45 protein-coding genes and 2 pseudogenes (2 of these 47 only partly in view) are annotated in these 57,671 nt (G+C 72.1%); 24 read left to right on the forward strand and 23 right to left on the reverse strand.

The features are described from left to right. Window positions 1–110, reverse strand: the 5' portion of a protein-coding gene (locus HN013_RS13450; protein ID WP_171166344.1) for a carbohydrate ABC transporter permease. The gene continues 760 nt to the left of window position 1, outside the view; 110 of the gene's 870 nt are visible here — the first part of the coding sequence; the start codon lies at window positions 108–110; its stop codon lies beyond the left edge, outside the window. Then, entirely contained in the window at window positions 107–1,483 is a 1,377-nt protein-coding gene (locus tag HN013_RS13455; protein ID WP_171166345.1) for an extracellular solute-binding protein, read from the reverse strand. The genes HN013_RS13450 and HN013_RS13455 overlap by 4 nt, the downstream gene beginning before the upstream one ends. A gap of 481 nt (window positions 1,484–1,964) precedes the next feature. Here HN013_RS13455 and HN013_RS13460 point away from each other — a divergent pair, with 481 nt between their 5' ends. Together HN013_RS13460 and HN013_RS13465 are read left to right on the forward strand one after the other, a co-directional pair. Continuing rightward, window positions 1,965–2,603: an ABC transporter ATP-binding protein gene (locus HN013_RS13460; RefSeq protein WP_171166443.1), complete on the forward strand. Its 639-nt coding sequence runs from the start codon at window positions 1,965–1,967 to the stop codon at window positions 2,601–2,603. 17 nt (window positions 2,604–2,620) lie between these two features. After that, the gene (locus HN013_RS13465; protein ID WP_171166346.1) at window positions 2,621–4,831 is read left to right on the forward strand and encodes a hypothetical protein; all 2,211 of its coding nucleotides are present in this window, start codon (window positions 2,621–2,623) and stop codon (window positions 4,829–4,831) included. A gap of 95 nt (window positions 4,832–4,926) precedes the next feature. On the opposite strand, the gene HN013_RS13470 is transcribed toward HN013_RS13465, so the two are convergent. After that, on the reverse strand, window positions 4,927–5,631 hold the full coding sequence (locus tag HN013_RS13470) for a response regulator (protein WP_171166347.1): 705 nt from the start codon (window positions 5,629–5,631) through the stop codon (window positions 4,927–4,929). Continuing rightward, window positions 5,628–7,286 carry a sensor histidine kinase gene (locus HN013_RS13475; RefSeq protein ID WP_171166348.1) on the reverse strand — a complete coding sequence of 553 codons (1,659 nt, stop codon included), beginning with the start codon at window positions 7,284–7,286 and terminating at the stop codon, window positions 5,628–5,630. Before HN013_RS13475 ends, HN013_RS13470 begins: the two co-directional genes overlap by 4 nt. A gap of 144 nt (window positions 7,287–7,430) precedes the next feature. Here HN013_RS13475 and HN013_RS13480 point away from each other — a divergent pair, with 144 nt between their 5' ends. Continuing rightward, a complete protein-coding gene (locus HN013_RS13480; protein WP_171166349.1) occupies window positions 7,431–8,813 on the forward strand; it encodes a cation:dicarboxylate symporter family transporter in 1,383 nt (460 codons plus the stop codon). A gap of 197 nt (window positions 8,814–9,010) precedes the next feature. Here HN013_RS13480 and HN013_RS13485 read toward each other — a convergent pair whose 3' ends face one another. Next, window positions 9,011–9,649: a TetR/AcrR family transcriptional regulator gene (locus HN013_RS13485; RefSeq protein ID WP_171166350.1), complete on the reverse strand. Its 639-nt coding sequence runs from the start codon at window positions 9,647–9,649 to the stop codon at window positions 9,011–9,013. Between the two features lie 142 nt (window positions 9,650–9,791). Here HN013_RS13485 and HN013_RS13490 point away from each other — a divergent pair, with 142 nt between their 5' ends. From HN013_RS13490 to HN013_RS33660, 3 genes are all read left to right on the forward strand, one after another. Then, entirely contained in the window at window positions 9,792–11,480 is a 1,689-nt protein-coding gene (locus tag HN013_RS13490; protein WP_171166351.1) for an MFS transporter, read from the forward strand. 363 nt (window positions 11,481–11,843) lie between these two features. Next, window positions 11,844–12,182, forward strand: a complete 339-nt coding sequence (locus HN013_RS13495) for a hypothetical protein (RefSeq protein WP_171166352.1) — start codon at window positions 11,844–11,846, stop codon at window positions 12,180–12,182. 244 nt (window positions 12,183–12,426) lie between these two features. Next, a complete protein-coding gene (locus HN013_RS33660) occupies window positions 12,427–12,549 on the forward strand; it encodes a hypothetical protein (protein WP_283247556.1) in 123 nt (40 codons plus the stop codon). Here HN013_RS33660 and HN013_RS13500 read toward each other — a convergent pair. Next, window positions 12,539–13,756, reverse strand: a complete 1,218-nt coding sequence (locus HN013_RS13500; RefSeq protein ID WP_171166353.1) for an MFS transporter — start codon at window positions 13,754–13,756, stop codon at window positions 12,539–12,541. The two genes, HN013_RS33660 and HN013_RS13500, sit on opposite strands and share 11 nt — an antisense overlap. 80 nt (window positions 13,757–13,836) lie before the next feature. Between HN013_RS13500 and HN013_RS13505 the strand changes: the two genes are divergently transcribed. Continuing rightward, complete coding sequence (locus HN013_RS13505; RefSeq protein WP_171166354.1) at window positions 13,837–14,415, forward strand: CGNR zinc finger domain-containing protein; 579 nt, start codon at window positions 13,837–13,839, stop codon at window positions 14,413–14,415. Between the two features lie 53 nt (window positions 14,416–14,468). Here the strand turns inward: HN013_RS13505 and HN013_RS13510 are convergent, their stop codons facing one another. Then, entirely contained in the window at window positions 14,469–14,726 is a 258-nt protein-coding gene (locus tag HN013_RS13510) for a hypothetical protein (protein ID WP_171166355.1), read from the reverse strand. Window positions 14,727–15,124: 398 nt separating this feature from the next. Here HN013_RS13510 and HN013_RS13515 point away from each other — a divergent pair, with 398 nt between their 5' ends. Further along, window positions 15,125–16,111, forward strand: coding sequence for a LysR family transcriptional regulator (locus tag HN013_RS13515; RefSeq protein WP_171166356.1), 987 nt, complete (start codon window positions 15,125–15,127; stop codon window positions 16,109–16,111). Between the two features lie 66 nt (window positions 16,112–16,177). After that, complete coding sequence (locus tag HN013_RS13520; RefSeq protein WP_171166357.1) at window positions 16,178–16,720, forward strand: sugar O-acetyltransferase; 543 nt, start codon at window positions 16,178–16,180, stop codon at window positions 16,718–16,720. Window positions 16,721–16,930: 210 nt separating this feature from the next. Here HN013_RS13520 and HN013_RS13525 read toward each other — a convergent pair whose 3' ends face one another. Further along, window positions 16,931–18,463, reverse strand: coding sequence for a hypothetical protein (locus HN013_RS13525; protein WP_171166358.1), 1,533 nt, complete (start codon window positions 18,461–18,463; stop codon window positions 16,931–16,933). 370 nt (window positions 18,464–18,833) lie between these two features. Here HN013_RS13525 and HN013_RS13530 point away from each other — a divergent pair, with 370 nt between their 5' ends. Genes HN013_RS13530 through HN013_RS13540 form a run of 3 tightly spaced genes read left to right on the forward strand, consistent with a single transcriptional unit; the run spans window position 18,834 to window position 20,480 of the window. Further along, on the forward strand, window positions 18,834–19,019 hold the full coding sequence (locus tag HN013_RS13530) for a hypothetical protein (RefSeq protein ID WP_171166359.1): 186 nt from the start codon (window positions 18,834–18,836) through the stop codon (window positions 19,017–19,019). Continuing rightward, window positions 19,012–19,722 (forward strand): sigma-70 family RNA polymerase sigma factor, encoded by a 711-nt coding sequence (locus HN013_RS33665; RefSeq protein WP_312018595.1) that lies wholly within the window; start codon window positions 19,012–19,014, stop codon window positions 19,720–19,722. Before HN013_RS13530 ends, HN013_RS33665 begins: the two co-directional genes overlap by 8 nt. Then, entirely contained in the window at window positions 19,719–20,480 is a 762-nt protein-coding gene (locus tag HN013_RS13540; protein WP_171166360.1) for a hypothetical protein, read from the forward strand. Before HN013_RS33665 ends, HN013_RS13540 begins: the two co-directional genes overlap by 4 nt. A gap of 43 nt (window positions 20,481–20,523) precedes the next feature. On the opposite strand, the gene glgB is transcribed toward HN013_RS13540, so the two are convergent. The 5 genes from glgB to HN013_RS13565 all read right to left on the reverse strand — a co-directional run bounded on the left by glgB (window position 20,524) and on the right by HN013_RS13565 (window position 29,801). Continuing rightward, the gene (gene glgB, locus HN013_RS13545; protein WP_398979528.1) at window positions 20,524–22,827 is read right to left on the reverse strand and encodes a 1,4-alpha-glucan branching enzyme; all 2,304 of its coding nucleotides are present in this window, start codon (window positions 22,825–22,827) and stop codon (window positions 20,524–20,526) included. Window positions 22,828–22,862: 35 nt separating this feature from the next. Then, window positions 22,863–24,344: a maltokinase N-terminal cap-like domain-containing protein gene (locus tag HN013_RS13550; RefSeq protein WP_171166361.1), complete on the reverse strand. Its 1,482-nt coding sequence runs from the start codon at window positions 24,342–24,344 to the stop codon at window positions 22,863–22,865. A 286-nt stretch (window positions 24,345–24,630) separates the two neighbouring features. Further along, window positions 24,631–26,364 carry a maltose alpha-D-glucosyltransferase gene (gene treS, locus HN013_RS13555; RefSeq protein ID WP_171166362.1) on the reverse strand — a complete coding sequence of 578 codons (1,734 nt, stop codon included), beginning with the start codon at window positions 26,362–26,364 and terminating at the stop codon, window positions 24,631–24,633. Beyond that, window positions 26,361–28,364, reverse strand: coding sequence for an alpha-1,4-glucan--maltose-1-phosphate maltosyltransferase (locus HN013_RS13560; protein WP_171166363.1), 2,004 nt, complete (start codon window positions 28,362–28,364; stop codon window positions 26,361–26,363). The genes treS and HN013_RS13560 overlap by 4 nt, the downstream gene beginning before the upstream one ends. Before the next feature lie 507 nt (window positions 28,365–28,871). After that, window positions 28,872–29,801: a helix-turn-helix domain-containing protein gene (locus tag HN013_RS13565; protein WP_171166364.1), complete on the reverse strand. Its 930-nt coding sequence runs from the start codon at window positions 29,799–29,801 to the stop codon at window positions 28,872–28,874. Between the two features lie 151 nt (window positions 29,802–29,952). Here HN013_RS13565 and glgP point away from each other — a divergent pair. Continuing rightward, window positions 29,953–32,672, forward strand: a pseudogene (glgP, locus tag HN013_RS13570) (alpha-glucan family phosphorylase). 45 nt (window positions 32,673–32,717) lie between these two features. Here the strand turns inward: glgP and HN013_RS13575 are convergent. From HN013_RS13575 to glgX, 6 genes are all read right to left on the reverse strand, one after another. Further along, complete coding sequence (locus HN013_RS13575; protein WP_171166365.1) at window positions 32,718–34,262, reverse strand: M4 family metallopeptidase; 1,545 nt, start codon at window positions 34,260–34,262, stop codon at window positions 32,718–32,720. 104 nt (window positions 34,263–34,366) lie between these two features. Continuing rightward, window positions 34,367–35,926, reverse strand: a complete 1,560-nt coding sequence (locus HN013_RS13580) for a M4 family metallopeptidase (protein WP_171166366.1) — start codon at window positions 35,924–35,926, stop codon at window positions 34,367–34,369. Window positions 35,927–36,217: 291 nt separating this feature from the next. Continuing rightward, a complete protein-coding gene (locus tag HN013_RS13585) occupies window positions 36,218–38,500 on the reverse strand; it encodes a M4 family metallopeptidase (protein ID WP_171166367.1) in 2,283 nt (760 codons plus the stop codon). A 786-nt stretch (window positions 38,501–39,286) separates the two neighbouring features. Beyond that, entirely contained in the window at window positions 39,287–41,161 is a 1,875-nt protein-coding gene (locus HN013_RS13590) for an ABC transporter ATP-binding protein (protein ID WP_171166368.1), read from the reverse strand. After that, window positions 41,158–43,050, reverse strand: coding sequence for an ABC transporter ATP-binding protein (locus HN013_RS13595; protein ID WP_171166369.1), 1,893 nt, complete (start codon window positions 43,048–43,050; stop codon window positions 41,158–41,160). The genes HN013_RS13590 and HN013_RS13595 overlap by 4 nt, the downstream gene beginning before the upstream one ends. Before the next feature lie 51 nt (window positions 43,051–43,101). Continuing rightward, the gene (glgX, locus tag HN013_RS13600) at window positions 43,102–45,453 is read right to left on the reverse strand and encodes a glycogen debranching protein GlgX (RefSeq protein ID WP_171166370.1); all 2,352 of its coding nucleotides are present in this window, start codon (window positions 45,451–45,453) and stop codon (window positions 43,102–43,104) included. Window positions 45,454–45,668: 215 nt separating this feature from the next. Here glgX and HN013_RS13605 point away from each other — a divergent pair, with 215 nt between their 5' ends. The 6 genes from HN013_RS13605 to HN013_RS13630 all read left to right on the forward strand — a co-directional run bounded on the left by HN013_RS13605 (window position 45,669) and on the right by HN013_RS13630 (window position 51,378). Beyond that, window positions 45,669–46,901 (forward strand): Ig-like domain-containing protein, encoded by a 1,233-nt coding sequence (locus HN013_RS13605; protein ID WP_171166371.1) that lies wholly within the window; start codon window positions 45,669–45,671, stop codon window positions 46,899–46,901. A 180-nt stretch (window positions 46,902–47,081) separates the two neighbouring features. Beyond that, window positions 47,082–48,302 carry an Ig-like domain-containing protein gene (locus HN013_RS13610; RefSeq protein ID WP_171166446.1) on the forward strand — a complete coding sequence of 407 codons (1,221 nt, stop codon included), beginning with the start codon at window positions 47,082–47,084 and terminating at the stop codon, window positions 48,300–48,302. Between the two features lie 106 nt (window positions 48,303–48,408). Then, on the forward strand, window positions 48,409–49,176 hold the full coding sequence (locus HN013_RS13615; protein ID WP_171166372.1) for an enoyl-CoA hydratase/isomerase family protein: 768 nt from the start codon (window positions 48,409–48,411) through the stop codon (window positions 49,174–49,176). Window positions 49,177–49,477: 301 nt separating this feature from the next. Then, complete coding sequence (locus HN013_RS13620; RefSeq protein WP_171166373.1) at window positions 49,478–49,981, forward strand: ATP-binding protein; 504 nt, start codon at window positions 49,478–49,480, stop codon at window positions 49,979–49,981. A gap of 438 nt (window positions 49,982–50,419) precedes the next feature. Beyond that, entirely contained in the window at window positions 50,420–51,091 is a 672-nt protein-coding gene (locus HN013_RS13625; RefSeq protein WP_171166374.1) for an N-acetylmuramoyl-L-alanine amidase, read from the forward strand. A 71-nt stretch (window positions 51,092–51,162) separates the two neighbouring features. After that, complete coding sequence (locus tag HN013_RS13630; RefSeq protein ID WP_171166375.1) at window positions 51,163–51,378, forward strand: EF-hand domain-containing protein; 216 nt, start codon at window positions 51,163–51,165, stop codon at window positions 51,376–51,378. Between the two features lie 97 nt (window positions 51,379–51,475). Here HN013_RS13630 and HN013_RS13635 read toward each other — a convergent pair whose 3' ends face one another. Continuing rightward, complete coding sequence (locus tag HN013_RS13635; RefSeq protein WP_171166376.1) at window positions 51,476–51,784, reverse strand: hypothetical protein; 309 nt, start codon at window positions 51,782–51,784, stop codon at window positions 51,476–51,478. A gap of 70 nt (window positions 51,785–51,854) precedes the next feature. On the opposite strand from HN013_RS13635, the gene cutA reads away from it, so the two are divergent. Next, window positions 51,855–52,208: a divalent-cation tolerance protein CutA gene (gene cutA, locus HN013_RS13640; protein WP_171166377.1), complete on the forward strand. Its 354-nt coding sequence runs from the start codon at window positions 51,855–51,857 to the stop codon at window positions 52,206–52,208. On the opposite strand, the pseudogene HN013_RS13645 reads toward cutA, so the two are convergent. Further along, window positions 52,151–53,574, reverse strand: a pseudogene (locus tag HN013_RS13645) (MFS transporter). The gene cutA and the pseudogene HN013_RS13645 overlap by 58 nt on opposite strands. A 153-nt stretch (window positions 53,575–53,727) precedes the next feature. On the opposite strand from HN013_RS13645, the gene HN013_RS13650 reads away from it, so the two are divergent. From HN013_RS13650 to HN013_RS13660, 3 genes are all read left to right on the forward strand, one after another. Then, a complete protein-coding gene (locus tag HN013_RS13650) occupies window positions 53,728–54,159 on the forward strand; it encodes a helix-turn-helix domain-containing protein (protein WP_171166378.1) in 432 nt (143 codons plus the stop codon). 60 nt (window positions 54,160–54,219) lie between these two features. Then, window positions 54,220–55,047 (forward strand): ATP-grasp domain-containing protein, encoded by an 828-nt coding sequence (locus tag HN013_RS13655; RefSeq protein WP_312018596.1) that lies wholly within the window; start codon window positions 54,220–54,222, stop codon window positions 55,045–55,047. Window positions 55,048–55,358: 311 nt separating this feature from the next. Next, window positions 55,359–56,390 (forward strand): AraC family transcriptional regulator ligand-binding domain-containing protein, encoded by a 1,032-nt coding sequence (locus HN013_RS13660; RefSeq protein ID WP_171166379.1) that lies wholly within the window; start codon window positions 55,359–55,361, stop codon window positions 56,388–56,390. A gap of 163 nt (window positions 56,391–56,553) precedes the next feature. Here HN013_RS13660 and HN013_RS13665 read toward each other — a convergent pair whose 3' ends face one another. Continuing rightward, window positions 56,554–56,727 carry a hypothetical protein gene (locus tag HN013_RS13665; protein WP_171166380.1) on the reverse strand — a complete coding sequence of 58 codons (174 nt, stop codon included), beginning with the start codon at window positions 56,725–56,727 and terminating at the stop codon, window positions 56,554–56,556. Between the two features lie 337 nt (window positions 56,728–57,064). On the opposite strand from HN013_RS13665, the gene HN013_RS13670 reads away from it, so the two are divergent. Continuing rightward, window positions 57,065–57,505: a hypothetical protein gene (locus HN013_RS13670; protein WP_171166381.1), complete on the forward strand. Its 441-nt coding sequence runs from the start codon at window positions 57,065–57,067 to the stop codon at window positions 57,503–57,505. 72 nt (window positions 57,506–57,577) lie between these two features. Here HN013_RS13670 and HN013_RS13675 read toward each other — a convergent pair whose 3' ends face one another. Beyond that, window positions 57,578–57,671, reverse strand: partial view of a hypothetical protein gene (locus tag HN013_RS13675; RefSeq protein WP_171166382.1) — the 3' end only. The gene runs 275 nt beyond the window's last position; the window shows 94 of its 369 coding nt (coding positions 276–369); the start codon falls outside the window, past its right edge — the gene reads right to left on this strand; its stop codon occupies window positions 57,578–57,580.

Genomic DNA, 57,671 nt, shown 5'->3' on the forward strand with positions numbered 1-57,671 from the left:
GCGAGGCCGACGCACCAGACGACCGGGCCGGCCAGGAAGAGCAGCAGCAGGACGGTGGCCGGGGCGAGCGGGAGCCAGCGGGTGGCCGCGGAGCGGCGGCGGGCGGTCACCGGCGCGCACCGGCGGTGTCGGCGATCGACTTCAGCTCGTCGTCGTAGTCCCGCGCGGCCGCCGCGGCCGTCGCGTCGCCGGTGGCGACCGCCTCCATCGCCTCCTGGATCGCCGCGGAGACCTCCGGGTAGACCGGCAGGGCCGGGCGGTGGCGGGTGATCCGGACCAGATCGGTGAAGAAGTCGATGCCCGGTACGTACGTCCGGTACCGCTCGTCGGCGGCGACGTCGTCCCGGACGGCGACCTGGCCGTCGCGGACCGTCCAGTCGAGCGCGTTCGCCCGGGTCTGGAGGGTCTCGATCGCCTGCCAGGCCAGGTCCGCCTTGCCTGACCGGGCGGCGATCGCCCAGGACCAGCCCCCGGAGAGGCTGACCCGCCCGGGGGCCGCGCCGTGCTGCGTCGGGAACGCGGCCCGGCCCATCACCTGTGACCAGCGCGGCCACGGCCTGCTGCCGTTGGGCTGCCAGTTCTTGCCGAGCCACGAGCCGTCGAGGGCGATGGCGAGCCGGCCGGAGGGCAGCCATTCGGCGGTGACGCGGGTGCTGACGTTCGGGTCGAGCGCGTCCGAGGGGTCGGGACCGAGCTTCTCGTCGTACACCGTGCGGACGAACTCCAGGGAATCCACGAACCCCCGCCCGCCCGTCAGCCACTTCTCGCGCGCCGGATCGTAGAGCGGATCCTTCCCCGTGCCGTACAGCAGCATCTCGAACCCCTGCATGCTGGCCGCCTCACCGGGGCCCTTCCCCGTGTAGAGGTGGAAGGGGATCACCCCGGGGACCTTCCGCTTGACGGCCCGTGCGGCTTCGAGAACGTCCTCCCACGTCCTCGGGCGCCAGTCGGCCGGCAGACCGGCCTTGGCGAAGATCTCCTTGTTGAACCACAGCCCCCGCGTGTCCGTCCCGTCCGGCACCCCGTACGTACTCCCGTCCGCGCCCCGGACCAGCGCCTTCGCCGCCGGAAGGTAGCGATCCCAGTCCTTCCAGCCGGCCAGCTTGTCGTCCAGCGGTCTCAGATAGCCGCTCGTGACGTCGGAGTTGATGAGCGCGGTGTCCTCGCGGACCAGGTCCGGCGCCGTCCTCGGCGACCGCATCATCTGCTGGACCTTGGCGGCGTAGTCGTTCTCGGCGGCCTGGACGGGCACCAACTCGAGCTTCTTCCCGGGGTGCTCGCGCTCGAACTGCCGCTTCACCACAGCCAGGTAGTCGTCCATGATCCGGTACTTGTTGTCCGTGCTGCGCTGATACACGATCCGCACGGTGTCCGGGTCCCCGTTGGCGGCGCTCCCACACGCGGTGAGCGGGCCGGCGAGCGCCGCGACGAGGAGGGTGCCGACGGCGACGAGCAGCACGGGGCGGGCCGGGCGCTCTGGCACGGTGTCCTCCAACGGTCGGAGCCTCGATGGCACTCCGATTACGTTCCCTGGCTGTCGGTGACGTACGCGTCGGCCGGTGTGCGGCTTTCCGCCCGCGTGTCGTGGGGGTATTTCACGCTCTTCCGGCACCTGGAAAAACCGTCCGGCTTCTATCAGGATCGGCTCTTTGAACGCATGGGTGCCGTACGGCACATCCCACCTGCCGCATCCGCGTGAACCCAGGGGCGTGAGGCTGTTGTTGGCTCATCAGCCGCTTGACGCGCAGCGGGTGCGTTGCCATGGACGCCAGAGGAGTCGACAGACGCGTGATCAAAGAACCGGAGAGGACAAGCGAGTCTGCCGGTCGATTGTCTTCATGGGTAATTGAGCAGCCTGTCCGACCAGGCAGGATGTAAGCAGAAGGGGCGGTATGGGCGGCGACGGAGAACTCCGTGCATCCGGGAGTGACGATGTGCTGTCGGTCGACGGACTGCGCTGTGAAATGGCCGGGCGAATGCTCTTGGACGGGGTGGATCTCCGGGTTTCCGCAGGGCACTCTGTGGCGATCGTCGGGCCGAGCGGAAGCGGAAAGAGCACTCTGCTGGGATGCCTGCTGGGCCTGGTTCGCCCGTCGGCGGGGGTCGTACGGATCGTCGGCAGAGACATCGTCCGGATGCACCGGCGCGCCCTTGAGCTGCACAGGAGCCGCCACATGGGCGTCGTGTTCCAATTCGGGGAACTGCTGCCCGAGCTGACACCGGTGGAGAACGTGGCGCTGGCCGCACTGTTGGCAGGCGGTAGGCCCGAGCACGTCTATGGCAGGGCCCGGCGGCTGCTCGACGATCTGGGCGTACCCGAGGCGGTGACGACGGCCCAGCTGTCGGGTGGCGAACGGCAACGCGCGGCTGTGGCGCGGGCTCTGATCAACGAGCCGACCGTGCTGTTGGCGGACGAGCCCACCGGTGCGCTCGACGCGGCGACGCGCGACAGCGTCGCCTCGGTGCTCTTCGACGTGCCGCGCCGGTGGGGATGCGCCCTGGTCGTTGTCACTCATGACGATGTGATCGCGCAAAGCGCCGACGTGTGCTGGGAGTTGGCGGACGCCACGCTGAGGCGGCGGGTCATCGGAGCCGGCCGGTGACGGCGGACCGTCCGGGCGTGCGTCGTCAGCTCCTGCGGATCGGGCGTTCGGCCGGGAAGCGGTCGGGCGGTGGCCGGATACGGGTCGTCGCACTGTTGCTGGCGGGCGCCGTCCTGGCGCTGGGATTCTCCTCGGTGGTCGCTGTGTACGCCGCGTACGACGGCATACACATGCGCACGGAAAAGCGGTCCCTCCAGTTTCGGGCCGCGCGTCCGGGCGAGCGCCCGGTGGCTCTGGCGATCGATGGCTTCGACGACGTCGCCGGACTTCAGCACAGCATCGTCTACCTCCGCCCGCTGTCCCGTGAGGCGCCGCTGCCACCGGGTGTCAGCGCCTGGCCCGGACCGGGGGAAGCGGTTCTCTCACCGGCTCTCGTCCGGTCCTTGAAGGACGAGGGCTCGCCGCGCCGGTTCGGAGTGGTGACCGGGGAGATCGGCGAGGACGGCCTGGCCGGTCCGGGCGAACGGATGGGGTACGTCAATCCGACCGACCGGCAGATGGCCGGCGCTTCGTTCAGGCCCGTCATGGGGTTTGGCGGCGCCCGGGGAGACATGTTCGGCGACGTCATGTTCATCAAGGGGCGAGGGCACCTCATGGATGCCCTGTACTTGCTCCTGATACCGGCTCTCGCCCTGGGCGTGGTCGCGGTGCGCATGGGTTCGGCGGCCAGGGACGGACGAACGTCCCTGGTGAGTGCTCTGGGCGGTACCTGGCGTGCCAGATTCTGGCTGAACATGGGGGAAGCCGCTCCGCCGGTACTCGCGGGCGCGGTCATCGGTCTGCTCCCCGGCGCGATCGTGGCCGCCACCGGCGCCGTGAGGCTGCCCTGGATCGGCTACCGGTTGTCCGCCGCGGATCTCCGGCGCTGGTGGTGGGGGCTGCCCCTCTCGGGCGCTCTCGCCGCGGGGGTTCTGCTGCTGCTCGTCTGCCTGATGCACCGGGCCGGTGGTCGCCGCAAAGCGCGATCGCCGAGGGCGGGGGCGCTCAGGACCCGGATGTTGCGCTGGGCGGCCACAGCCTGTCCGGTGCTGATCTGCGCGACCGTCTGGGGCCCCGCGCAACTCGATCCCGCGAAGTACGCGGATCTGCGCGGGCTGCTGTACGACCTCGGTGTCGCCGCGGTCCTGGTCACGCTGCCCTGTGCAGTGGCTCTGGGAGCCGCTGCGGCCGGCAGGAGGCTCGCCCGCGCCGCCCGGCGTACGGGAAGTCCCGCCCAAGTGGTCGCCGGCCGGCACGCGGCCGCGCACCCGGGTGTCACGGCTCGCGTCGTGGCCGGAGTGGCGATCGCCTTGGTCGTCGTCAGCCAGATCCAGCTCACCAGCTCCCAGTTCGGCGAGTCCGCCGCGCGGGCCAAGGCCACCATGCGGGAAGTGGGTTCCGGCCTGCTCCTGATGGAGTTGCGGCCCACCAAGGTGAGCCGGGAGAGGTTCGAAGCCGTTCTCCGGGACCTGCCGCAGGGTACAGAGACCATGACGGTCCGCACCGAGACCGGTTCACCGGCTCCGCGGACACTGTTCACGGGGCCGTGCGACGCCTTGCGGACGGTACGCCTGCCCTGTTCCGAAACCCCCCGAAGGGTCGCCGTCCGCGACGTGGAACGGCGCGTCGCCGAGACCGCTCGCTGGACCGGTCCGGTAGCCGGCGAGCTCTATGTCCAGGAAGGCCCGGTGCTGTCCGGCGGCGGCCCGGAAGGTGTTCCCCCGGCGGTGGTCCTGACGTCGACGAGCGGGGACGAGCTGCCTGTCGGCCGCATCAAGCAGCTCCTGAGGGACAGTCTGCCCATCGGCTCCGCGAGTGTGGACCTGCTGGGGGCACGCTGGATCGGCGGCGCCAATCTGGCCGTCGCCCATGGAAGATGGGTGATCTTCTTCGGTGTGTCCGGTGTGCTGGTACTGGCTCTTGCCCTGGCACTCGCCAACGTCTCCGAGTTCGTGCGCTTCAGTACGGTGGTGGCACCGCTGAGCGTGCTCACCGGAAGACGCAGGCTGTATTACGGAACGGCGGCCTGGTCGGTGCTGGTGCCTTTGCTGGCGGCCATCGGGGTCAGCTTCGTCGTCTCGGTCTGGCTCGCCGCACCACAGGAAAGCCCCGACGAGGGCATCACCCTGTCCATGGGGATGCTCGCGGGGACCGCGGGGGCGTTGGCGGCGCTGTCCGTGGTCATGTGGTGGTGGGGAGCGCGCGCTGCCGTGCGGCAGTCCACGCGGTGGCGTCCCTATGGCGACTGAGTCCGTACGTGCGTGTTTCGCGCGGTGGCTGGGGTTCGCCAGGTGTTGCGGCCCTGTCATACTTCGTCGGCCTGCTCTGAATGCAACAGCCCTGATTACTGGTCGCGTTGACTCTGCCAGCGGTACCGCAGTTCGGGTCGCCCCACGTTGCCGTACAGCGGTGCGCGGGCAGCCCGCCCCGTGTCCACCAGGTGCTCCAGATAGCGGCGGGCGGTGATCCGGGAGATGCCCACCGCGCCGCCGGCGGTGCCCGAGGAGATGCCGTCGGGGCCCGCGGCGCGCAGGGTGTCGGTGATGGCCGCGAGGGTGTCCGTGCTCAGCCCCTTGGGCAGGACGGCGGGGCGGGGGGCGCGCAGGGCGCCGAGGGCCCGGTCGACCTCCTCCTGGCCGCTGGCCTCGCCGGCCGCCGCGCGGAACTCGGCGTAGCGGACGAGCCGGTCGCGGAGGGTGGTGAAGGTGAAGGGCTTGAGGACGTACTGGACGACGCCGAGGGAGACGCCCTCGCGGACCACGGCCAGGTCGCGGGCCGAGGTCACGGCGATCACGTCGGCGGCGTGCCCGGCGGAGCGCAGGGAGCGGAGCAGCCGCAGGCCGTGGCCGTCGGGGAGGTAGAGGTCGAGGAGCAGGAGGTCGGCGGGGGAGCGCTTGAGGAACTGGGTGGCGTCGCCCACCGAGTGGACCACTCCGGTGACGGCGAAGCCCGGTACCCGTCCCACGTAGAGGGCGTGGGCGTCGGCGGCGACCGGGTCGTCCTCGACGACGAGCACCCGGATGGGCGGCTCGGCAAGGGGCGTCGTCACGGTTGGTCACCCGCCCTGTCGCCGACCGCCCCGCGCAGTGGCAGCCGGACCGTGAACTCCGCGCCGCCGTGCGGTGCGTCGGCCACCGTGACCGTGCCGCCGTTGCGCACCGCGGCCTGCCGGACGAGGGCGAGGCCGAGGCCGTGGCCGTGCGGGGCGCCGCCGGGCGCCTTGGTGGACCAGCCGCGGCGGAAGACGTCGTCGGCTGTCTCGGGGGTGAGTCCGGGCCCGGTGTCGGTGACGCGCAGCAGCAGGTCGTCGCCGTCCGGCCGGACGGTCACCGTGACGCGGGCGGCCCGCGCGGGCTGGCCGTCGCCGGGCCGCGGGCCCGCCGCGTCCACCGCGTTGTCGATGAGGTTGCCGAGGACGGTGACCAGGTCGCGGGTGGGCAGGGCGGGCGGCAGGAGGCCGTCGTCCACGTGGGTGTCGGGGGCGAGCACCAGCTCGACGCCGTGCTCGTTGGCGTGGGCGGCCTTGCCGAGCAGCAGGGCCGCGAGGACCGGCTCGGCGACGGCGGCCACCACCTGGTCGGTGAGGGCCTGAGCGAGCTCCAGCTCGGCGGTGGCGAAGCCGATGGCCTCCTCCGCGCGGCCGAGTTCGATCAGCGAGACGACGGTGTGCAGCCGGTTGGCCGCCTCGTGCGCCTGGGAGCGCAGCGCCTCGGCGAAGCCCCGGACGGAGTCCAGCTCACCGGAGAGGGCGAGGAGTTCGGTGTGGTCCCGGAGGGTGACGACCGTGCCGCGGCGCTGACCTCCGGAGACCGGCGAGGTGTTGACGACCACCGTCCGGTCGGCGGTCAGGTGCAGCTCGTCGACGCGCGGCTCCCGGGCCAGCAGGGCGTCGGTCAGCGTCCGGGGCAGGCCGAGCGCGGTGACGTGCCGGCCGATGACGTCCGTGCCGCGCAGACCGAGGAGTTCCCGGCCCCCGTCGTTGACGAGGGCCACACAGCGCTGCCCGTCCAGCATCAGCAGCCCCTCACGCACCGCGTGCAGGGCCGCCTGGTGATAGTCGTGCACATGGGCGAGCTCGGTGGCGTTCATCCCGTGGGTGTGCCGCCGCAGCCGCCCGTTGAGGAGGTACGTCCCGGCGCCGCCGAGCGCGAGGACGGCGAGGGCGAAGGCGAACAGGGTGACCATCTGCCGGCGCAGTTGCGCGCTGATCGCGTCGACCGTGATCCCCGCGCTGACCAGGGCGGTGACCGTGCCGTGCCGGTCCCGGACGGGGGCGACGGCCCGCACGGACGGGCCGAGGGTGCCGGTGTACGTCTCCGCGAACACCCGCCCCTCCAGCGCCGGCCCGGTGTGGCCGAGGAAGGACTCGCCGATCCTGGCCGGGTCCGGGTGCGTCCAGCGGATGCCCCGCGGACTCATGATCGTCACAAAGTCCACACCGGTGTCGTGCCGCACCTGCTCGGCGTAGGGCTGGAGTTCGGCCGTCGGGTCCGGCGCCCCGGCCGCCGCCCGGACGGCCGGGGACGCGGCCACCGCTGTGGCCGTCGCCGTCACCTGACGGCGCGCCGCCTTCTCGGCCTCCGCGCGGTCGGAGAGGTAGGCGAACGCGGCACATCCCGCCACCACGGCGGCCACCAGCACGATCTGCACGGCGAAGAGCTGGCCGGCCAGGCTGCGGGGGCGACGTATGCGAGGTGTGCGCATGGGCGACAGTGTGCCCCGGGGCCCTTTCGTGAACGTAATGCACGCAAGGGTGACCGCCGTCACAGCGGCGTGCATAGTCACCGGGACCCCCCTCGACGGGAGAGCGGGGCCGTCCGAATGAGCCGCGACCACGAGGAGCCCTCCGTGACAGCCGTGACGACGACGTCACCGTCCACCCCGCCGGGTCCGGCGGCCGGGAGACGGGACCGGACCCACTACCTCTACCTCGCGGTCATCGCGGCGGTGCTGGCCGGCATCGCGGTCGGCTTCGCCGCCCCCGGCACGGCCGTCGAGCTCAAGCCGCTGGGCACCGGATTCGTCAACCTCATCAAGATGATGATCTCGCCCGTCATCTTCTGCACGATCGTGCTGGGCATCGGCTCGGTGCGCAAGGCCGCCAAGGTCGGCGCGGTGGGCGGCCTCGCGCTCGGCTACTTCCTGCTGATGTCGAGCGTCGCGCTGGCGATCGGCCTGCTGGTCGGCAACCTCCTGGAGCCGGGCAGCGGCCTGCATCTGACGGACGCCGTGCGGCACGCCGGCGAGGCCCAGGCCAAGGGGGCGCACGAGTCGACCACCGCGTTCCTGCTGGGCATCATCCCCACCACCCTCGTCTCCGCCCTCACCGGCGGCCAGGTGCTCCAGACGCTGCTGGTCGCCCTGTTGACGGGCTTCGCCCTCCAGGCGATGGGCCCCGCGGGCGAGCCGGTGCTGCGCGGCATCGGGCACATCCAGAAGCTCGTCTTCCGCATCCTTTCCATGATCATGTGGGTGGCGCCGGTGGGCGCCTTCGGAGCCATCGCCGCGGTGGTCGGGGCGACGGGCCTCGACGCGTTGAAGTCGCTCGCCGTCATCATGATCGGCTTCTATACGACCTGTCTGCTGTTTGTCGTGGTGGTGCTGGGAACGCTGCTGCGGCTCGTGGCCGGAGTGAACATCTTCCGGCTGCTCCAGTACCTGGGACGGGAGTTCCTGCTGATCCTGTCCACCTCGTCGTCGGAGTCGGCCCTGCCCCGGCTCATCGCGAAGATGGAACACCTCGGCGTCAGCCGGCCCGTCGTCGGCATCACCGTCCCCACCGGTTACTCCTTCAACCTGGACGGCACCGCCATCTACCTCACCATGGCCTCGCTGTTCATCGCCGAGGCGATGGACAAGCCGCTCTCCTTCGGGCAGCAGATCTCCCTGCTGCTGTTCATGATCGTCGCCTCGAAGGGCGCCGCCGGCGTCACCGGCGCCGGACTGGCCACCCTCGCCGGCGGCCTCCAGTCGCACCGGCCCGAACTCGTCGACGGTGTCGGCCTGATCGTCGGCATCGACCGCTTCATGAGCGAGGCGCGCGCCATGACCAACTTCGCGGGCAACGCCGTCGCGACCGTGCTCATCGGCACCTGGACGAAGGAGATCGACCGGGCGCGGGTGCACGACGTCCTCGCCGGACGGCTGCCGTTCGACGAGAGCACGCTGACGGCGGACGGGCACGAGGTGCCCGCGGCGCGGGGGACGGAGCCGGAGCCGGCCGGGGTGTGAGTGCTCGGTGAGGCGCCCGTGGCTCCGGCGGGGGAGCGTGGGCGCTTCACGGTACGGCCGCTCGGTACGGCCGCTTCGAGGGCCGGCCGCCTCACGGGCCGGCCGCCTCACGGTCCGGGTGACTGACGGGCCGGGCGCCTCACGGTCCGGGTGACTGGCGGTCCGGGCGCCTCCCGGTTCGGGTGACTGACGGGCCGTCAGATGGCTTCCGCCTCCCGCCCGTCCGCCCGCGCCGTCCCGATCCGCGCGACCAGCTCCGCCGCCTCCTCCGCCCGGACGCCCGCCGCCGTCAGGACCGTCACGGCCGCGGAGTGGCCCGCGTCCTCCGGGGGGAGGAGCCCGTCGTTGACGGCCTGGAGCAGGCCGAAGAGGATCTGCTCGTGCACGTAGGAGAGGGCCGCCGCGGGCAGGACCGACGTGAAGCGGCCCGCCTCCAGGCCGCGCCGCAGCAGGGCCTCGCTCTCCCGCCGGACCGGCTCCAGACGGCGCAGGATCCCCTCGACCGTGACGCTCCGCTGCGCCATCGACACCAGCAGCCGGTAGCCGTCGGCGATCTCCCACACGGCGAGGATCGCGCGCGCCAGCGCCTCCGCCGCGTCCCCCGGATCCCCGACGGCCCGCAGCGCCTCGGCGCGCGCCGCCCCGACCGTCTCGGCGGCGTCGTCCACGAGCGCCGCGACGAGCGCGTCACGGCTGGGGAAGTGGCCGTAGACCGTGCGCCGTACGACGCCCGCGGCCCGGGCGATCTGGTCCATGCTCGCCTCCGGGTCGCGCAGCAGCTCCGCGAGGGCGACATCCAGGATGCGGCGGCGATTGACGTTCGCTCTGCCGGTCATCGGTTCTCTTCTCCGTCGGGCCCGTGCGGCCCGCCCAGGGCCTCTGCCTCCTCATTTTGCACACCGGCGTCCGACCCCCTTAAATTGCACACGAGTGTGTAATTGCACAACCATGTGCAAGATCGAGGAAGGGAAGGTTGCCATGCGCCTGGGGATATCGCGTCCCGTCGACGCGATGGACGGGCCGTACAAGCGACGCTGGTGGGCGCTGGGGGTGCTCTGCATCAGCCTGCTGATCATCGTCATGGCGAACACCTCGCTGACGGTGGCCGCTCCGGACATGGTCCAGAGCCTCGGCCTCGGCAGCTCCGACCTCCAGTGGGTCATCGACGGCTACACCGTGCCGTACGCCGCGCTGATGCTGATCCTCGGCGCGGTCGGTGACAAGTACAGCCGCCGCGGTGCCCTCGTCCTCGGCCTCCTCGTCTTCGCCGGGGCCTCCGTCGCGGGTTCGCTCGTGGACAGCGCGGGCGGCGTCATCGCCTCCCGTGCCGCGATGGGCGTGGGCGCGGCCATGATCATGCCCGCGACGCTGTCGCTGCTCGCCGCGACCTTCCCGCGCGCCGAGCGGGCCAAGGCCATCACCATCTGGACGGCGACCGCAGGTCTCGCCATCGCCGTCGGCCCGCTGGTGGCCGGTGCGCTGCTGGAGGACCACGGCTGGGCCTCGACGTTCCTCATCAACGTGCCGATCGCGCTGCTGGGCGCGGTGGGCGCGCTGTTCCTGGTGCCGCCCTCGAAGGCGGAGAATGTCGAGAAGATCGACTACATCGGCGGTCTGCTCTCCGTCATCTGGGTCGGCTCCCTGATCTACATGATCATCGAGGGTCCGCACTTCGGCTGGAGCGCCAAGGCCATCACCGCCGCCGTCGTGGCCGGCGTCGGCCTGGTCTGCTTCGTCCTGTGGGAACTGCGCCACCCGCGCCCGGTCCTGGACGTCCGCCGCTTCGCCCAGCGGGCCTTCGCGGGCTCGACGCTGGCCGTCGCCCTGTTCTTCCTCGCCGTCTTCGGCGCGTTCTACTACCTCACCCAGCACCTGCAGTTCGTGCTGGGCTACTCGCCGCTGGACACGGGTGTCCGGATGCTGCCGCTGGCCGGCGCGGTGTTCGTGGGCGGCGCGCTGACCGCGTTCCTCACCCCCCGGTTCGGCATGAAGATCACGGTCGCGCTCGGCATGACCGTGGGCACGGTCGCGATCGCCCTGCTCACCCGCGTCGACGCGTCCTCGTCCTACGACGCCTTCGTGCTGCCGCTGGTGATCCTGGGTCTCGCCATCGGCCTGTCCCTGTCGCCCTGCACCAACGCCATCATGGGCTCCTTCCCCGAGAGCCAGCTCGGCGTCGGTGGCGCCGTCAACAGCACCTCCATCGAGCTGGGCGGCTCGCTCGGCATCGCCATCCTCGGCACGGTGCTGGCCAAGACGTACTCGTCCAACCTGGCCGACGCCGCCGAGAAGGCCGCCGCCCACGGCGGGCCGAAGCTGCCCGAGCGGGCGCTGACCGCCGCCCAGGACTCCGTGGGCGCCGGTCTGTACGTCGCCCGCGAGGTCGGCGAGCAGGTCGCCAAGCAGGCCGCGCCGAAGCTCGGCGCGCAGAAGGCGGCCGAAGTCGGCGCCCAGCAGGCGCAGTCCGTCGTCGAGGCCGTGCACAAGGCGTTCTCGGACGCGGTCGCGCACACGAGCGTCGTCGGGGCCGTCGTCCTCGGCGTCGGAACGGTCGTCGTCGCCCTGCTGCTCCCGCGCAAGGGCGCGCAGCCGCGGGCCGCCGCGGAGTCGGCGGAGGCGGAGGCCGCGTCCGGCAAGGGCGGGGCGCGGGAGGACGAGCGCGTCTGACCGTTGTCGGCCGGGTGGGGCGGGACGGGGGCGGGTCCCCGTTTCCGCCCCACCGGCTTGTGCGGGACGAGGACTGGGCGCTCGGGACCGGAGGCCGGGACTGGACAGATCAAGTCCTGATGGGTAGACAGGCTCACGGTGTCCGGGGAGCGGACAGGTGATCGGGACCGACAACCCGCCCGCCAGGGTGTCCGTCTCTTCCTGCGCACGGCTCGGCGCCAACTGAGCGCGCTGTCCCCGCCGTCGGGAGCAGCCCGCTGTACCGGCTCCTTGAGAAAGGGCTTCGATGACGGTCGCGTGTACCGCGATGCTCGACCTCACCCTGATGACCCTCCTCGGCCTCACGGCCGGAACGGTCGGCTCTTGAGCGCCCGCCGACGGGTCTTCGCCGCCTGGGCGGGGCTGTGCCTGGCCGGCCTCGCCGTCACCGCCGCCCTCGACTCCGGCTCGTCCGCGGACGAGCCGGAGCCCCCCGGCAGGAAGCCGACGCCGCCGGGCGCGCACGCCGTCGACTGCCGGAAGATCGTCGACGATGTTGAGCGGCAGGAAGCGTCCCGCCCGTCCACGCCCCCTGACGTCGTCATCTTCAGGGACTGGGCGGTGCCGGAGGAGTGCGCGGACGAATTCAAGGCCCGCGTCCCGACGAAACACCGAGGACGGCCCGTGCCGCGATCCGCAGGCCCCACCCGCCTGCCGCCTTGATCGAGGCCGTCGCCGTACCGTCGTGTGTTGTCGACCTCGTGAGGACGTGGGGGCTGTGGTGGTCGAGCCGCGTTGTGAAGCGGTGCGTCGGGTGGGCGACGATCCGTTCTCCGGGCGAGTGGAGGTTCAGTTCACGGACGCGGCGGGACAGCGCTGATCGCTGTCCGGCAAGCCGCCGGTCTTCGACGCTGCCGGTGACCTCGGACCGGACTCGTCCTGCCCGGTGGACGCCGCGGTCGCCTGCGTGATCCGCGCGGAGTATGACGGACTCGTCACCGTCTCCACGTCACCGCACGGTGTCGAGACGCCGGACGGGCGCGAGGAGTTCGTGGTGGGGCGGGACCAACTGATCGGCCTTACCGGGTGAGAGCCCGGGCGGGTTCGCCCGAGGAGGCGCCGCGGGCCGGTCCGTGCCGCTTCGTGGCGCCGATGAGCGGTGCGACGACGAGGAGTTGCGCGGCCGCGAGGGCGAGGCAGAGGGTCGCGGCGCCGGCCCACAGGGCGGCGGGGCCGGCGTGTTCGAGCACCTGGGTGGCGGTGACGGGGGCGGCGACCGCGGCGATGCCCCAGCTGACGCCGTACGCGGCGAGGTAGCGGTCGGTGCCGCCGGGTGGCGCGAGGCCGGCCACGACGCCGAGGATCCGGCCCAGGACGAGCACGTCGCCCAGGCTCCACAGGACCGTGGTCATCAGGAGCACGGGCAGGGTGGACGCCGTCGCGTAGCCGGCGAGACCGAGCGCCAGCAGGGTGTATCCGAGGGCGAGGGCCGCGGAGTCGGAGAGCGCGGCGAGGCGGCGCAGGCGCAGGGCGGGCTGGGCCGCGACGACGGTCACGGCGGAGGCGCTGAACAGCAGTCCGGCGTCGGCGGGTTCGAGGCCGCGACGGGCGAGGGTCAGCGGCAGCGCCATCACGATCTGCGTGGAGACGAGCGCGAAGACGGTGCCGGACGTGAACATGGCCCACAGCGCACGGTCCCGCCAGGGGCGGACCGGATCGACGGGTGCGCCGAGGTGGGCGGCCCGTCGGCCCGGGCGGTCGGCGGGCAGCGCGACGCGGAGCGTCAGCGCGCAGGCGAGGCAGGTGAGCGCGTCGGCGACGAACAGCCAGCGCAGGTCCCACCGGCCCAGAGTGGCCGCTATCAGTCCGGCGCCCGTGCCGCCCGCGGCGAGCGCGGCGTTGAGCAGGCTGTAGGCGCGGACCCGGTCCGCCGGGCCGACCGCGTCGGCGATCATCGCCTGGCTCGGCGGCTCGTACAGCTCGAAGGCCAGGCCGAGGAGGACCGCGCAGACCGCCACCGCGGTCAGTGAGTCGGCCGCCGCGATGCCCAACTGCGCGAGGGCGCAACCGATGAGGCCGAGCACGATCGTGCGGCGCCGCCCGAGGCGCACCGCCAGGCGGCCTCCGGCCAGGCGCGACGGGATCGTCGCGAGGCCGAAGGCGGCCGCGAGCAGGCCCGCTGTCGTGGTGCTCGCGCCGAAGTCGGTGCCGATCAGGACGGTCAGGAAGGGCAAGGAGAAGGCGCCGAGCCGGTTGATCGCCCGCGCCGCCACCAGCAGCCATACGATTCGCGGCATCGCCACCACCCCCACGTGACTGTCGAATCAAGTATTGTCAGTCACGGACGCTAATCCCCTAAGGAGTGACTGGTCAAGTGATGTTCGACAGTCACGTCGCGGTGCTGCTGGACCAAGCCGTATCGCTCGTGAACACGTTGACCGACGGAGAAGCGCGCGGCCGCCCCTACACCGCGCCCCGCGGAGCCGAGTTGCCGGACGCCATCGACGCTGCCGTGTCGCGCACCGCGTCCTCGCTTCCGCGCGACATCGACGCCGAGCAGGCGGAGTACCTGGTCGGGACAGCCCGGCGCATGCGCGAGGTGTTCCAGTCCATGCAGGACGGGCGGCTGGACGCCGCCGCGGCGGCCGTGAACGACCTGCTGCGCGACTCCGGCGCCCGGCCCCGGCTGGACCGGGTCGGGGGCGAGCCCTGGCAGATGCACTTCCACGGCGCGAACGACTCGTTCGCCGCAGGGTCCAGCGCCAGCTGCGCCACCGCGCTCGCCCTGGCGGTCGGCGGCGGCCTCGCCGGCCGACTGGGCGTCTGCCGCGCCGACCGCTGCGACCGCGTCTACGTCGACACCTCCCGCAACGCCGCCCGCCAGTTCTGCTCCACCGCCTGCCAGAACCGCACGAAGGCCGCAGCCTTCCGTGCGCGCCGGGACGCCGACGGCTGAGGCCGCCGTCGAACGAGGCCGGGGCGACGATGCCTTGGGGTCGCGCCGGCCTTTCACCCCTGGGGCGCGTGGGGCTTTGTCAGCACCCCGCCCGGACGTGCGCCGACGGAGGTCTTTTCGTTGTCGCTCATCTCCCGCGTCCTGGCGACGACCGAGTTCCGCACTCCGTCGGTTCCGTTCTCGGCAGGGCTGACGACGGTGCCCTTGACCCGGAAGTTGTACACCAGTCCGTCGGAGTAGAAGTGCCAGGTACCCGTAACCTTATGCATGGCCTGGGCCCGGTCGATCCAGCCCACTTCACCGGGCTTCACGGTGCTCCCGATGGAGCCGCCTTCGGAGTGCGAATTGCTCCACATGTAGCCGTACTTGGCGGAAACGCTGGCACTGAGAACCTTGTCGATGAGCGTGGCGGTGACCGAGGCGGAGACTTCCACCGAGTTCGTGGAACCCACGGTGTCGGACCAGTTCAACTACTGCGTGGCGTCCGAGCTGGTGTAGTTGCACAAGTCGTTGGAGGCAGGGCGGAAATTCCCGAGGTACGTCTTGTCGACGACAGGGTTCTCGAAGTCACAGTACAAGTGGTCCGGCTTGTCGGTGACGACCTTATCTCTCAGAATTCGATAAACGGCAGGCCGGTCGCGCCCGCCGTGCCGGACAACCGGTCCACGGCGAGCCACAACGATCGGTTGTGCACGTCTAAGGTGCACCAGTGGACACCGAGGCATTGCGATCGTTCGTCCGGGCCGCCGAGCTCGGACAGTTGCAACGTGCGGCCGATGAGCTGGGCGTGACGCAGCAAGCCGTCTCCAAGCGGATCGCCGCTCTGGAGCGCGAGCTGGAAGTGCTGCTGTTCACACGTACCGCCAGAGGAGTTGAGCTGACGCTCGACGGTCAGGCGTTTCTCCCCCACGCGCGGAGCATCGTCGCGGGTGTCGAGCGTGCCATCACCGCGGTCAGGCCGGGCTCCCGGGCCCTTCGGATCGACGTTCTCGGCCTGCGGAGCGCGCAGGCCGTCGTTCTGCACGACTACTGGCGGGCGCATCCCGAAATCAACCTCGACGTGGTGACCCTCCGGGTCAACGACCCACGCGTGGCGGTCGACGCCGTCGCAGCAGGCGATATCGATGCCTCGTTCCGTTCCGTGACTGCCCCGGACGCGCTGCCGCCCGACCTGCGGATGATTCGCGCGTTCGACTCTCCGCTGGAACTGCTCGTAGGCCCGAGGCATCCACTCGCCTCCGCGCGGAGGCTGACGCCACCGCAGTTGCGCAAGCACCGGATATGGGTGCCGGGGATCGCACCCCGAAGCGAATGGGCGGAGTTCTACGATCAGCTCGCCACCGAATTCGACCTGCGCATCGACGCGGCAGGCCCACACTTCGGTGACGAAGTGCTCCTGGACACCCTCGCGGAGTCCGCGGACGTCGCCACCCTCGTCGGTGCACGCGACCGGTACATCTGGCCGACGGGCCACGACCTGCGCCGCATCCCTGTCGTGAATCCGACCCTCGCGTACCCGCTCTCCCTCATTCTCCCCGGAACGAATCCACATCCAGGACTCCGCGGAATCATCACCCACCTCGAAAGCATGCCGAGGCTCCCCGGGAGTATCTGGCTGCCGTCCTGGGCAACGGCGTCATGGCGTGGCGACAGCGGCATCGCACGTACTCGCAGGCCTCAACCCGGACAAGGATGACGCGGCCGACTGCCGATATCTGTCTGAGTCCTATCCATTCACCGGTACACCAGAAAGGTTCGTGGCATGTCCAGCGACCGCCTCATGCGCATCCACAGCGCCGAGTTCCAGTCCATGGCCGACAGGGTCCTGCGGGTCACCGAGCTCACCTCCCGCCTGAACGTCCTGCCCTTCGAGGACGAAGCAGGCAAGGCAGAACTGTTCGAACAGATCCTGGGCAGGCCGCTGTCGACGAGAGCCACGATCTATCCGCCCTTCTACACGGACCACGGCCTCCACCTGGACCTCGCGGAGCGCGTGTTCATCAACCAGAACTGCACATTCCTGGACTACGCCGGCATCCGCCTCGGCGAGCGCGTGATGGTCGGACCCAAGGTCACGTTCATCACCGTCGGTCACCCGGTCGACCCCGAGGAGCGACGGGGGTGGCTCACCGGTGCCCCCATCGATGTGGCGGAGAACGTGTGGATAGGCGCCGGTGCCATGATCCTCCCCGGCGTCAGCATCGGCCGTGACGCCGTGGTCGCCGCCGGCGCGGTCCTTACCGACGACGTCCCGCCGGCAAGCCTGGTGACCGGTGGTAAGGCCACCGTTCACCGACGGTGGTGACGCCACCTACGGGCCACGCACTGCCGGGATCGCTCACTGACGCGCTCGCCGTCAAGTTCCCGCTGACAACAACGTCATGGCCGGGGGGCATCTAGTCCTGAGCTTCCGTGCGAAGGCACCTGGGGACTCGTCCTGGAGAGCGGCAACGGCAGTGGCGAACCGGTGGGTGAGACGAGGCCGGGCCGCTCGCGTGGTCACATGCCCCACCCCTCACCCCCGCGGCGGCGGCACCCGTTCCACATACGGTCCGTCCGTGACGCGGCGGCCGAGGACGGGGGCGCGGGCGCCGGGGGAGGGGTCGATGTGGATGACGGTGGCGAGGCCGGTGGTTTGTGGGGGGAGGGGGCGGGTGGGGATGGGGAGGGGTGGGGGGTTGTCGGTGGAGGGTTGAGGGGTGGGGGTGGTCGGGGGGCGGAGTTCGGAGAGGAGGAGGTCGGCGGCGGCGGGGTCGCCGGCGAGGCGTAGGACCTCGGCCAGGGCGCGGGCTTCGGTGCGGGGGCGCTCGCGGCCGGCGAAGCCGAGGAGCCAGTGGGCGTCGTCGGGGCGTCCGGCGGCGGTCAACGACCGGACGAGCGGAGGGACGTCGCCCAGGGCGCGCAGGCGGCCGGCGGCGGCCAGGACCTGGTAGGCGTCGGAGTGGAGGCCGGCCTCGCGGAGGGCGGCCACGACGTCGAGCACGCGCTCGGCGGATTCGGCCCGGGCGACCGAGGCGCGGACGTGGGAGGCGTCGAGGTGGCGGCCGGCGCGGAGCAGGGCGGAGAGTACGCCGGGTACGCGGGCCGCGGGGCGGCCGCGGGCGACGGACGCCAGGACCCGGGCGGCGTCGGCCGGCTGTTCGTTGGCGTACAGCAGGGCCACCACCCGTTGTACGAAGCCGGGGTTGCCGTCCCGCCCCGCCGCCGCGGCGATGCGCCGGGCCACGGCCTCCCGGCCGTGGGCGCGGGCGTCGGCCAGCAACCGCACGGTCGTCAGGGGGCAGTTGTCCGGCCGGTTGTCCGGTGGTCCGGTACGAGGGGCGTCGCAGGTTGTCCGGTCCTCGTCGCCGGACGACGCGGCACCGCGCAAGTTGTCCCGTTCGGCCCGCGCCTGCCGCAGCTCCTGCATCAGCAGCGCCCTCCGGGCCTCGCTGCGCTGGAGGCGCCTGCGGGCCCGGCGCAGTTGGTCGGTCGGTACCCCGCCGCCGGTCCGGAGCCGGGCGCGCAGCTCCGTCAGGTCGTTCCCCAGCCGGTTGACCGTCGTGAGGAGGAGGACGGACAACTGGTGTGCGTTGTCCCGTTCGCGCTCGGCCTCGGCGGCGCGCCGGAGCGCGGAGCGTAGGGCCTCGTCGGCGGTGGGGTCCGGCTGTCCGGGGGAGGTGTCGTCCCGGCGGACGTCGTCGGGGCGCCGGCTCCGTTGTCCGGTACGGCCGTTCCGCTGCGGCAGGGCGGCCCGGACGCGCTCCCACAGGGGCCGGGCGTCGTTCAGCATCCGGGTCCGTTCCGCGTCGTCCCGGGAGCAGACGTCGGCGACGGCCTCGACGAAGTCCCACTGCGGATTCGCGCCGGCAAGCCGTTCCGCGACCGTGGTGCGGGCCGGTACGCGTCCGTCCGTGAAGTGCTCGGGCTGCAGGGCGCAGGCCAGGTCCGTCACACGCAGCTCCGCCTTGTCCAGCCAGGCGCGCAGCAGGTGGGCCAGCTCGTGGGCCGGCCCGGAGGAACCGCGCAGCGGTCCCCAGGGTCGTGTCCGCCTCCTTCCCTCGCTCAACGTCCCTCTCCTCGTGTTCGCAATGGCAATGGATCTTGTCCATGCTTGTCCGGCCGGACGCCCGGACCAGCGGACCAACGGATTCCGGCAGGCGAGCCTCGGTCAGGAGGCCGGTCCACCGGGAGAGTTGATGGATCTCATACTGAAGCACGCTGCACGCTTCCGGCACACCGGGTGGTGGGGCGAACTCCGGGTTCGGTCAGGGATGCCCCCGACACCTTTCGCACTGGTGAACGAAATAGGGAGTGGTCCTGCACATTCGGGCCCGCCGCGGCGCTTGTACTGGTGGAGACCACGCGTCTCCGGCGCCGCATGGGGGATGCCCGGCGTCTCCCACTCCACCTCGACACGCAGCACACTGGAGAAGCACGTGCATCAAGACAATGCGGCGCAGTGGATCGAAGTAGCCCTGGGCATCAGGGTGTTCGGACCGGACGTGTTCCGGCTGCTGCGCCGGATGCTCGCCGTCGGCGTCCGGATCGGCATCTCCGGCCTGGTCGGCGGGGCACGGCACTCGGCGAAGCCTTCGTGCAAGCACGGAGGACGCTGTGACTGAGCGGCCGGCCGACGGCGAGGGGCCGATGGACCGGTGGCCGGACGCGGACCGCGTCTCGTTCTGGGCCTTCCACCTCGCCCGCAGGAAGGACTACATGCGGGTCGCCTACGCGCAGTTGGGCTCGGACGCCGACGCCGAGGAGGCGGTGGACCTCGCCTTCGAGGCCGTCATGCGCAGCTGGCCCCGCATGCTGCGGATGGCCCGCCTGGAGCAGTACGCGTGGACGATCCTCAAGCACCGCATCAGCGACCAGCGGCGCCGCCGCAGACGGCGCCCCGCGCCCATGGACACCGCCGCCTTCGAGGCCGCCCTCCGCGACCAGACCGAGGACCCCTACGACCTGCTCACCGATTTCATACAGCTGAACGCGGCCATCAGCAGTCTGAGTGAGCGCCAGCGCGACGCGGTTGTGCTCCGGTACCGGATCGGCTACACCACCTCCGAGGCGGCGGAACTGCTGGGCATCGAGGAGGCCACAGTGCGCTCCCACGTCAGTCAGGCGTGCCGGCGTCTTGCCCGGGTGCTGGAGGCCGGAAACGCCAGTGAACCCACAGCCGTCCCGGAGAAAGTCCCGGAGCAAGACCCGGAGAAGACCCCGGCGGACACCCCGAGCACCCACCACGCCGCGCGGGCCGCGCACTCCGGGGACCCCGGGACCCCCGGGGCCACGGCCGCCCCCACACCGCGGGAGGAAACCTTATGACCGACGACCTCGCCCCCGCGTCCCGGGACAGAGTGGAACGGCTGCTGTCCCTGGCCCGCGCCGCGGACCGGTACGCCGACTACGACGTGGCGGCGGCCGAGGAGCGCCTCCGCGACCGGCTGGCCGCCCGCGCCGCCCGCGACGCCAACGCCGCCCGCGATCCCAACGCCACCGGCGCCCCCGGAGCCGCCCGCACCCACCACACCTGCCCCGCGGCACCCGCCGTCCTCATCGCCCGGCCCCCGGCCTGGACCGAACCCGCCCCCGGCGCGCCCGACGCCGACAGGGCCCGGTGGGACCTCACGGTCATGAGCCTGGCGGTGCTGCGCGCCCCCGACGCCCCGCACGACCTCGACCGGTTCATCCACGACCGGTGCGCGGGCCGCACCGGCGCCCGGATCTTCGCCTGTCTGCTGCACCTGGCCGACCACGGCGACGGCGCCCGCTTCTGGTGGCAGTTCGCCGCCGGCGCGGGCGACGGAACGGCCGAGTACTGCCTCTTCCTGGACCACTCCTGCCGGGGCGAGTACCTCGACGCGGCCTTCTGGTGCAGGGAGTTGCTGCGGCACGGCTTCGTCCCGGACCGGGTCTGGGGCGACCGCGCCGCCGCCTCCACGGCCGTACGGCGGCTGCCCGGGGCCGCCGTCGTCCACTTCAGCGAGCACCACGATCCCGACCTCGGCGCGATCCCGCTCCCCGAGCCGCCCCTCGTCCAGGAGCTCCGCGACCTGGCGGCGGCCCCGGCGGGCGCGGACTGACGCCGAGGCCCGCCCGAGGCTCGCCCACGCGGAAACGCCCCGATCAGCCCGGCCGGAACCACACCGTCGCCAGCGGCGGCAGCGTCGGCTCGATGCTCGCCGGACGCCCGTGATGACGCACCGGACGCGCCTTGACCGGGTCCGCGTTCGCCACGCCGCTCCCGCCGTACCGCGCCGCGTCCGTGTTGAGGCACTCCTCCCAGACGGACGTGCCGGACGGCACGCCGAGCCGGTACGCGGACCGGACGACGGGTGAGAAGTTGCTGACGGCGAGCAGCGGCGAACCGTCCGCGGCGAACCGCAGGAAGGCGAAGACGTTGTCCTCCGCCGCGTCGCCGACGATCCACTCGAAGCCCTCGGGCGCGGTGTCGCGCTCCCACAGCGCGGGGTTCTCGCGGTACCGGCCGTTGAGGTCGCGGACGAGGTCCCGCACGCCCCGGTGATCGGCCTCGGCGGCGTACGACGGGTCGAGCAGCCACCAGTCCGGGCCGTGGCTCTCCGACCACTCCGCGCCCTGCGCGAACTCCTGCCCCATGAACAGCAGTTGCTTGCCCGGATGGGACCACATGAAGCCCAGGAACGCCCGGTGGGTGGCCCGCTGCTGCCACCAGTCGCCCGGCATCTTGGAGACCAGGGACCGCTTGCCGTGCACCACCTCGTCGTGCGAGATCGGCAGGACGTAGTTCTCGCTGTACGCGTAGACCATGGCGAAGGTCATCTCGCCGTGGTGGTACTTGCGGTGGACCGGCTCCTTCGCCACGTACTCCAGGGAGTCGTGCATCCAGCCCATGTTCCACTTCAGCCCGAAGCCCAGCCCCCCGAAGCCCCCAGGACCCACATGGTGGGTGGCCCGGGTGACCCCGTCCCAGGCGGTGGACTCCTCGGCGACCGTGACGACGCCCGGGCAGCGGCGGTAGACGGTGGCGTTCATCTCCTGGAGGAAGGCCACCGCGTCCAGGTTCTCCCGGCCGCCGTGCTCGTTGGGCGTCCACTGGCCCGGCTCGCGGGAGTAGTCCAGATAGAGCATCGAGGCGACGGCGTCCACCCGCAGCCCGTCGATGTGGTACTCCTCGCACCAGTAGACGGCGTTGGCGACCAGGAAGTTGCGCACCTCGGTGCGGCCGTAGTCGAACTCCAGCGTCCCCCAGTCCGGATGGGCCGCCCGCAGCGGGTCCGCCGGCTCGTACAGCGGACGGCCGTCGAACTCGGCCAGCGCCCAGTCGTCGCGCGGGAAGTGCGCCGGGACCCAGTCGACCAGCACCCCGATGCCCGCCCGGTGCAGCGCGTCCACCAGGTACTTGAAGTCGTCCGGGGTGCCCAGCCGGGCGGTCGGCGCCCAGAAGCCGGTCACCTGGTAGCCCCACGAGCCGCCGAACGGGTGCTCGGCGACGGGCAGGAACTCGACGTGCGTGAAGCCCAGGTCCTTGATGTACGCGGGGAGCTGGTCGGCCAGCTGCCGGTAGCCCAGGCCCGGCCGCCAGGACGGCAGGTGGACCTCGTAGACGGAGAACGGGGCCGCGTGCGCGGGACGGTCGGCGCGCCGTGCCATCCACGCGTCGTCCCGCCAGGTGTGGCGGGAGACGTGCACCACCGAGGCGTTGGCGGGCGGCGCCTCGGTGCGCAGGGCCATCGGGTCCGCCCGCAGGGTGTGGGTGCCGTCCGGGCGGGTGATGTCGAACTTGTAGAGCTCGCCCTCGCCCACTCCGGGGACGAACAGCTCCCACACGCCCGTCGCGCCGAGCGAGCGCATCGGGTGCGCGGTGCCGTCCCAGAGGTTGAAGTCGCCGGCCACGCGCACCCCGAGGGCGTTCGGCGCCCAGACCGTGAACCGGGTGCCGGCCGCCCCCTGGTGCGTCATCGGCCGCGCCCCGAGCGCCCGCCACAGCTCCTCGTGCCGGCCCTCGCCGATCAGGTGCAGGTCCAGCTCGCCGAGGGCGGGCAGGAAGCGGTACGGGTCGTCGACCTCCAGCTCGTCCTTCTCGTAGGCCACCTGGAGCCGGTAGTCGGGGATCTCCTTCAGCGGCAGCACCCCGCAGAAGAACCCGTCCCCCTCCGGGATCAGCTCCGCCCGCAGCCCCTTCGCCGTGACGGTCACCGAGCGGGCGTACGGCCGCAGCACGCGGAACGCCACTCCGCCCGGGGCGTGGTGGGCGCCCAGCAGGGCGTGCGGATCGTGGTGGGCGCCGCTCAGCAGCCGGGCGCGCTCGGCGTCGTCGGGACGCGGAGCGGGCCGTACCCCCCGGCTCCCGGCCGGCGGGGGCACGGCGTCGGGCCGTCGGCGGCCGGGCAGGAAGGTGGCGGGGACGAAGCCGGGCCGGGGGTCGGGGGACGGCGGTCGAGCGGTCACGGGGTGTTCCTCCCGGAGTGGTGGGGCGGGTCGGGTCAGGGCCGCCGCCGGGCGCCGTCCGCCTGCGCGGCGAGCCGGCGGATCGCGGTCAGCGGGACGGAGAGCCAGTCCGGCCGGTGCCGGGCCTCGTACAGCACTTCGTAGACGGCCTTGTCGGTCTCGTGCGCCCGCAGCAGCCGGTCGTCCTCGCGCGGGTCGTGATGGGCCTCGGCGTAGCCGTCGCAGAACGCCTCGCGGGCCCGGTCGGCCCAGCCGGTGCCGGCCGCCCGGCCGACCGCCGCCGCGTAGTCGAACGAGCGGAGCATGCCCGCGACGTCCTGCTCGACCGGCTGCGGCCGGCGCCGCTCGGCCAGCGGCCGGGCGGGCTCGCCCTCGAAGTCGATCAGCGACCAGCGGCCGTCCGCCGCCGTGCGCAGCGCCTGGCCGAGGTGCAGGTCGCCATGGATCCGCTGGGCGCGGCGCGACCGGCCGAGGGCTCCGGGGCGGGTGAGGTCGTCGTACGTCGCGCGCAGCGCGGCCCGGTAGCCGCGCAGGGCCGGGACGGCCTCGGCGGCGGCGTCGAGCCTGCGGTGCATGGCGGCGGCGATCCGTTCGAGGTGCGGCGGGTGCAGGTCGAGCGTGGGCAGGGCGCCGGCGAGGGCGCGGTGGACCTCGGCGGTGGCGTGGCCGAGGGCGTGCGCGGAGCCGGTGAAGTCGGCCTGGACGGCGAGCGCGCCGAGGGCCAGCTGCCAGCCGTCGGCGGAGCCCGGCAGGAAGGGCTGGAGGACGCCGAGGGTCATCGGCTCGCCCCCGCCCGGCGGTTCGGCCTCGCACCAGGCGGCGGGGGCGGGGACCCTGGTGCAGCCGGCGCGGGCGAGGGCACGGGGGAGTTCGAGGTCCGGGTTGACACCGGGACCCACGCGGCGGAAGAGCTTCAGGATGTACGAGTCGCCGTACACCACCGAGGAGTTGGACTGCTCGGCCCCGAGCAGCCGGGGCGCGAGGCCCGCCGGGAGGTCCGCGTCCGCCTCCCGGACGAAGCGCAGCGGGCCGAGCCTGCCGGGCACGCGCAGCCGCTCCAGCAGGAGGCCGGCGGTCCGCGGGTCGGCGAGCGCCTCGTAGACGGCGAGGCCGCGCAGCGGTCCCTCGGTGGGCCGGCCGATGAGCGCCGGGGCGAGCTGCGGGGGCAGGACGTCCTGGACGCCGAGGAGGAGCTGGTAGCAGTCGTCCGCCCCGGTGCCGGACTGCCGCGCCCGGACGAGCAGGTGGAGCAGGCCGGGGGTGCCGCCGCCGCGGGTGACCGGCAGGACGTCGACCGCGGTGACCGGGGCGAGGCCGGTGACCGGGCTGCCCTTGCCGGCGAACCAGCGCTGCCGGGGCAGCCACCGGGTGAGCAGCGGGGCCAGGGAGGCGAGCAGGACGTCGGCGGGCCCCCCGCCGGTGGGGGGCGGCGGCGCGGCGGCGACGCCGGACGGTGCGGACCCGGGGCTCACCGCCCGGGGGGTGGTCTCCCGGCGGGGCGGTACAGCGTCCGACATGGCGTCGCGTCCTTTCCCCGGGGCACACGACGATGGGGCACAGTGTCCCGGATTGCGGCTTTGGCCAGTGTGCGGTGCATCGGGGTCCTCCCGCCGAAGGCGGCGGGAGTGTCCGGCCAGGATCGTCCGTACGGTCAGCGTCCGCCGCGGTGCGGCAGGGTGCGGCGGGCCTCTTCCGAACCGTTTCGTCCGGGCCGGTCTGTGCGTAGTAGTGAGGGTGCCCGGGGCACGGACGGGAAAACCGGGGGCGTCCCGCCCGTTGCCCTTTCTTGCGGCCGGGGTCCGGCTACCCGGGCTGGTGGCCCGCCGGTGCGTTGCGGCGCAGCCGGAACCAGTAGAAGCCGTGTCCCGCCAGGGTCAGCAGGTACGGCAGTTCCCCGATGGCCGGGAAGCGGACGCCGCCGATCAGCTCCACCGGGTGGCGCCCGTTGAAGCTCCGCAGATCCAGCTCGGTCGGCTGTGCGAAGCGGGAGAAGTTGTTCACGCACAGGACGAGGTCGTCCGTTCCGTCCTCCTGGGGGGCTTCCCGGAGGAAGGCCAGCACGGCCGGATTGCTCGACTGGAGCTCCGTGTACGAGCCGAGCCCGAACGCGTGGTTCTGCTTACGGATCTCGATCATCCGGCGCGTCCAGTGCAACAGCGACGACGGGCTGCTCATCGCCGCCTCGACATTGGTGACCTGGTACCCGTAGACCGGGTCCATGATCGTCGGGAGGAACAGCCGGCCCGGGTCGCAGGACGAGAAGCCCGCGTTGCGGTCCGGCGTCCACTGCATCGGCGTGCGCACCCCGTCGCGGTCGCCGAGCCAGATGTTGTCCCCCATTCCGATCTCGTCCCCGTAGTAGAGGATCGGCGAGCCGGGCAGCGACAGCAGCAGCGCCGTGAACAGCTCGATCTGGTTGCGGTCGTTGTCCAGCAGCGGGGCCAGTCGGCGGCGGATGCCGATGTTGGCGCGCATCCGCGGGTCCTTGGCGTACTCCGCGTACATGTAGTCGCGCTCTTCGTCCGTCACCATTTCGAGGGTCAGCTCGTCGTGGTTGCGCAGGAAGATGCCCCACTGGCAGCGCGAGGGGATGGCCGGGGTCTTGGCCAGGACCTCGGAGACCGGGTAGCGGGACTCGCGGCGCACGGCCATGAAGATCCGCGGCATCACCGGGAAGTGGAACGCCATATGGCACTCGTCGCCGCCCTTGGCGTAGTCGCCGAAGTAGTCGACCACGTCCTCCGGCCACTGGTTGGCCTCGGCCAGCAGCACCGTGTCCGGGTAGTGGGCGTCGATCTCGGCCCGGACGCGCTTGAGGAACGCGTGCGACTGCGGCAGGTTCTCGCAGTTGGTGCCCTCCTGCGCGAACAGGTACGGCACCGCGTCCAGCCGGAACCCGTCGATGCCCAGGTCCAGCCAGAACCGCAGGGCCGCCAGGATCTCCTCCTGGACCGCCGGGTTCTCGTAGTTGAGGTCCGGCTGGTGGGAGAAGAACCGGTGCCAGTAGTACTGCTTGCGCACCGGGTCGAACGTCCAGTTGGACGTCTCCGTGTCGATGAAGATGATCCGCGCGTCCTGGTACTGCTTGTCGTCGTCGGCCCAGACGTAGTAGTCGCCGTACGGGCCCTCCGGATCGGTGCGGGACTGCTGGAACCAGTCGTGCTGGTCGCTCGTATGGTTCATGACAAAGTCGATGATGACGCGCATACCGCGCTGGTGCGCGGCGTCCACGAACTCGACGAAGTCCGCCAGGTCACCGAACTCCGGCAGGACGGAGGTGTAGTCCGAGACGTCGTAGCCGCCGTCCCGCAGCGGGGACTGGAAGAACGGCGGCAGCCAGAGGCAGTCGACGCCCAGCCACTGCAGGTAGTCCAGTTTGGCCGTCAGCCCCTTGAGGTCCCCGATGCCGTCGCCGTCGCTGTCCTGGAAGGAGCGTACGAGGACCTCGTAGAACACCGCGCGCTTGAACCAGTCGGGATCCCGGTCCTTCGCGGGGGTGTCCTCGAATGTGTCCGGTACGGGCTCGTTGACGATCATGGTGTGGGTGACCCTCCGATCGGTGAGGACGGTCGCAGCGAGAACACGTGCGCGGGCGCGATCGAACGGCCCGGCTCAAGGCGCACATAGTTGTCCCTGCCCCAGTGGTAGGTCTCGCCGGTGAGCTCGTCGCGCACCGGGAAGGTCTCGTGCCAGTCGAGGCCGAGCTCCGGCATGTCCAACGAGACCGTCGCCTCCTGGGTGTGGTGGGGGTCGAGGTTGACGACCGTCACCACGCAGCTTCCACCGGGGCCCCCGCAGCGCTTCGAGTAGGCGATGACCGCGTCGTTGTCGACGGGGTGGAAGCGCAGGTTGCGCAGGCGGCGCAGAGCCGGGTGCCGTCGCCGCAGCCGGTTGAGCACGGTGATCAGGGGAGCCAGGCTGCGACCTTCGCGCTCGGCCGACTCCCAGTCGCGCGGCCGCAGTTGGTATTTCTCCGAGTCCAGGTACTCCTCGCTGCCCGGATGTGCCGGGGCATTCTCGCACAGTTCGTAGCCGGCGTAGACGCCCCAGGACGGGGAGAGCGTGGCGGCGAGCACGGCCCGGATCTCGAAGGCCGCCCGGCCGCCCTCCTGGAGGTAGGCGTGCAGGATGTCAGGGGTGTTGACGAAGAGGTTCGGGCGCATCACGGGGGCCGAGTCCCGGGAGAGCTCGGTGAGGTAATCGGTGAGCTCCTGCTTGGAGTTGCGCCAGGTGAAGTAGGTGTACGACTGCTGGAAGCCGACCGCGCCCAGCGTGCGCATCATCGCCGGCCGGGTGAACGCCTCGGCCAGGAAGACGACATCGGGGTCGGTGCGGCCGATGTCCGCGATGACCTTCTCCCAGAAGACCACCGGCTTGGTGTGCGGGTTGTCCACCCGGAAGATCCGCACCCCGTGGTCCATCCAGAACCGCAGCAGCCGCAGTGTCTCCCGGACCAGCCCGTCGAAGTCGGCGTCGAAGGCGAGCGGGTAGATGTCCTGGTACTTCTTCGGCGGGTTCTCCGCGTGGGCGATCGAGCCGTCCGCCCGGTGGTGGAACCACTCCGGGTGCTTCTCCACCCACGGGTGGTCGGGCGAGCACTGGAGCGCGAAGTCCAGCGCCACCTCCATGCGCAGCTCGCGCGCCCGGGCCACGAAGTGGTCGAAGTCCTCGAAGGTGCCCAGATCCGGGTGGATCGCGTCGTGCCCGCCGTCGGCCGAGCCGATCGCCCAGGGGCTGCCCACGTCCTGCGGGCCCGCGCTCAGCGCGTTGTTGGGGCCCTTGCGGAAGGAGGTGCCGATGGGGTGGACGGGCGGGAGGTAGACGACGTCGAAACCCATCGCCGCCACGGCCGGCAGCCGCTTGGCCGCCGTCCGGAACGTTCCGCTCACCGGCGGCCCGTCCTCCTTGACGACCGCGCCCTCCGAGCGGGGGAACAGCTCGTACCACGAGCCGAACAGGGCCCGTTCCCGCTCCACCAGCAGCGGCAGCGGACGGGTGGCCGTGACCAGTTCGCGCAGCGGATGCGCGGCCAGGGCGGCCGACACGGCCGGGGCGAGCGCGGCGGCGAGCCGGTCGGCCCCCGGACGCAGGGTGTCGCGCAGCGCGTCGACCGCGCCCAGCACCGCCTCCCGGCCCTCGTTCTTGGGCACCCCGCCGGCCGCCCGCTCGTACAGCCGGGCGCCCTCCTCCAGCACCAGCTCGGTGTCGATCCCGGCCGGGATCTTGACGCGGGCCGCGTTCCGCCAGGTGGTGACCGGGTCGCTCCACGCCTCGACCGCGTAGGTCCAGCGGCCCTCCGCGTCCGGCGTGACCTCCGCGCCCCACCGGTCGGTGCCCGGCGCGAGCTCCCGCATCGGTGTCCACGGACCCGACCGGCCCGCCGCGTCCCGGAGCGCCACATTGGCGCCCACCGCGTCATGGCCTTCGCGGAAGACCGTCGCGGTCACCTCGAAGGACTCGCCGACCACTGCCTTCGCCGGTCTGCGGCCGCAGTCCACGAGCGGGGCGAGGTCCAGGACGGGAATGCGACCGATCATGGAATCACCTGGGGTCCGAGGGGAAACCGGAGGAAAAACCCGGAAGCTGACGGGGGATCTGGCGCGTTCTGTTCTTTCTATCCGCTGCCCTGCCGCCCGGAAGCGCGCGGGCAGGGCTGCTTCTGTCCGCATTCACCCGGGCGGGCGGCGGAAAACCTGACGAGCGGGAAGTGCGCGACATTACGAGGGGGTCGTCCTGGGGCGAGCGGACGGAGGGCGTATTCCTTGCACCGATGGAGCTTTCCCACCAGGCCCTGGCGAACATGCCCGCACCGTCCGGCCTACCGGTGCGTAGTTCGCCCGGCGCCGCCCGGGGAAGGCGGCGGGACCTCCGTCACTCGTAGGGAGTCTCCCCGCTGGGCCGATCGTGTGCAATGTGACGAACGAGGGTGGACGACGGCCGGATGGAGGAACGGCGTCCCGGCCCGCCCTTCGAAGGCCGTAGCGACTTCTGGCCTTCGAAGGCCCGGGTGTAGGCGGGGCGTATTTCTCCCTCGTACCGGAACATCAGCGCACGGTCGGCCCCTGACGGTCGTGTTCCACGCGCTCCGGAACGACGGGCGGCGGCGGTGCCGCCGCGAGGGTCGTCGAGAGCAGCCGCAGGGCCGCCTCCGACGGCGAACCGGGCTCCGCGCTGAACGCCAGGACCGACTGCGCGGTGCCGTCCGCCGCCGGCGCCCGCAGCATCTCGAACGACAGCGTCACCGCGCCCACCAGCGGGTGGTGCAGCTCCTTCGTCCCCGAGGTGCAGGCCCGCACCGGATGCCGCGCCCACAGCGCCGCGAACTCCGGGCTCTTCATCGTCAGTTCGCCCACCAGGGCGGCCAGCTGCTGATCGTCCGGGTGCTCGCCGGCCGCCAGCCGCAGCGCCGACACCGCGCGCCGGGACTCCACGCCCCACCGCGGGTAGAGCTCCCGCGCGTGCGGATCGAGGAACAGCAGCCGCTGCGAGTTGGGCCGGGCCGCCGGCCGGTGCGGGGCGTCCGCGTCCAGGTGACCCGCGATCAGGGCGTGGCCCAGGGGGTTCCAGTCCAGCACGTCGTAGCGGTGGTCGAGGACGACGGCCGGGACGTCGCCCATGGCCGCGACCAGCTGCCGCACCCCGGGCCGCACCCGCGCGGGCCGGGCGGCGGCGCGGCGCTCCGGGTGGGCCGGGCGGACCGGACGGGCCAGGTTCCGCAGGTGCGCGTGCTCGTCCGGGCTCAGCCGCAGGGCCCGCGCCAGCGCGTCCAGCACCCCGTCCGAGGCGTTGCCGGACTGGCCCTGCTCCAGCCGGGTGTAGTACGCCACGCTGACCCCCGCCAGCCGCGCCAGCTCCTCGCGCCGCAGGCCGGGCACCCGGCGCTGTCCGCCGTACGTGGCCAGGCCGATGTCCTCGGGCCGCAGCGCGGCGCGGCGGGTGCGCAGGAATTCGCCCAGTTCGGCAGGTGTGTCCATGGGGCCAGTCAAGCAGTGCCGCCGACCGGTCCGCCTGCCCCTGTCAGGGTCAGGCAGCAGGGGGGAATCAGAGGGAAAGAGCATCGGGCAGAAGGAGGCACTTGGCGTCTTGAGCCACGACCGCGGGCCCCGCGCCGCTACCGTCGTGCTCGTGAAGGCCATTCGTCGATTCAGCGTGCGCCCCGTCCTTCCGGAGCCCCTACGACCGCTCAGCGAGCTGGCGCGCAACCTGCGCTGGTCCTGGCATCCCGAGACCCGTGAGCTGTTCCAGACCCTCGATCCCGAGGGCTGGCGGGCGGCCGACGGCGATCCGCTGCGGCTGCTGGGCTCCGTTCCCGCCGCCCGGCTGACCGCCCTCGCCGAGGACCGCCGGTTCCGCCGGCGGCTCGCCGCGGCCGCCGACGACCTGCACGACTACCTCACCGGCAACCGCTGGTACCAGGAACAGCCGGCCGGACTGCCGGCCGCCGTCGCCTACTTCTCCCCCGAGTTCGGCATCACCGCGGCCCTCCCGCAGTACAGCGGCGGCCTCGGCATCCTNCGGCCGGACTGCCGGCCGCCGTCGCCTACTTCTCCCCCGAGTTCGGCATCACCGCGGCCCTCCCGCAGTACAGCGGCGGCCTCGGCATCCTCGCCGGCGACCATCTGAAGTCGGCCAGCGACCTCGGTGTCCCCCTCATCGGCGTGGGGCTGCTCTACCGGCACGGCTACTTCCGGCAGTCCCTCTCCCGCGAGGGCTGGCAGCAGGAGCACTACCCGCTGCTGGACCCCAACGAGCTCCCGCTGGCCCTGCTCCGCGAGACCGACGGCACCCCCGCCACCGTCGCCCTCGCCCTCCCCGGCGGCCGCTCCCTGCGTGCCCATGTCTGGAAGGCCGAGGTCGGCCGCGTCCCCCTGCTCCTGCTCGACTCCGACGTCGAGGAGAACGCGAGCGGCGAGCGCGACGTCACCGACCGGCTCTACGGCGGGGGCAGCGAGCACCGGCTGTTGCAGGAGATGCTGCTGGGCATCGGCGGCGTCCGGGCCGTCCGCGCCTACTGCCGGATCACCGGGCACCCCGCTCCCGAGGTCTTCCACACCAACGAGGGCCACGCCGGCTTCCTCGGCCTCGAACGCATCCGCGAACTGGCCGCGGAGGGGCTGGATTTCGACGCCGCCCTGGAGAGCGTCCGGGCCGGTGCCGTCTTCACCACCCACACCCCCGTCCCCGCCGGCATCGACCGTTTCGACCGCGACCTGGTCGCCCGGCACTTCGACGAGGGCGCCGAGCTGCCCGGCATCGACGTGGACCGCGTCCTGCGGCTCGGCGCCGAGGACTACCCCGGCGGCGACCCCGCCCTCTTCAACATGGCCGTGATGGGCCTGCGCCTCGCCCAGCGCGCCAACGGCGTCTCCACCCTGCACGGCCAGGTCAGCCGGCAGATGTTCGCCGGGCTCTGGCCCGGGTTCGACGACACCGAGGTGCCGATCACCTCCATCACCAACGGTGTCCACGCCCCCACCTGGGTCGCCCCCGAGGTCTTCCGCGTCGGCGCCCGCCGGATCGGCGTCGGCCGGGCCGAGGACGCGCTCACCCTCGGCGGCTCGGAGCGCTGGGACTCCGTCGCCGACATCTCCGACGCCGACATCTGGGAGCTCCGCCGCACGCTCCGCGAGCAGCTGGTGGACGAGGTCAGGGAGCGGCTGCGCGCCGCCTGGCGCGAGCGCGGCGCCGGGACGGCGGAGCTCGGCTGGATCGACGGGGTGCTCGACCCCGACATCCTCACCATCGGCTTCGCCCGCCGCGTGCCCTCCTACAAGCGCCTCACCCTGATGCTCCGCGACCGCGAACGGCTCACCCGGCTGCTGCTCGACCCGCAGCGCCCGATCCAGATCGTCGTCGCGGGCAAGGCCCACCCTGCCGACGACAGCGGCAAGCGGCTGGTCCAGGAGCTCGTCCGGTTCGCCGACGACCCGCGCGTGCGGCACCGGGTCGTCTTCCTGCCCGACTACGGCATGGCCATGGCCCAGAAGCTCTACCCCGGCTGTGACGTCTGGCTCAACAACCCCCTCCGGCCCCTGGAGGCGTGCGGCACCTCGGGGATGAAGGCCGCCCTCAACGGCTGCCTCAACCTCTCGGTGCTCGACGGCTGGTGGGACGAGTGGTACGAGCCCGACTTCGGCTGGGCCATCCCCACCGCCGACGGCGCGGCCACCGACGAGGAGCGCCGCGACGACCTGGAGGCCGCCGCCCTCTACGACCTGCTCGCCGAACGGGTCGCCCCGCGCTTCTACGACCGCGGCCCCGGCGGGCTGCCCGGCCGCTGGATCGAGATGGTCCGCGGCACCCTGGCCACGCTCGGGCCCAAGGTCCTCGCCGGCCGTATGGTCCGCGAGTACGTCGAACAGCTCTACGGCCCGGCCGCCGGGGCGCAGCGGGCGCTCACCCCCGACGCGGCGCGCGACCTCGCGGCCTGGAAGTCCCGGGTGCGTGCCGCGTGGCCCGCGGTCGCCGTCGACCATGTCGAGGCCGCCGCCGACGGGCCCCTCAACGGCACCGCCGAGCTGGGCTCCACCGTCACCCTCCGGGTGACCGTCAGCCTCGGCGACCTCGACCCGTCCGACGTCGAGGTGCAGGCCCTGGCCGGCCGGGTCGACGCCGGGGACCGGCTCACCGGCGCGGTCGCGGTTCCCCTCAAGCCCACCGGCACCCCGGCCCTCGACGGCCGGCGCCTCTACGAGGGCCCGCTCACCTTCGACCGCACCGGCCCCTTCGGCTACACCGTCCGCATCCTCCCCAGCCACCGCCTGCTCTCCGGCGGCGCGGAGATGGGCCTCGTCGCCGTCCCGGCGGAGGCGTCGGGGGAGGCGGCGGGGGTGCTGATGCGGTAGCGCGACCGTGCCCCGGGCGTCCGGCGCGTCCGCCCGGGGCACGGATCACTTGACGTTCACGGCGTCCCAGGCCGCCTGAACCGTCTTGTACTGCTTGCTCGTGGTGCCGTACAGGGCCTTGGCCGCCTTGAGGGTCGCGGCACGCGCGCCCTTGTAGTCGGTGGTCGACGTCATGTACGCGGTGAGCGCCTTGTACCAGATCTTCTCCGCCGCGCCGCGGCCGATGCCGGTGACCTTCTTGCCGTTGGCGGTGGGGCTGTTGTGCTTGAAGCCGTTGATGGTCTTGGCGCCGCTGCCCTCGGCGAGCAGGTAGAAGAAGTGGTTGGCGACGCCGGACGAGTAGTGCACGTCGAGGCTGCCGAGGCCCTTGCGCCAGGAGTCGGGGGAGTTGCCGTCCTTGCTGGGCTTGTCCATGTAGCGCAGCGGCTTGTGGTCGCCGAAGTAGTTGATCTGGTCGCCGACGAAGTAGTTGGCGGGCGTCTTCGGGTTCTTGGCGTAGAACTCGACGGCGGTGCCGAGGATGTCCGAGGTCGCCTCGTTGAGGCCGCCGGACTCGCCGGAGTACCGCAGCCCGGCGGTGGCGTTGGTGACGCCGTGGGTCATCTCGTGGCCGGCCATGTCGAGGGAGGTGAGGGGGCTCTTGTTGTCCCAGCCGTCGCCGTAGACCATGCAGAAGCAGTCCTCGTCCCAGAACGCGTTGTCGTAGTTCTTGCCGAAGTGGACGACGGAGACGGGCGCCTTGCCGTTGTTCTTGATGCCCTTGCGGCCATGGACGTTCTTGTAGTAGTCCCAGGTCATCGCGGCGCCGTACTGGGCGTCGACCGCGGCGGTCTGGGCCATGGACGGCTTGCCGTTGCCCCAGGTGTCCGTGGCGTTGGTGAAGGTGGGGCCCCACTGGGTCCAGCTGTTGCGGGCGTTGCGTATGAGGTGGCCGGCGCGGGCGGTGTCCTTCATCAGGAACTTCTTGCCGTCCCTGACCGTGCCGATCTTCACCTTGCCGTTGTACTGGCCGGTCCCGGTGCCGGTCACGACGGCCTCGTACGAGTAGAGCTTCCCGCCGGTGGTGGCGTCGGTGATGACGTGCGTCCGGCTGGGGGTGCCGTCGTGCTGCCGGCCGCCGACGACGGTCTCGTAGGCGAGGACGGGCTTGCCGGAGGCGGCCCAGATCACCTTGCGCGGGGCACGGACCGGGGCGGGTGCGCCGGGGGCGGCGGACAGCGCGGAGCGCCCCGCGGCGGGGGCCGGGACCTTCGGCTCGGTGGTGGGGACCTTGATGGCGGCCTCGGTGGCCTTGGTGACGTCCTCGACCTTGCCGCGCCCGTCCTGGTGGACGACGAGGTCGCCGCCGAGGACCGGCAGCCCGTCGTACGTCCGCTCGTAGCGGGTGTGGACGGTGCCGTCGGGGTCGGTGACGGTCCCGCGCGGGATCAGCCGCTCCTTGCTCCCCAGGTGCAGCGCCCCGGCCGGGTCCTCGGTACCTGCGGCCTGCGCCGGGGAACCGGTGAAGCCGCCGGCGAGCAGCACGGCGGCGATCGTGGCGGCGCCGGTGGCGACGGCCGGACGACGGGAGGGGTGGGACGCACGGGACACGCGAGGGCTCCTGACCGAGGGATTGAGGGGAGGGGAAGGGAGGAACGGCGAACGGCGGGCGGCCGTCCGGAGGGAGTCCCCGGACGGCCACCCGCCGTCGGTGGTTACTTGACGTTCACGGCGTCCCAGGCCGCCTGAACCGTCTTGTACTGGCTGCTCTTGGTGCCGTACAGGGCCTTGGCCGCCTTCAGGGTCGCGGAGCGCGCGCCCTTGTAGTCGGTGGTCGACGCCATGTACGCGGTGAGCGCCTTGTACCAGATCTTCTCGGCGGCACCGCGGCCGATGCCGCGGACCTTCTTGCCGCCCCAGGTCGGGCTGTTGTACTTCACGCCGTTGATGGTCTTGGCGCCACTGCCCTCGGCGAGCAGGTAGAAGAAGTGGTTGGCCACGCCGGACGAGTAGTGCACGTCCAGCTTGCCGAGGTTCGGACGCCAGTAGTCGGCGGAACGGCCGTCCTTGCTGGGCTTGTCCATGTAGCGGAGCGGCTTGCCCATCTTCTCGCCGATGAGGTAGTCGCCCTTGTCACGGGAGTTGCGGGCGTAGAACTCGACGGCGGTGCCGAAGATGTCCGACGTGGCCTCGTTCAGGCCACCGGACTCGCCCTTGTAGCGCAGCCGGGCGGTGGCGGAGGTGACGCCGTGCGTCATCTCGTGGCCCGCGACGTCGAGGGCGGTCAGCGGGGACTTGTTGCCCTTGCCGTCGCCGTAGACCATGCAGAAGCACTCGTCCGACCAGAAGGCGTTGTTGTAGCCGTTGCCGTAGTGGACGAAGGAGTTGGCGGCCTTGCCGTTGCCCCTGATGCCCTTGCGGCCGAGGACGTTCTTGTAGTAGTCCCAGGTCTTCGCGGCGCCGTACTGGGCGTCCACCGCGGCGGTCTGGGCCATGCTCTGCTTGCCGTTGCCCCAGACGTCGCGCGAGTTGCTGAAGGCCGGGAAGGTGCCGGACGTCCTGTTCTTGGCGTGGAAGGTCGTGTGACCGCCCCGGGCGGTGTCCTTCATGTAGAACTTGCCGCCGGACCGCAGCGAGTTGACCGGGACCTTGCCGTTGTACTGGCCGGTGCCGGTGCCCGTCTCGATGGCCTGGTACTCGTCCAGCTTCTTGCCGGTGGTGGCGTCGGTGACCACGTGCAACTCGCTGGGGGTGCCGTCGTGCTGGAGGCCGCCGATGACGGTCTCGTAGGCGAGGACGGGCTGACCCTCGGCCGCCCAGATCACCTTGCGCGGGGCCTGGTTGCGCACGAAGGCGCCCACGCCGTCCTTGTCGGACTCCGCCGCCGCCAGCGCGGCCCGGCCGGCGGCGGGGGCCGCGAGCTTCGCCTTGGTGGTGGGGACCTTGATGGTGGCCTCGGTGGCCTTGGTGACGTCCTCGACCTTGCCGTCCTTGTCCTGGTGGACGACGAGGTCGCCGCCGAGGACCGGGAGGCCCTCGTAGGTGCGCTCGAAACGGGTGTGGACCGTGCCGTCCGCGTCGGTGATCGTGCCGCGCGGGACCAGCCGCTCCTTGCCGCTCAGGTGCAGCGCCTTGGCGGGGTCCTCCTGGCCGGCCGCCTGGGCCGGGGCCCCGGCGAAGCCGGAGGCGAGGAGGGCCGCGGCGACGGTGGCCGCGCTCGCGGCGACGGCGGGGCGGCGGAGCCCGGAACGGGCTATTCGGGACGTGTGACGCACGCATGCTCCTGGCAGGTGGGGGGACTCGGACGCGGGGATCGCGACCGAGCGTCAGTTTGATCGAACCTGCGTGCGTTCTGCCGGGAATATCGGGGCTGTTGTGGCGGCGGTTTGATAAAGATTTTCCGTGAGTTCAGGGTATTGGTGGATAATTCGGGCGAATTGCCCATTCCGTTTGTGTAGAGGGGACCGGGCCGCGTGGTCCGCCCGGGGAGCAGGCACAAGAGAAAGACGCCGCCCGGGGGAGTCGGTGCTCACCCCGGACGGCGCCCGGTCGTTCGGTGCCGGCTGTCAGAAGGTCAGCCGCCACTTGTCGATGCTGCCGGAGTCACCCGAGTACACGTCCTGGACCTTGAGCTTCCAGGTGCCGTTGGCCGTGACGCCGGAGGCGTCCACCGTGTAGGTCTCGGAGACGTCCGCGGTCGAGTCCCAGGCGTCGGCGTTCTTCAGCCGCCAGGTCTTGCCGTTGGGGGCGACCAGGTCGATCGCGAGGTCACCGCGGTAGGTGTGCGTGATGTTCACGTCCACCTTGAGGGCCGACGAGCCGTTGCCGCTGCGGGTCACCACGATGGGCGAGTTCACGGCCGCGCCCGCGTCCGGGATGGCCACCTCGGTGGTGTTCTCGAAGACGCTGCCGCCGCCCGTGGTGTTGACCGTCCACTTGAAGGACGTCGTACCGGACTTGCCGGCGGAGTCCTTCACCGTCACCGTCACGTCGCTGGTGCCGGTGGCGGTCGGGGTGCCGGAGATCAGGCCGGTGGAGGCGTTGATCGACAGGCCGGCCGGCAGTCCGGTGGCCGAGTAGGTCAGCGCGCCGCTGGTGCCCGTCGCCTTGATCTGGAGCGAGACGGCCTGGTTCACGATGCTGGTCTGGTCGCCGGGGCTGGTGACCGAGACGCCGGTGGAGGCACGGGGGCCGACGTTGATGGCGGCCCAGGCGTTGGCCACGTTGTTGTACGTGTCGCTGTTGACACCGAACAACTCGCCGGCCGCCCACAGGGTGGCGTCGCGCGCGCCCTTGTAGTCGGTGTTGGAGCGCATCCGCTCGGTCAGCGCCTTGAACCAGATCTTCGCGGCGTTGTCCCGGCCGATGCCGGTGACCGGCAGCCCGTCCGAGGTGGGGCTGTCGTAGTGCACGCCGTTGATGTCCTTGGCGCCGCTGCCCTCGGAGGCCAGGTAGAACCAGTGGTTGGCCGGGCCGGACGAGTAGTGCACGTCGATGCCGCCGAGACCGGAGTACCAGGCGTCCTTCGAGGCGCGGTCCTTGCTGGGCTTGTCCATGTAGCGCAGCGGGGTGCCGTCACCGTTGATGTTGATCTTCTCGCCGACCAGGTAGTCGCCCGGGTCCGAGCTGTTGTTGCCCCAGAACTCCACGGCCGCGGCGAAGATGTCCGAGGTCGCCTCGTTGAGGCCGCCCGACTCGCCGCTGTAGGTCAGATTGGCGGTGGCGGAGGTGACGCCGTGCGTCATCTCGTGCGCGGCCACGTCGATCGACGTCAGCGGCTTCTTGTTCTGCGAGCCGTCGCCGTAGGTCATGCAGAAGCAGCTGTCGTCCCAGAAGGCGTTGACGTAGTTGTTGCCGTAGTGCACCCGGCTGTAGGCGCCGACGCCGTCGCCGCGGATGCCGCTGCGGCCGTGGACGTTCTTGTAGTAGTCCCAGGTCAGCTGGGCGCCGTAGTGCGCGTCGACACCGGCGGTCGCCGCGTCGTTGGTGGTGCCGTCGCCCCAGGTGTCGTCGGCGTCGGTGAACAGGGTTCCCGTGCCCGACGAGCCGCGGTTGAGGTTGTTCGTCTTGTGGTTGCCGCGCGTCGTGTCGTTGAGCTGGTACGAACTGCCGGACTTGGACGTTCCGATGGTGACCTGGCCGCTGTACTGGCTGTTGCCCGTGCCCTGCTTGACGCCCTGGAACTCGAAGAGCTTCTTCCCGGTCTTCGCGTCCGTGATGACGTGCAGCTGGTTGGGGGTGCCGTCGTGCTGGAGGCCGCCGATGACGGTCTCGTAGGCGAGAACGGGCTTGCCGTCCGCGGCCCAGACGACCTTGCGCGGGGCGCGGTCGGCCTTGCCGGACTTCGAGCCCTTCGCCCGCGCGGACTTCACCGCGTCCTTCTCGGCGGCGGAGGCCGCCAGGGACGGGGTGGTGGAGGCGACCGCGATGCGCTGCTTGGTGGCCTTCGCGACGGTCTTGACCTGGCCGCCCTTGGTGGCGTCGACCACGAGGTCGCCGCCGAGGACGGGCAGGCCGTCGTAGGTGCGCTCGTACCGCGTGTGCACCGTGCCGTTGACGTCCTTGACGACGTCCCGGACGACCAGCTTCTCCTTGGCCCCGAGGCCCAGGGTCTTCGCGGTCTCGGCCTTGGTGGCGTTGGCGTCGCGTATCAGCTCGGCGCGTTGCGAGGGCGACAGCTTGGTCGGCAGGGCGCCCGGGTCCGCCTTCTGGATCTGCTGCCGGGGGGCCGGAGCGGCCTTGTCCTGACCGGCGGTGGCGGAGGTCGTCTGGACGCCGACGGCGAGCATCGCCGTGACGGCGACGAGCGCACCGGTGGCGACGGCGCGTCTATGGGGGGTGGGTCTCACGCTGACTCCTTCTGCGGCGACCACGACCGGTGGGTGTGTGGCCGAATGGGCGACCGGGCGGCGTGGGGGCCGCCCGGCTGTTCACGGCAGAACCAGTGGAGATAAGAGAGGAGGAAAGGGGTGTTCCCGTCCGATGCGGAAGCCTCGGGCGGGACCTTGGAGAGGGGGCTTCGACGCTGAAGCCTCGATGCGGAACGTCTCGCTGTGGGGGGTTCTCGCTGGGGGGGTGCGGGGTGGGGGGTGTTCCGGCGCCGGTTGTGGGTGAAGAGTGCCACCGACGCCCGGTGGATGTCAGGGGCGCGTCAACAAGTTGGCCGGAAAATGTCCGTTGGCAAAAGATCGCTGTCCGCATAGCGGGCGGTATGGCGGGAGTTGGGGGAGTGGCGGTCCGGCCGGACTTGGCGCGCGGGGTGTCGAGGGGGCGGCCCGGGGGAAGGGCGGGCGTTCTTGTTCATGGCCGGGAACGGCCGGGGCGCGGCGCTTACCGGAGCGGCCACCTCCGAGTGGAGGGGCTGCTTCCCGTGCCCGCCCGCCGTGTCCGGCGGTGCTTCACGGGTGGTTGCCGACGGCCGGGGCCCGGTCCTTCCCGGCGTCCTCAGCGGTGGTTCCCGGGCCCGCGGCCGGAGGCTCCCAGGCCCTTCAGCCGGTGGCTCCCGGACCCCGCGGTCGTGGGTTCCCGGGCCCCTCGGCCGTTGCGTTGCTCCCGGGCCCCGCGGCCGGTGGCTCCCGGACCCCGCGGTCGTGGGCTCCCAGGCCCCTCGGCCGTAGCTCCCGGGCCCCGCCCGCTCACACCAGGCTCTCCCGCCACGCCCGGTGCAGGGAGGCGAACCGGCCGGTCCCGGCGATGAGTTCGGCCGGAGCGCCGTCCTCCACGACACGGCCGTCGGCCATGACGAGCACGCGGTCCGCGATCTCGACCGTGGACAGGCGGTGGGCGATGACCACGGCGGTCCGTCCCCGCAGCACCGTGCGCATGGCGCGCTGGACCGCGCGTTCGCCGGGGATGTCGAGGGAGGAGGTGGCCTCGTCGAGGACGATGACGGCGGGGTCGGCGAGCAGGGCGCGGGCGAAGGCGACCAGTTGGCGCTGGCCGGCGGAGATGCGGCCGCCGCGCTTGCGGACGTCGGTGTCGTAGCCGTCGGGCAGCGCGGTGATGAAGTCGTGGGCGCCGATGGCCTTCGCGGCCCGCTCGATGTCCTCGCGGGTGGCGTCGGGGCGGCCGATGGCGATGTTGTCGGCGACGGTGCCGGAGAAGAGGAACGCCTCCTGGGTGACCATCACCACGTGGCGGCGAAGGTCGGCGGCGGCGAGGTCGGTGAGCGGGACGCCGTCGAGGAGGACCCGGCCCCCGGTCGGGTCGTAGAACCGCGCCAGGAGCTTGGCCAGCGTGGACTTCCCGGCGCCGGTGGAGCCGACGACCGCGACGGTCCGGCCGGCGGCGAGCGTGAGGTCGAACGGGGGCAGGACCTCGCCGCCCGTGCGGTAGGCGAAGCTCACGCCCTTGAAGACGACCTCGCTGCCGGGCCGGTCGGCCGGGCGGGCGGGCAGGGCCGCGGGGTGCTCGGGCTCGGGGACGGTGGGGCGCTGGGCCAGCAGCCCGGCGATCTTCTCCAGGGAGGCGGCGGCGGACTGGTACGAGTTGAGGAACATGCCGATCTGGTCGACCGGGTCGTAGAGCCGCCGCAGGTACAGCACCGCCGCCGCGAGCACCCCGAGCTCCAGGTCGCCGGAGGCCACCCGGTAGGAGCTCCAGACCACGATCGCGGCCAGCGAGCCGTTGCACAGCAGCCGCGAGGTCATCACATAGCGGCCCATGTTGATCATCGCGGCGGCGGTGGTCTCCCGGTGCCGCAGGTTGAGCACGTCGAAGTGCTCCTCGTTGACGGCCTCCCTGCGGAACGCCTGCACCGGCCGGATGCCGTTCATCGTCTCGGTGAACTTCACGATGACCGCGGCGGTGGCCGTGGACTTGAGGCGGTGCACGGCCAGCGTCCGGCGCTGGTAGCCGCGCAGGACGACGAGGAGCGGGAGGAAGGAGACGACGGCCGCCGCGCCCGTCCCCCAGTCCAGCCAGAGCAGGGTCGCGGAGACGAGGAGCAGCGAGGCGACGATGCCCATGAGCTCCTGGAGCCCGTCGTTGAGCAGTTCGCGCAGCGCCTCCACGTCGGTGGTGGCCCGGGAGATCACCCGGCCCGAGGTGTAGCGCTCGTGGAAGTCGATGCTCAGGGTCTGCGCGTGCCGGAAGATACGGCCCCGCAGGTCGAGCAGCGCGTTCTGGCCGACGCGGGCCGAGACCCGGATGAAGGCGATCTGGAGCAGGCCGGAGGCCAGGGCGCAGGCCAGGTAGGCGGTGCCGACGGCGACGAGCGGGCCGTAGTCGTCCCGGCGGACGGCGGGCACGCCGCGGTCGATCGCGTAGGCGACGAGCAGCGGCCCGGCCTGCACGGCGGCCTGCTGGAGCAGCAGCAGGAGCACGGTGAGCCACACCCGCCCGCGGGCGGGTGCCAGCAGGGAGCGCAGCAGCGCCAGGGAGGCGCCCTTGGGGGCGGGCAGGACGTCCTGTGCCACGGGGTCGCCGGCGGACGGGTCCGGGGCGTCCGGGGCGATTTCCTCGGTGCGCCGGGCGTCGGTGTCCGTCGGGCCGGAGACGGTGGAGGTCATCGGCGGTCGTCCCCTTCCATTGCCATGCGTGCCCCGTGTGCACCGTGCTCGTCGTGCGCACGGTGTTCGCCGTGGTCGCCGGGTGGTTCCGGTTCGCCCCCGGGCGCGGACATCAGCCACGCGTACTCACGGCTCTCGCGCAGCAGTTGCTGATGGGTGCCGACCGCCGCTATGCGCCCCTCCGACAGGAGCGCCACCCGGTCGGCGAGGAGCACGGTGGAGGGCCGGTGGGCCACGACGAGTGCGGTCGTGGTCGCCAGGACGTCCCGCAGCGCCTGTTCGACCAGGGCCTCGGTGTGCACGTCGAGCGCCGAGAGCGGGTCGTCGAGGATGAGGAAGCGGGGGCTGCCGATCACCGCCCGGGCGAGGGCGAGCCGTTGGCGCTGACCGCCGGAGAGGCTCAGGCCCTGCTCACCGACCTGCGTCCCGGCCCCCTGCGGCAGGGCCCGGACGAAGCCGTCGGCCTGCGCGACGGCCAGCGCCCGGTCCAGCTCGGGCGTTCCGGCGCCCGCCGCGCCCATCAGGACGTTCTCGCCGACGCTCGCGCTGAAGAGGGTGGGCTCCTCGAAGGCCACCGACACCAGTTCGCGCAGCCGCTCGCGGGGGAGCGCGGCGATGTCCCGGCCGTCGAGCGTGATCCGGCCGGCGGTCGCCTCGTGCAGCCGGGGGATCAGCGCGGTCAGGGTGGTCTTGCCGCTGCCGGTGGCCCCGACCAGGGCCATGGTCTCGCCGGTCCTGATGTGCAGGTCGATGCCGCGCAGCACGGGCGGGGCGTCCGGCGGGGCGTCGGGGTAGCGGAACTCCACGCCCTCCATGCGCAGCCCGTCGTCCGGCGCGGCGGGGGCGGTCTCCGTCCCTGCCGCCGCCGTGGCCGGCGCGGTGTCGTCGGGCGCGGGGACGTCCAGCACCTCGAAGAAGCGGTCCGTCGCGGTGGCGGCCTCGTTCGACAGCGCCAGCAGGAAGCCGATGGACTCCACCGGCCAGCGCAGCGCCAGCGCCGTCGACAGGAACGCCACCAGCGCTCCGGCCGTCAGTGCGCCGTCGGCGACCTGCTGGACGCCCAGCACCAGCGCCGCCCCGATCGCCAGTTCGGGCAGGATCATGATGACCGCCCAGAGGGAGCCCAGCAGCCGGGCCTTGCGCAGCTCCGTCGAGCGCAGCCGGCCGGAGAGCTCCGCGAAGGCCCGCTGCTGGCCGCGGTGGCGCCCGAAGCCCTTGATGATGCGGATGCCGAGGACGCTCTCCTCCACCACCGTGGTCAGATCGCCGACCTGGTCCTGGGCGGTGCGCGCCGCCCGCGAGTAGCGCACCTCGAAGTAGCGGCAGAGGATGACCAGCGGGACGACCGGGGCGAGCAGCACCAGCCCCAGCGTCCACCGTTGGAGCAGCAGGATGACGAACCCGATGATGATCGTCAGGCCGTTGACGGCGAGGAACGTCAGCGCGAAGGCCAGGAAGATGCGCAGCAGCATCAGGTCGGTGGTGGCCCGGGAGAGCAACTGCCCGGAGGGCCACCGGTCGTGGAAGGCGACGGGCAGCCGCTGGAGGTGCCGGTAGAGCGCCGCGCGCATGGACGCCTCGACGTCGGCGAGCGGCCGGGCCACCAGCATCCGGCGCACCCCGAAGAGCCCGGCCTCCAGGACCCCCAGCGTCAGGACTGTCAGCCCGCCGAGCCACACCCCGGACGGATCGCGGTCCGCGATCGGGCCGTCCACGATCCACTTGAGGGCCAGCGGGATGACCAGCCCCATGCAGGACGCCAGCACGGCGACGACACCGCCGATGAGCAGCCGGCCGCGGGCCGGCCGCACGAACGGCCACAGGCGCAGCAGCGAGCGCACGACGGAGCGGTGCGCCTCGGCTCCGGGTGCTTCACGGGTTCCGGTCATCAGTGCGGAGCCTACGGCGGACCACTGACAACGCTCACTCGGATTTCCGCCCTAGTCCCCGGGACGGGGGCTCCCTCCCCGGCCCTTCCCCGACACCGGCCCCGGGAGCACCTTCCACACCACAACGGACCGCTCGCCCACGGTAATTGGCGCCCCCGCCGCGCACCGTGCGCCCGGAGCGTCCTCCTGTTCCTCCAGGGCCGTGTCGACCAGCAGCTCGTACCCCTCGGCCCACGGCGGCCCGGGCAGCGTGAACCGGATCGGTCCGTCCCCTGCGTGCAGGACGACCAGGAAACTGTCGTCCGTGACGGGCGCGCCGTCCGGCCCGTGCTGCGGGATGTCGCCGCCGGAGAGGTACATGCCGAGCGTGGCGGCGGGGGCGTACCAGTCCGACTCTGTCATCTCGGTGCCGCGCGCGGTGAACCAGGCGAGGTCCCGCAGGCCGTCCAGGGACTGCGGGCGGCCGGAGAAGAAGGCGCGGCTGCGCAGCACCGGGTGGGCGCGGCGCAGGGCGAGCAGCCGGGAGGCGAGGTCGGTGAGGGCGCGCCAGCCCGGGTCGGACAGCAGGGACCAGTCCACCCAGCCGGTCTCGTTGTCCTGGCAGTAGGCGTTGTTGTTGCCGCCCTGGGTGCGGCCCATCTCGTCCCCGGCGACGAGCATCGGCACGCCGGTGGAGAGCAGCAGCGTGGTCAGCAGGTTGCGCAGCTGCCGCCGGCGCAGGGCCAGGACGCCGGCGTCGTCCGTCGGCCCCTCGGCGCCGCAGTTCCATGACCGGTTGTCGTCGCTTCCGTCCCGGTTTCCCTCGCCATTGGCCTCGTTGTGCTTGAGGCCGTAACTCACCAGGTCCCTGAGAGTGAATCCGTCATGTGCGGTGACGAAGTTGACCGAGGCGTACGGCCGGCGGCCGCCCCAGGCGTAGAGGTCGCTGGAGCCGGAGAGCCGGTAGCCCAGGTCCCGGAGGTCCGGCAGGGCGCCGCGCCAGAAGTCGCGCACCGCGTCGCGGTAGCGGTCGTTCCACTCGGTCCACAGCGGGGGGAAGTGCCCCACCTGGTAGCCGCCGGAGCCCACGTCCCACGGCTCGGCGATCAGCTTGACCCGGCGCAGCACCGGGTCCTGGGCGATGACGGCGAGGAACGGCGACAGCATGTCGACGTCGTGCATCGACCGGGCGAGCGCCGCCGCCAGGTCGAAGCGGAAGCCGTCGACGCCCATCTCGGTCACCCAGTACCGCAGCGAATCGGTGATCAGCCGCAGCACGTTGGGCTGGACGACGTGCAAGGTGTTGCCGCAGCCGGTGTAGTCGGCGTAGCGGCGGGGGTCCTCCTGGAGCCGGTAGTAGCGCCGGTTGTCGACGCCGCGCAGGGACAGCGTCGGTCCCAGCTCGCCGCCCTCGGCGGTGTGGTTGTAGACCACGTCGAGGATGACCTCGATCCCGGCCGCGTGCAGCGCCCGGACCATCCGCCGGAACTCGCCGACCTGCTGCCCCCGCGTCCCGGTGGCCGCGTAGGCGGCGTGCGGCGCGAAGTACCCGATGGAGTTGTAGCCCCAGTAGTTGCGCAGCCCGCGGCGGAGCAGGTGGTCCTCGTGGGCGAACTGGTGGACGGGCAGCAGTTCGACGGCGGTCACGCCGAGGCGGACGAGGTGGTCCAGGGCGGCCGGGTGGGCGAGCCCGGCGTAGGTGCCGCGCAGCGGCTCGGGCACGCCGGGGTGGCGCATGGTGAAGCCGCGGACGTGCAGCTCGTAGATGACGGTGTCGGCCCAGGCGGTCCCGGGCCGGTGGTCGCCCGCCGGATCGTTCGGGGCGTCGTGGTCCGCGACGACAACGCCCTTGGGGACGAACGGGGCCGAGTCCCGCTCGTCGCGGACGGTGTCGGCGACGTGCTGCTGCGGCCAGTCGCGGACGTGCCCGTACACTTCCGGCGGCAGCGGTCCCGGACGGCCCGGCGGGGACCCGAAGTCGCCGTCGACGGCCCGGGCACAGGGGTCGAGCAGCAGTTTCGCGGGGTTCCAGCGGGCGCCCGTCCATGGGTCCCACCGGCCGTGGACCCGGTAGCCGTAGCGCTGTCCCGGCAGGACGCCGGGCAGGAAGCCGTGCCATATCTCGTGCGTCAACTCGCCGAGGAAGTGCCGGGTTTCGCGCAGGCCGCCCGCGCCGTCGTCGTCGAAGAGGCACACCTCCACCGCTTCCGCGCCCCCGGCCCACAGGGCGAAGTTCGTCCCGGCGACCCCGTGGGCGCCCACGCCGAACCGGGCGCCCAGCGGCTCGGGGGAGCCCGGCCACACCGCCCCGGCGCCGTGTTCGACCGGCCGGCCGTTGACCGCGGCGGACGGTGGCCCGGCCGTCCGGGCCGGCGGTCCGAAGTGGGGGCGGCGCCCCGTCTCTTGCTCCGGTGTGCTCGACACGTGTTCGCCTCCGGCGGCTCTCGGACGGCGCACACCGGGCACCTGGCTTCCCGTTCCGGGTGTCTGGCGATGCGGCCTCCGCCCCGCGTCCCGGGGCTCCTCGGGGTTTCCTTCCCACTCCTGCCCGGTTCCGCGCATGCGCTCCCAGGTGTGACCGGGCGCAGCAAGCGAGTGCCGTCACGTTTCCCGTGGCGCACCGTGTCGTTGGGACGGATGTGACAGGATTTGCCCTCCCGCGCGCCCTGCGCGGACTGTGCGCTCTGGCCGCCCTCGCGACGCTCTGCGGCTGTGCCGCGGAGGCCCCCCGTACCGTGCGGCCGCCCGCGAAGGTGGTGCCCTCGGACGACCCGCGGCCGGTCGCCGGGCTGATCCGGGTCACCCCGCGGGACGGCACGCGGAACGTACGGGCCGCGGACCGGTTCGAGGTGCGGGTGCGGCAGGGGCGGCTGGAACGGGTGCGGGCGGTGCGTGTCCGGGACGGCGTACGGCGGCCGGTCGCCGGACGGATCGCCCCCGACGGTCGCAGCTGGCGGCCGTCCGGCCGCCGGATCGCCCTCGCCGCCCGCTACACCGTGGACGCCGTGGCCCGGGACGCGGCGGGCCACCGGGCGACGGAGCACGCCGAGTTCAGGACGTACGTCCCGGCCCACCGCTTCGTCGCCGTCCTCACCCCCACCCCGGGCGCCACGGTGGGCACGGGCATGATCGTCTCGTTCGGCTTCAGCCGCCCGGTCACCGACCGGGCCGCCGTGGAGCGGGCCATCCGGGTCACCGCCCGGCCGGGGACGGAGGTCGCCGGCCACTGGTTCGGCCCGTCCCGGCTGGACTTCCGGCCGCGCCACCGCTGGACGCCCGGCTCCCTCGTCACCGTCGACCTGCGGCTGCGCGACGTCCGTGCGGCGCCCGGCGTCTACGGACTCCAGCGCAGAACCGTCACCTTCGGCGTGGGCCGCGACCAGGTGAGCACGGTGGACGCCGCCACGCACACCATGCGGGTCGTCCGCGCAGGCCGGCCGCTGCGCACGGTGCCCGTCACGACCGGCGCCCCGGGCACCGAGACGTACACCGGGCGGATGGTCATCAGCGAGAAGTGGCCGGTGACCCGGATGAACGGGGACACGGTCGGCTTCGGGGGCGCGTACGACATCAAGGACGTACCGCACGCGATGCGGCTCACCGCCACGGGAACGTTCCTGCATGGCAACTACTGGCTGCCGCCCGAGGCGTTCGGCAGCCGGAACCTGAGCCACGGCTGCATCGGGCTGCGGGACGCCGAGCACGGCGACACCACCACCCCGGCCGCCTGGTTCTACGGGGCGTCCCTCGTCGGTGACACCGTCGAGGTGATCAACTCGGGGCGGCGGCCGGTGCTGCCGGACAACGGGCTGGGTGGCTGGAACCTGACCTGGGACCAGTGGCTCGCGGGCTCCGCGCTGGGGGTGGATTGACCCGGTCGGCACCGTATGCCCGGGGCACACGTGCCACTTGGAACGGAACGGTGACCTTCACGGGGCCGGTGCTGTCCGATGCGTATGGTTATCTATCGCCATGCGCGGATGTCGCGCTTCGGGGGCGCCGCGTGGCCGCGGGCCGTGCGATGAGGAGAGACCGTAGTGAACGTGCTGCCCATGTCCGGGAATCGGGGGAGACGGGGCCGCCGGGGGGCGCTGTCCGCCGTGCTGCTGGCCGCGGTGATGACCGTGGCGACCGCCTGCGGGGGCGGCGGGGGAGACTCCGAGCCCGGTAAGAAGGCGCGCGGGAAGCTCACCGCCGAAGGACCGTCCCAGGCCGTGGTGTCGATAGCCGTCAAGGACGGCGCGACCGAGGTCAGGACCAGCGGGGCGCTCAAGGTCACCGCCCGGAAGGGAAGCCTGAAGTCGGTCAAGGTGACCGACGGCAAGGGCAAGGAGATAGAGGGCAAGATATCCGGCGGCGGGTCCACCTGGGAGCCCGTCGCCCACCTGGCCGCCTCCACCAAGTACTCGGTGGACGCGATAGCCAAGGACAAGGAGGGCCGTGAGTCCGCGAAGCACGCGTCCTTCACCACCCTCACTCCGAAGAACACCTTCGCCGGTTACTTCACCCCCGAGGACGGCAGCACCGTCGGCGTGGGCATGCCGGTCTCGCTGACCTTCAGCCGGGGCATCACCAACCCCAAGGCCGTGGAGCGGGCCGTCAAGGTGACCGCCGAGCCGGCCGTCGACATCAAGCCGCACTGGTTCGGCAACGACCGCGTCGACTTCCGCCCGGAGAAGTACTGGGCCGCCGGCACCAAGGTGACGCTCAACCTGAACCTCAACGGTGTCGAGGGCCGCCCCGGCGTCTACGGCACGCAGAGCAAGACCGTGAGGTTCACCGTCGGCCGCTCCCAGGTGAGCACGGTGGACGCCCGTGCGCACACCATGAAGGTCGAGCGCGACGGCAAGGTCATCAAGACCATCCCGATCTCCGCGGGCGCCCCCGGCCACTCGACCTACAACGGTCAGATGGTCATCAGTGAGAAGTACGAGGTGACCCGGATGAACGGGGACACCGTCGGCTTCGGCGGCGAGTACGACATCAAGGACGTGCCGCACGCGATGCGCCTGTCCACCTCGGGCACCTTCATCCACGGCAACTACTGGTCCGGCTCCGGCACCTTCGGCTCCGAGAACGCCAGCCACGGCTGCGTCGGCCTGGAGGATCAGCGCGGCGGCGGCGACCCCTCGATGCCCGGCTCCTGGTTCTTCAAGAACTCGATGATCGGTGACCTCGTCGTCGTGAAGAACTCCGACGACAAGGTGATCCAGCCCGAGAACGGCCTCAACGGCTGGAACATGCCGTGGTCGGAGTGGACCAAGGGCAGCTGAATCCTTCCGGCTGAGCCCATACTGAATCCGTTCCGTGGCGACGGCCCGGCGCACTGTGACCAAGTGCACCGGGCCGTCGGCCTTTCCCGGCGTCTAACCTGCTGGCATGACTGTGCATCTTGAGGTCGCGGAGGGCGTCGGCACCGTCCGGCTCGACCGTCCGCCGATGAACGCGCTGGACATCGCCACCCAGGACCGGATCCGGGAGCTGGCCGAGGAGGTGACCCACCGCGCGGACGTCCGGGCCGTGGTGCTCTGGGGCGGGGAGAAGGTGTTCGCGGCCGGCGCGGACATCAAGGAGATGCGGGACATGGACCACCCGGCCATGATCGCCCGGTCCCGGTCCCTCCAGGACGCCTTCACCGCCGTCGCCCGCATCCCCAAGCCGGTGGTCGCGGCGGTCACCGGCTACGCGCTGGGCGGCGGTTGCGAACTCGCGCTCTGCGCCGACTTCCGGATCGCCGCCGACAACGCCAAGCTCGGCCAGCCGGAGATCCTGCTCGGTCTGATCCCGGGCGCGGGCGGTACCCAGCGGCTCCCGCGGCTGATCGGGCCCTCCCGGGCCAAGGACCTCATCTTCACCGGCCGTCAGGTCAAGGCCGACGAGGCGCTGGCCATCGGTCTGGTGGACCGGGTCGTCCCCGCCGCCGAGGTGTACGAGCAGGCGCAGGCCTGGGCTGCCCGGCTCGCCGCCGGTCCCGCCATCGCGCTCCGCGCGGCGAAGGAGTCGGTGGACTCCGGCCTTGAGACCGACATCGACACCGGACTGGCCGTCGAGCGCAACTGGTTCGCCGGGCTCTTCGCCACCGAGGACCGGGAAATCGGTATGCGCAGCTTTGTCGAGGACGGTCCCGGCAAGGCCAAGTTCGTCTGATCGCGGGCCAATTGGAGTGGGTCGCCCCGGTGGCCCGGCCGGATGTACGCGGAAGAATGCGTTCCGGGGGTTGCCTCTTGTGGGGGAATTTCGCGGGACGTGCGGACCCTTGGTGTTGACCCGGCCGGGCACCGTCGGCGATCTTTCGAGCGCAGGCGGTCATCGCAGGTCAGTCGTGGTGCGAGGGCGTGGATGGGGCCCCTGGCATATGTCATCGCGGGGCCTCGGAGCCGGGCCTTCCGGAAAACCGAATCCGAAGGTTCCACTCCCGGACGGCTTTTCGGCGGCCATCATGGGGTGCATGGCGGGTCTGGAGGGAACGGAGCAGCCGCGGCGCGGGGTCGGTACGGCCGAGGCGCGGTGGGCTCCGGCCGTTGACGACGAACTGGCGCTCAAGGCGCTCGAACGGTACGGCGACCCCACGGTCGCCGAGGTACGGATGCCCTCCTGCCCGGAGTCGACGGTCGCCGTCCGCCGGCTCGCCCAGTCGGTGATCCTCAGCTACTGGGGCCTCTCCGCCCAGCTCGCCGAGCACGCGGTGCTGCTGGTCTCCGAGCTCGTCGGCAACGCCGTCCGGCACACGGGCGCCCGGCACTTCGGGCTGCGGATGGCGCGCCGCCGGGGCTGGATCCGGGTGGAGGTGCGCGACCCCTCGCGGGGGCTGCCGTGCCTGATCCCGGTGGGCGAGCTGGACATCAGCGGGCGGGGGCTGTTCCTCGTCGACCGGCTCTCCGACCGGTGGGGCGTGGACCTGCTGGCGCGGGGCAAGACGACGTGGTTCGAGATGCGCGTCGCCGACCGCTGAGGCGCTCCTGGTGCCGATACGCTCCGGGTGCCGATCTTGAGGATCGGCTTCCGTTTCCTTCGCTACGCCGAGAGGCCCCTGTCCGTCGTCCTGCGACGGGTGGGGGCCTCTTCATGGCGACGCGGAGAAGTGGGGTGTGCTCCGCGGCGTGGAACGACCGAGCCCGGGTCAATGGGGGTCGTGGCACCGACTATGGCAGATGGGGCGCGCTCCGGCCAAAGAGAGAATCGGAACATATACGGGCAATCTCCACAATGACTCTGGGTAATCAAAGGTGAGATGCGCCACTCGCCTTGTTTTCCATGAATCAATACCGTCAACTGCTTATGTATATACGCCTGTCCGAGGTTGTTGGCGCGCCGGTGCTTGCGTGTGGCACCGGATGTGGGTGTCATGTCCCCGTCCGCGTGTTCCGAACTCCCGCCGCCTGGAGGCCTCATGGACGACCCGCCGCTGGACGACACGGCCCCCGATGAGGTCCCCCCGCCCGCCGTGCCCCGGCGCCGCGCCCTCGGCGGCGCCGCCACGCTCCTCGGGGCGGCGGCCCTGGGGGCGGCCGCCGCCTTCAGCGTCGGACGGCCCGCGGCCTCGGCCGCCTCGCGGCCCCCGGACGGGTACCCGGCCACCCACTGGATACCGGCCAACAGCGCCAACTACACGGTCTCCGGCCGCCCCGGCTCGTACCCGGTCGAGTACGTCGTGATCCATGTGACCCAGGAGACCTTCCCGGACACCGTCAAGATCTTCCAGAACCCGAAGTCCAAGGTCTCCGCGCACTACGCCGTCGCCTCGGCCGACGGCTACATCGCCCAGTTCGTCCGCGAACGGGACATCGCCTGGCACGCGGGCAACTGGAACTACAACACCCGCAGCATCGGCATCGAGCACGAGGGCTGGGTGGACCGCCCCGAGTACTTCACGGACGCGCTCTACCGCTCCTCCGCCCGGCTCGCCGCCGCGGTCTGCGCGCGCTACGGCATCCCCGTGAGCCGCGAACGCATCATCGGCCACATCGAGGTGCCGGGCTCCACGCACACCGACCCGGGCCCGTACTGGGACTGGGACCGCTACCTGGAACTGGTGGCCGGACACTCCGCGTCGGGCGGCTGAATCGGGCGGATAATCTGTGCCGGTCAACAAGCCCGCGGCGCACAGCGCGCGGCAGATCAGGGGAGGCCCACATGGCTGACATCGAGGAAGCGCGCAAGACCTTCGCGCAGTTCGACACCGACGGCGACGGGTTCATCACGGCGGCCGAGTATCGGAGCGCGATGGCCCGGCTCGGCGACCCGTTCGTCACCGAGCCCGTGGCCCAGGCGGTCATCAACTCCAAGGACGGCAACGGCGACGGCCTGATGTCGTTCGACGAGTTCTGGGCCGCCCACAGCAAGGCCTGATCCGCCGCGCGGGCCGGTGCCCCGGGGGTCGGTGTCCCCGGGCCGGGTGTCCCTGCGGGCCGGTGTCCCCGGGGGCGGGTCTCCTCCGGGGGACGGGTCAGCGCCCGCCCCGCCGCTGGGCGCCGGCCCGGCGCCGCGCGTCGTTGCACAGCAGACAGCGCCCCCAGCCCGGGGGCAGCGGATCGTGTTTGTCCCCGTACAGCGGGTCCACGGCTCCGCGGGGGTGCACCGAGCACCCCGTCGCGCCGTGCACGGCACCCAGGGCCCGGGCGGCGTCCAGCGCCCGGCGCAGGGCGTCGACGATCTGCTCGGTCTCCTGGGCGGTGGGCGTGGTCTCCAGGGCGTAGGCGATGTCCGAAGCGGTGTTGAGCGCGCTGTGGAGTTCGCGCAGGTCTGCGTAACTCATGCCAGGGAGCGTACGCGGACCCACTGACAACGCCGCCCCTGTCCTTTCCGCCCGCGATACGGTCGACGCCATGGACGCGACGACGACCTCCTATCTCGCGGTGATGACCACGGCCCCCGACGAGGAGACCGCCCGGCGGCTCGCCACGGGAGCGATCGAACTCCGGCTGGCGGCCTGCGCCCAGATCGACGGACCGGTGACCAGCGTCTACCGGTGGCAGGGCGCCGTCGAGACCGACACCGAGTGGCGCGTCCTCTACAAGACGACGAGCGCCCGGTACCCGGATCTGGAGTCCCACATCCGCGCCGGGCACCCGTACGACGTCCCCGAGGTGATCGCCACCCCGGTCACCGCGGGCAGCGACGCCTACCTGGCGTGGCTGCGGTCGGAGACCGGCGGGACCTGCGAGACCGAAGCCTGCTGACCCGCGGCCGGCGCGGCCCCCGCCCCCGCCGGGCGCCGCAGCAGTACGGCCACGGCGACGGCGAGCGCCCCGAGGACGAAGAGCGCGCCGACGCGGAAGGCGAGCCGGTAACCGTCGGCGAGCGCGGCGGCCGTACCACCGCCGTCGTCCAGGAGCGCGGCCGTACGGGAGGTCGCCAGCGTGCTCAGCACCGCCAGCCCGAACGCGGCGCCGACCTGCTGCGCGGTGTTGAACAGCCCGGACGCGATCCCCGAGTCGCCGGGCGCGGCGGCGGACATGGCCAGGGTCGCCAGAGCGGTCATGGCCGGGGCGAAGCCGGTGCCGAGCAGCAGCAGGGCGGGCAGTACGTCGGCGGCGTACGCGCCCCGCGCGGGCACCTCGCCCAGCAGCGCGAGGCCGGCCGCGATCAGCACCAGGCCCGGTATCAGCACCCGGACGGCGCCGAAGCGGGCGATCAGCCGGGGCGCGGCACCGAGGGACAGCGCGCCGATGACCACCGAGACCGGAAGACGCCGAGACCGGTGTCGACCTGGTCGAACCGGAGCACCTTCTGCAGGTAGAGCACGGTCAGGAACTGGAAGCCGAACATCCCCGCCACCATCAGGGCCTGGGCGGCCAGCGCCCCCGAGGCCTGCCGGGACCGCAGGACGCGCAGCGGCAGCAGCGGCTCGGCCGCCGTCGCCTGCCGGGCCACGAACGCGGCGAACAGGGCGAGCGCGCCACCGCCGAACCCGAGCGTGTGCGCCGACCCCCAGCCGTGGTCCGCCGTGCCGACGATCGCGTAGACCCCCAGCATCAGCGCCGCGGTGACCAGGAGCGCCCCGGCGGCGTCCGTGCTCCTCCCGAGCCCGGGGCCCCGGTCGTCCCGGAGAACGCGGACGGCGAGGACGGACGCGACGACGCCGACCGGCAGGTTGACGAAGAAGATCCAGTGCCAGTCGAGGGCCTGCGTCAGCACGCCGCCCGCGAGCAGCCCGATCGAACCGCCGGCGGACTGCACGAAGCTGTACACCCCGATCGCCTTGGCCCGCTCCTTCGGTTCGGGGAACAGGAAGACGACCATGCCGAGCGTCACCGCCGACGTCACCGCGCCGCCCACCCCTTGGAGGAAGCGCGCGGCCAGCAGCGGACCGGGCGTCGTGGCCACCCCGCACAGCAGCGAGGCCAGGGTGAACAGGACCAGCCCGGTGACGAACACCCGCTTCCGCCCGACCAGATCGCCCACCCGCCCGGCGAGCAGCAGCAGGCCCCCGAACGGGACGAGGTAAGCGTTGACCACCCAGGCGAGGCCCGAGGGGGAGTAGCCGAGGTCCGCCTGGATCGACGGGAGGGCCACGCTGACGATCGTCCCGTCGAGGATGACCATCAACTGCCCGGCGCAGAGCACCGCGAGGGCAGCCCATCGGGATGCGGTTCTGTCCAGGGATGCTGGCATGATGGCTCTGACCTCCAAAGGGGCACGACTTGTTACAGCAGTCATGATCTGTAACCATGAGCGCCTGCGGAAGGAGGCACTTTTATGTCACGCAGTCACACGGATGTGCCCGAGGGGTTTGTCGAGGGGCTCGTCGACGGTGAGGTCGGGGGTGCGACAGGCGGGGCGATCGACGAGGCATGTCCCATCACCGAGGTGCTCGACCACGTCGCGGGGAAGTGGAGCATCGGCATCCTGGTCGCGGCGGCCCGCGGCCCGATCCGGTTCACGGAGCTGGAACGCACCATTCAGGGCATCAGCCGCCGCATGCTCACCCTGAACCTCCGCAAGCTCGAACGCGACGGCCTTCTCATCCGCACCGTCCACCCCACCGTCCCGCCCAAGGTCGAGTACAGCCTCACGCCCATGGCCCGCGAACTCCACGCCACCCTGGGCGAACTGGTCGGCTGGGCGGAACGGCACCGGTCGTCGATCGCCACGGCACGGGCGGCGTACGACGCGAAGCCGGCGGCCTGAGGCGGGGGCGCGCAGGAATTCGGGCGCGCCGGCCCCGGACATCCGTCAAGATCGGTAATCGTGACCGAGACCGAGACTGTGACCGAGACCGTGACCGACACCCTCGTCCTGCCGCCCCGGCTCACCGCCTCCGCCGAAGCCGTCCGCGACGCCGCCCGGCGGCGCGGGATGCGGACGGAGCAACTGCCGGGCTTCACCGTCCCCGCCGGCCTGCGCGCACAGCACCTGCACGCCGGTCCGGGGTTCGCGGACGCCGTGGCGCCGGTGCTCGGCATCGCCCCGCTGGAGGCCCCGGTGGACTGGCTCGCCCGGCTGCCGCGGGCGTTCACCCGGCGCGAGGTGCTGGCGATGCCGCTCGGCGAGGCCCACGCCCTCCGCCGGCCCGCCTTCGTCAAGTCCCCGAACGACAAGGGGATACGGGCCATGGTCTACGCCGACGGCTCCCGGCTGCCGGGCCCCGACGCCGTGGACCCGGCGACGCCCGTCCTGGTGAGCGACGTCGTCGAGTTCACCGTCGAGCACCGGCTGTTCGTCCTGGACGGCGCGGTGCGCGGCGGGAGCCGGTACGGCGAGCGAGGGCGCCTGGCCCTGGGCCCCCTGGCCCCCGAGGCCGCCCGCTTCGGCGCCGAACTGCTGGCGGCCCACGGGGACACCCTGCCGTCCGCCGTGGTGGTCGACGTCGGGACCGTCGAAGGACACTGGGCCGTGATCGAGGCCAACGCCGCCTGGGCCAGTGGCCTCTACACCACGGAGCCCGATACGGCCCTGGACGTCGTCCTGCGGGCCGCGGGGCCGGACGCGGCGGTCGCCGCGCGGGACCGCCCGTTCGTCCGCGGCGGGACGGGAACGCGGCCGGCGGACACCGGCAGTCGAACCGTCACGGAATGAGGACGCCTGAGGGGACGCGTCGCGCCACGGGCCCGCGGGGCCGCTGCGGCCTGTGTGGTGCCAGTCGTCCGACGACTCCCCTCCTGTGGTCGTCGGTCGAGTGACGCGTGGGAATGCGAGCCGGACCCCCGTACCCGCTCGCGCTCCGGTCCGCGTGGCCCGGCCGGCTGCCGGTGAGGCCGGCAAGCGGCTGTTCCGGGCTCCGAGGCCCCGCGGTCCGTCTCAGAATGCCGACGTCCGGACGGCTCCGCACAGGACCGAACGTGCCACCTCCGGCACACGACGTGCCAACGTCACGGAAAATGGGTGGCATGGCAGAAGCGCTGACGACCGGGACCCCCGGTGAGCTGGACTCCATCGTCCTGTCCAAGTTCCTCCTCACCGCGGCGGCGGCGAACGGCGCCGACCCGGACCGGATCGCCCGCGCGGCCGGGGTGCCCGACTGGGCCCTGGCCGAGGACGAGGTGACCATCCCGGCCCGGTGCACCATGCACGTCTGGGAACTGGTGGAACACGCCCTGGACACCCCGGACTCCCCGGTGTCCATCGCCGGCTGGTACAGCCTGGGCGCCCTCGGGCTCTTCGACTACCTCTTCGCCAACGCGCCGACGCTCGGCGCCGCGCTGGAGAGCAGCACCCGGTACCTGCACTTCATCACGACCAACGGCCGCTTCGCGCTGAGCTCGCAGGACGAGCGGGAGACCACCTACTCCTTCCACTACGTGGAGGGGGAGACCCGCCAGGTCGAGCTCGCCGAACAGTTCGCCCTGGCGGTGCTGTGCGCCCGCTCGCGGGGTGTCACCGGTACGCCCGTGCACCCGCTGCACGTCGGCTTCTCCCAGTCCGCGCCGCCCCGGCACGCCACGCTGGCCGAGGCCCTCGCCGCCGAGCGCGGCATCGACTTCGACCAGGCCCGCGCCACGGTCACCTTCCGCACCGCCGACCTCGCCCAGCCGGTTCTCGGCGCCGACCCCCGGCTGGGCGCCATCCTGGGCCGCTACGCCGACACCCTGCCCCCGCCGCCGCCCGCCGACTGGCGCGACCAGTTCCGGCAGGCCCTCGACCTCTGCCTCATCGAGGGCACCCCCGCCCTCGACCACGTCGCCCGGCAGCTGATGACCAGCCGCCGCACCCTCCAACGCCGGCTCGCCGAGTCCGGCACCACCTGGCGCGCCGAACTCGACGACGCCCGCCGCCGCCAGGCCGAACTCGCCCGCCGCACCGGCCGCCCCGGCACCGCCGTCCTCGCCGACCGCCTCGGCTACTCCGACCCCCGCTCGCTGCGCCGCGCGGTCCGGCGCTGGTCGGCGGCGGAGGGGGCGGGGGAGGAGAGCGCGGGCTGACTCACACCCCGGCCCCGAGGGCCGCGTCGACCCCCGCCGCCCGCAGCCTCCGCGCCAGCCACTCGGCCTCGGTCGGAGTCACCGGGTAGGTGCCGGCGAGGACCTGCTCCAACACACCCCTGACCGCGGCCAGTCCGAGACCGAGCCCGGCCCGCAGCACGCGTCACCGCTTGCCGAAGTCGACGATGTAGGCGACCGCGAGCGCAAGGCCCAACACCCCGATGCCCAGCGCCGACAGGACGTTGAGCACCCCCGCGCCCGACGTGACGGCGCGGACCGTTCCCCCGAACCCGCCGGCGGCGGCCAACACCCCGAGGAAGAGCGTCCGGAACGACATGTTCCCGGCGCGCCGTGACCTGCCGGGGACCGGCCTTCCTGACCTCCTGCTGTTCGGCACGTCGCCGCCGCCTTCCTTACTCGGGTCTCCGCCGAACGGTATCCCACCAACCCATAGCGTTCCTTTTTGAATTCGGAATAGCGAGTACCGTTTCGCCGTGACGTGTCGGAAGTTTCCGCCTTTCTGAATTCGATGCCACTCCGAGTGATCTACTCGGTGCTCATTGATGATTGATTGAACCGGACCGGGTTGCCTACTCTGACGGCTCGTCAGTAGGTGAATTACTTGAAACCTACTTGAAACCTTGGGAAAGGACAGTCTCATGAAAAGAGCAAAGATGGCTCGCCTTGCCGTGACCGCCGCGGCCGTCGCGTCCGTCGGCATCGCGACCGCCACCCCGGCGTCCGCCAATGGGGGCGTCAACTGGGTGGCGAAGCAGCTCGGTACGTGCCTCAGCTGGGATTCGGACAATTACGCCACCACCGAAAAATGCACTGACGCATACAATTGGGATGAAGCGCGACTCCGGAACGGCTCCTACGAACTGACCGCCTTCAAGAACGGCAGTTGGTGCCTCGACGGCAACGGCGTGGGCCGCCGCGCCTACCTCGGGCGGTGCGCCTTCAACCACGACAACCCGTACCAGCAGTGGTACGAGACGAAGACGTCAAGGGGCTGGGTGCTCAAGAACGCCGCCACGGGAGAATGCCTCGGGGCTCTCACCCGGTACAACGTCCGGGCCATCAGCTGTGGCGATTCCGCCACCTATTGGGACTGATCGATTGCGTACGCCCGGTCGGCACCCAGGGAGGGAGAGGCCGGCCGGGCGGCCGCTTATGACTACTGACGCTCAGCCGACGACAGACTTCTCGATCGCCTCGAAGATGTCGGCGTCCGTCTCGCGCTGCCATGCGGGCAGCTCCGGCCAGTCCGCTACATAACCC

Origin of the sequence: Streptomyces sp. I05A-00742, assembly GCF_013055795.1 — a bacterium.
Lineage (GTDB): Bacteria > Actinomycetota > Actinomycetes > Streptomycetales > Streptomycetaceae > Streptomyces.

What these genes read in the sequence shown, in the direction of transcription:
- HN013_RS13550 (WP_171166361.1), bottom strand. Translation starts at nt 24,344, where the DNA reads ATGTCGGACGCTGTACCGCCCCGCCGGGAGACCACCCCCCGGGCGGTG.
- HN013_RS13460 (WP_171166443.1), top strand. Translation starts at nt 1,965, where the DNA reads ATGGCCGGGCGAATGCTCTTGGACGGGGTGGATCTCCGGGTTTCCGCA.
- HN013_RS13595 (WP_171166369.1), bottom strand. Translation starts at nt 43,050, where the DNA reads ATGACCGGAACCCGTGAAGCACCCGGAGCCGAGGCGCACCGCTCCGTC.
- HN013_RS13625 (WP_171166374.1), top strand. Translation starts at nt 50,420, where the DNA reads ATGGACGACCCGCCGCTGGACGACACGGCCCCCGATGAGGTCCCCCCG.
- HN013_RS13665 (WP_171166380.1), bottom strand. Translation starts at nt 56,727, where the DNA reads ATGTCGTTCCGGACGCTCTTCCTCGGGGTGTTGGCCGCCGCCGGCGGG.
- HN013_RS13500 (WP_171166353.1), bottom strand. Translation starts at nt 13,756, where the DNA reads ATGCCGCGAATCGTATGGCTGCTGGTGGCGGCGCGGGCGATCAACCGG.
- HN013_RS13615 (WP_171166372.1), top strand. Translation starts at nt 48,409, where the DNA reads ATGACTGTGCATCTTGAGGTCGCGGAGGGCGTCGGCACCGTCCGGCTC.
- HN013_RS13650 (WP_171166378.1), top strand. Translation starts at nt 53,728, where the DNA reads ATGTCACGCAGTCACACGGATGTGCCCGAGGGGTTTGTCGAGGGGCTC.
- cutA (WP_171166377.1), top strand. Translation starts at nt 51,855, where the DNA reads ATGGACGCGACGACGACCTCCTATCTCGCGGTGATGACCACGGCCCCC.
- HN013_RS13610 (WP_171166446.1), top strand. Translation starts at nt 47,082, where the DNA reads ATGTCCGGGAATCGGGGGAGACGGGGCCGCCGGGGGGCGCTGTCCGCC.
- HN013_RS13590 (WP_171166368.1), bottom strand. Translation starts at nt 41,161, where the DNA reads ATGACCTCCACCGTCTCCGGCCCGACGGACACCGACGCCCGGCGCACC.
- HN013_RS13475 (WP_171166348.1), bottom strand. Translation starts at nt 7,286, where the DNA reads ATGCGCACACCTCGCATACGTCGCCCCCGCAGCCTGGCCGGCCAGCTC.
- HN013_RS13520 (WP_171166357.1), top strand. Translation starts at nt 16,178, where the DNA reads ATGTCCAGCGACCGCCTCATGCGCATCCACAGCGCCGAGTTCCAGTCC.
- HN013_RS13660 (WP_171166379.1), top strand. Translation starts at nt 55,359, where the DNA reads ATGGCAGAAGCGCTGACGACCGGGACCCCCGGTGAGCTGGACTCCATC.
- HN013_RS13630 (WP_171166375.1), top strand. Translation starts at nt 51,163, where the DNA reads ATGGCTGACATCGAGGAAGCGCGCAAGACCTTCGCGCAGTTCGACACC.
- HN013_RS13490 (WP_171166351.1), top strand. Translation starts at nt 9,792, where the DNA reads ATGCGCCTGGGGATATCGCGTCCCGTCGACGCGATGGACGGGCCGTAC.
- HN013_RS13635 (WP_171166376.1), bottom strand. Translation starts at nt 51,784, where the DNA reads ATGAGTTACGCAGACCTGCGCGAACTCCACAGCGCGCTCAACACCGCT.
- HN013_RS13670 (WP_171166381.1), top strand. Translation starts at nt 57,065, where the DNA reads ATGGCTCGCCTTGCCGTGACCGCCGCGGCCGTCGCGTCCGTCGGCATC.
- HN013_RS13540 (WP_171166360.1), top strand. Translation starts at nt 19,719, where the DNA reads ATGACCGACGACCTCGCCCCCGCGTCCCGGGACAGAGTGGAACGGCTG.
- HN013_RS13620 (WP_171166373.1), top strand. Translation starts at nt 49,478, where the DNA reads ATGGCGGGTCTGGAGGGAACGGAGCAGCCGCGGCGCGGGGTCGGTACG.
- treS (WP_171166362.1), bottom strand. Translation starts at nt 26,364, where the DNA reads ATGATCGTCAACGAGCCCGTACCGGACACATTCGAGGACACCCCCGCG.
- HN013_RS13485 (WP_171166350.1), bottom strand. Translation starts at nt 9,649, where the DNA reads ATGACCGGCAGAGCGAACGTCAATCGCCGCCGCATCCTGGATGTCGCC.
- HN013_RS13560 (WP_171166363.1), bottom strand. Translation starts at nt 28,364, where the DNA reads ATGATCGGTCGCATTCCCGTCCTGGACCTCGCCCCGCTCGTGGACTGC.
- HN013_RS13565 (WP_171166364.1), bottom strand. Translation starts at nt 29,801, where the DNA reads ATGGACACACCTGCCGAACTGGGCGAATTCCTGCGCACCCGCCGCGCC.
- HN013_RS13505 (WP_171166354.1), top strand. Translation starts at nt 13,837, where the DNA reads ATGTTCGACAGTCACGTCGCGGTGCTGCTGGACCAAGCCGTATCGCTC.